The sequence below is a fragment of the Stenotrophomonas sp. CFBP 13725 genome, from assembly GCF_014841935.1.
Classification (GTDB): Bacteria; Pseudomonadota; Gammaproteobacteria; order Xanthomonadales; family Xanthomonadaceae; genus Stenotrophomonas.
Genome location: NZ_JACYUV010000001.1, coordinates 172,770 through 230,440, shown reverse-complemented (window position 1 = coordinate 230,440; position 57,671 = coordinate 172,770). Strand labels below are relative to the sequence as shown.

49 protein-coding genes (2 of these 49 cut by a window edge) are annotated in these 57,671 nt (G+C 66.8%); 29 read left to right on the top strand and 20 right to left on the bottom strand.

Going from position 1 to position 57,671, the window contains the following annotated elements; all coding sequences use genetic code 11:
- Nucleotides 1–33, top strand: the final stretch of a protein-coding gene (locus IFT65_RS00955; RefSeq protein ID WP_192079401.1) for a TonB-dependent siderophore receptor. 2,172 nt of this gene lie to the left of the window's left edge; 33 of the gene's 2,205 nt are visible here — the last part of the coding sequence; the start codon falls outside the window, past its left edge; it ends in the stop codon at nt 31–33.
- A 298-nt stretch (nt 34–331) separates the two neighbouring features.
- On the opposite strand, the gene fusA is transcribed toward IFT65_RS00955, so the two are convergent.
- The 11 genes from fusA to IFT65_RS00900 form a co-directional block, all read right to left on the bottom strand.
- Nucleotides 332–2,359, bottom strand: coding sequence for an elongation factor G (gene fusA / locus IFT65_RS00950; RefSeq protein ID WP_192079399.1), 2,028 nt, complete (start codon nt 2,357–2,359; stop codon nt 332–334).
- A gap of 402 nt (nt 2,360–2,761) precedes the next feature.
- Nucleotides 2,762–3,523, bottom strand: a complete 762-nt coding sequence (locus tag IFT65_RS00945; protein WP_192079397.1) for a heme ABC transporter ATP-binding protein — start codon at nt 3,521–3,523, stop codon at nt 2,762–2,764.
- The gene (locus IFT65_RS00940) at nt 3,520–4,524 is read right to left on the bottom strand and encodes an iron ABC transporter permease (RefSeq protein ID WP_192080070.1); all 1,005 of its coding nucleotides are present in this window, start codon (nt 4,522–4,524) and stop codon (nt 3,520–3,522) included. Before IFT65_RS00940 ends, IFT65_RS00945 begins: the two co-directional genes overlap by 4 nt.
- Before the next feature lie 53 nt (nt 4,525–4,577).
- Entirely contained in the window at nt 4,578–5,651 is a 1,074-nt protein-coding gene (locus tag IFT65_RS00935; protein WP_192079395.1) for an ABC transporter substrate-binding protein, read from the bottom strand.
- Nucleotides 5,652–5,705: 54 nt separating this feature from the next.
- Complete coding sequence (locus tag IFT65_RS00930; protein ID WP_192079393.1) at nt 5,706–7,082, bottom strand: ATP-binding protein; 1,377 nt, start codon at nt 7,080–7,082, stop codon at nt 5,706–5,708.
- A 121-nt stretch (nt 7,083–7,203) separates the two neighbouring features.
- Entirely contained in the window at nt 7,204–8,199 is a 996-nt protein-coding gene (locus IFT65_RS00925; RefSeq protein WP_192079391.1) for an alpha/beta hydrolase-fold protein, read from the bottom strand.
- 778 nt (nt 8,200–8,977) lie between these two features.
- Nucleotides 8,978–9,379 carry a fluoride efflux transporter CrcB gene (crcB, locus tag IFT65_RS00920; protein ID WP_192079389.1) on the bottom strand — a complete coding sequence of 134 codons (402 nt, stop codon included), beginning with the start codon at nt 9,377–9,379 and terminating at the stop codon, nt 8,978–8,980.
- Complete coding sequence (locus tag IFT65_RS00915) at nt 9,379–10,674, bottom strand: replication-associated recombination protein A (RefSeq protein ID WP_249405008.1); 1,296 nt, start codon at nt 10,672–10,674, stop codon at nt 9,379–9,381. Before IFT65_RS00915 ends, crcB begins: the two co-directional genes overlap by 1 nt.
- Before the next feature lie 144 nt (nt 10,675–10,818).
- Nucleotides 10,819–11,457 (bottom strand): outer membrane lipoprotein chaperone LolA, encoded by a 639-nt coding sequence (gene lolA / locus IFT65_RS00910; protein WP_192079384.1) that lies wholly within the window; start codon nt 11,455–11,457, stop codon nt 10,819–10,821.
- 79 nt (nt 11,458–11,536) lie between these two features.
- The gene (locus IFT65_RS00905; RefSeq protein ID WP_192079382.1) at nt 11,537–13,480 is read right to left on the bottom strand and encodes a DUF3857 domain-containing protein; all 1,944 of its coding nucleotides are present in this window, start codon (nt 13,478–13,480) and stop codon (nt 11,537–11,539) included.
- Between the two features lie 70 nt (nt 13,481–13,550).
- Complete coding sequence (locus IFT65_RS00900) at nt 13,551–15,908, bottom strand: DNA translocase FtsK (RefSeq protein ID WP_188324073.1); 2,358 nt, start codon at nt 15,906–15,908, stop codon at nt 13,551–13,553.
- A 254-nt stretch (nt 15,909–16,162) separates the two neighbouring features.
- Between IFT65_RS00900 and trxB the strand changes: the two genes are divergently transcribed.
- Nucleotides 16,163–17,134 (top strand): thioredoxin-disulfide reductase, encoded by a 972-nt coding sequence (gene trxB / locus IFT65_RS00895; protein WP_188324074.1) that lies wholly within the window; start codon nt 16,163–16,165, stop codon nt 17,132–17,134.
- Nucleotides 17,135–17,179: 45 nt separating this feature from the next.
- Here trxB and IFT65_RS00890 read toward each other — a convergent pair whose 3' ends face one another.
- Both IFT65_RS00890 and IFT65_RS00885 read right to left on the bottom strand, forming a co-directional pair.
- Nucleotides 17,180–17,572 (bottom strand): hypothetical protein, encoded by a 393-nt coding sequence (locus tag IFT65_RS00890; protein WP_192079381.1) that lies wholly within the window; start codon nt 17,570–17,572, stop codon nt 17,180–17,182.
- A 144-nt stretch (nt 17,573–17,716) separates the two neighbouring features.
- Nucleotides 17,717–18,583: a hypothetical protein gene (locus tag IFT65_RS00885; protein WP_192079379.1), complete on the bottom strand. Its 867-nt coding sequence runs from the start codon at nt 18,581–18,583 to the stop codon at nt 17,717–17,719.
- 290 nt (nt 18,584–18,873) lie between these two features.
- Between IFT65_RS00885 and IFT65_RS00880 the strand changes: the two genes are divergently transcribed.
- From IFT65_RS00880 to IFT65_RS00865, 4 genes are all read left to right on the top strand, one after another.
- Nucleotides 18,874–20,007, top strand: coding sequence for a GNAT family N-acetyltransferase (locus tag IFT65_RS00880; RefSeq protein ID WP_192080068.1), 1,134 nt, complete (start codon nt 18,874–18,876; stop codon nt 20,005–20,007).
- Between the two features lie 168 nt (nt 20,008–20,175).
- A complete protein-coding gene (aat, locus tag IFT65_RS00875; protein WP_192079377.1) occupies nt 20,176–20,919 on the top strand; it encodes a leucyl/phenylalanyl-tRNA--protein transferase in 744 nt (247 codons plus the stop codon).
- Between the two features lie 144 nt (nt 20,920–21,063).
- Nucleotides 21,064–21,282 carry a translation initiation factor IF-1 gene (gene infA, locus IFT65_RS00870; protein WP_005409596.1) on the top strand — a complete coding sequence of 73 codons (219 nt, stop codon included), beginning with the start codon at nt 21,064–21,066 and terminating at the stop codon, nt 21,280–21,282.
- Nucleotides 21,283–21,413: 131 nt separating this feature from the next.
- Nucleotides 21,414–22,322: a hypothetical protein gene (locus IFT65_RS00865; RefSeq protein ID WP_192079375.1), complete on the top strand. Its 909-nt coding sequence runs from the start codon at nt 21,414–21,416 to the stop codon at nt 22,320–22,322.
- Nucleotides 22,323–22,384: 62 nt separating this feature from the next.
- Here IFT65_RS00865 and clpA read toward each other — a convergent pair whose 3' ends face one another.
- Both clpA and clpS read right to left on the bottom strand, forming a co-directional pair.
- Nucleotides 22,385–24,664: an ATP-dependent Clp protease ATP-binding subunit ClpA gene (clpA, locus tag IFT65_RS00860; RefSeq protein ID WP_192079374.1), complete on the bottom strand. Its 2,280-nt coding sequence runs from the start codon at nt 24,662–24,664 to the stop codon at nt 22,385–22,387.
- 327 nt (nt 24,665–24,991) lie between these two features.
- Nucleotides 24,992–25,318, bottom strand: coding sequence for an ATP-dependent Clp protease adapter ClpS (clpS, locus tag IFT65_RS00855; RefSeq protein WP_188324080.1), 327 nt, complete (start codon nt 25,316–25,318; stop codon nt 24,992–24,994).
- Between the two features lie 97 nt (nt 25,319–25,415).
- On the opposite strand from clpS, the gene IFT65_RS00850 reads away from it, so the two are divergent.
- The 6 genes from IFT65_RS00850 to IFT65_RS00825 all read left to right on the top strand — a co-directional run bounded on the left by IFT65_RS00850 (nt 25,416) and on the right by IFT65_RS00825 (nt 29,806).
- Complete coding sequence (locus IFT65_RS00850; protein ID WP_192079372.1) at nt 25,416–25,886, top strand: hypothetical protein; 471 nt, start codon at nt 25,416–25,418, stop codon at nt 25,884–25,886.
- A gap of 1 nt (nt 25,887) precedes the next feature.
- The gene (locus IFT65_RS00845; protein WP_192079370.1) at nt 25,888–26,349 is read left to right on the top strand and encodes an NUDIX domain-containing protein; all 462 of its coding nucleotides are present in this window, start codon (nt 25,888–25,890) and stop codon (nt 26,347–26,349) included.
- Complete coding sequence (mnmA, locus tag IFT65_RS00840; RefSeq protein WP_192079368.1) at nt 26,346–27,485, top strand: tRNA 2-thiouridine(34) synthase MnmA; 1,140 nt, start codon at nt 26,346–26,348, stop codon at nt 27,483–27,485. The genes IFT65_RS00845 and mnmA overlap by 4 nt, the downstream gene beginning before the upstream one ends.
- Entirely contained in the window at nt 27,482–28,096 is a 615-nt protein-coding gene (hflD, locus tag IFT65_RS00835) for a high frequency lysogenization protein HflD (RefSeq protein ID WP_188324084.1), read from the top strand. The genes mnmA and hflD overlap by 4 nt, the downstream gene beginning before the upstream one ends.
- Nucleotides 28,097–28,369: 273 nt before the next feature.
- Nucleotides 28,370–29,560, top strand: a complete 1,191-nt coding sequence (locus IFT65_RS00830) for a methyl-accepting chemotaxis protein (protein WP_188324085.1) — start codon at nt 28,370–28,372, stop codon at nt 29,558–29,560.
- A gap of 6 nt (nt 29,561–29,566) precedes the next feature.
- A complete protein-coding gene (locus IFT65_RS00825) occupies nt 29,567–29,806 on the top strand; it encodes a hypothetical protein (protein ID WP_192079366.1) in 240 nt (79 codons plus the stop codon).
- A gap of 727 nt (nt 29,807–30,533) precedes the next feature.
- Here the strand turns inward: IFT65_RS00825 and IFT65_RS00820 are convergent.
- Complete coding sequence (locus IFT65_RS00820) at nt 30,534–33,305, bottom strand: EAL domain-containing protein (protein WP_192079364.1); 2,772 nt, start codon at nt 33,303–33,305, stop codon at nt 30,534–30,536.
- A 160-nt stretch (nt 33,306–33,465) separates the two neighbouring features.
- On the opposite strand from IFT65_RS00820, the gene IFT65_RS00815 reads away from it, so the two are divergent.
- Both IFT65_RS00815 and IFT65_RS00810 read left to right on the top strand, forming a co-directional pair.
- Nucleotides 33,466–35,577: a PAS domain S-box protein gene (locus tag IFT65_RS00815; protein ID WP_192079362.1), complete on the top strand. Its 2,112-nt coding sequence runs from the start codon at nt 33,466–33,468 to the stop codon at nt 35,575–35,577.
- The gene (locus IFT65_RS00810) at nt 35,577–37,352 is read left to right on the top strand and encodes an EAL domain-containing protein (protein WP_249404969.1); all 1,776 of its coding nucleotides are present in this window, start codon (nt 35,577–35,579) and stop codon (nt 37,350–37,352) included. The genes IFT65_RS00815 and IFT65_RS00810 overlap by 1 nt, the downstream gene beginning before the upstream one ends.
- Before the next feature lie 879 nt (nt 37,353–38,231).
- On the opposite strand, the gene IFT65_RS00805 is transcribed toward IFT65_RS00810, so the two are convergent.
- The 4 genes from IFT65_RS00805 to flgA form a co-directional block, all read right to left on the bottom strand.
- Nucleotides 38,232–39,452: an ATP-binding protein gene (locus tag IFT65_RS00805; protein ID WP_192079360.1), complete on the bottom strand. Its 1,221-nt coding sequence runs from the start codon at nt 39,450–39,452 to the stop codon at nt 38,232–38,234.
- Nucleotides 39,453–39,552: 100 nt separating this feature from the next.
- Entirely contained in the window at nt 39,553–39,891 is a 339-nt protein-coding gene (locus tag IFT65_RS00800; protein ID WP_188324088.1) for a flagellar protein FlgN, read from the bottom strand.
- A complete protein-coding gene (flgM, locus tag IFT65_RS00795) occupies nt 39,888–40,190 on the bottom strand; it encodes a flagellar biosynthesis anti-sigma factor FlgM (RefSeq protein ID WP_188324089.1) in 303 nt (100 codons plus the stop codon). The genes IFT65_RS00800 and flgM overlap by 4 nt, the downstream gene beginning before the upstream one ends.
- 75 nt (nt 40,191–40,265) lie before the next feature.
- On the bottom strand, nt 40,266–40,922 hold the full coding sequence (gene flgA, locus IFT65_RS00790; protein ID WP_188324090.1) for a flagellar basal body P-ring formation chaperone FlgA: 657 nt from the start codon (nt 40,920–40,922) through the stop codon (nt 40,266–40,268).
- 102 nt (nt 40,923–41,024) lie between these two features.
- Here flgA and IFT65_RS00785 point away from each other — a divergent pair, with 102 nt between their 5' ends.
- From IFT65_RS00785 to fliD, 15 genes are all read left to right on the top strand, one after another.
- Nucleotides 41,025–41,963, top strand: coding sequence for a chemotaxis protein (locus IFT65_RS00785; protein ID WP_192079358.1), 939 nt, complete (start codon nt 41,025–41,027; stop codon nt 41,961–41,963).
- 255 nt (nt 41,964–42,218) lie between these two features.
- Nucleotides 42,219–42,614 carry a flagellar basal body rod protein FlgB gene (gene flgB / locus IFT65_RS00780; RefSeq protein WP_188324092.1) on the top strand — a complete coding sequence of 132 codons (396 nt, stop codon included), beginning with the start codon at nt 42,219–42,221 and terminating at the stop codon, nt 42,612–42,614.
- A 3-nt stretch (nt 42,615–42,617) separates the two neighbouring features.
- A complete protein-coding gene (gene flgC, locus IFT65_RS00775; RefSeq protein WP_188324093.1) occupies nt 42,618–43,025 on the top strand; it encodes a flagellar basal body rod protein FlgC in 408 nt (135 codons plus the stop codon).
- 23 nt (nt 43,026–43,048) lie between these two features.
- Entirely contained in the window at nt 43,049–43,732 is a 684-nt protein-coding gene (locus IFT65_RS00770) for a flagellar hook capping FlgD N-terminal domain-containing protein (protein WP_192079357.1), read from the top strand.
- A 31-nt stretch (nt 43,733–43,763) separates the two neighbouring features.
- Nucleotides 43,764–44,987 carry a flagellar hook protein FlgE gene (flgE, locus tag IFT65_RS00765; protein WP_192079355.1) on the top strand — a complete coding sequence of 408 codons (1,224 nt, stop codon included), beginning with the start codon at nt 43,764–43,766 and terminating at the stop codon, nt 44,985–44,987.
- Between the two features lie 35 nt (nt 44,988–45,022).
- Complete coding sequence (locus tag IFT65_RS00760) at nt 45,023–45,772, top strand: flagellar basal body rod protein FlgF (RefSeq protein WP_192079354.1); 750 nt, start codon at nt 45,023–45,025, stop codon at nt 45,770–45,772.
- A 135-nt stretch (nt 45,773–45,907) separates the two neighbouring features.
- Complete coding sequence (flgG, locus tag IFT65_RS00755; protein ID WP_188324097.1) at nt 45,908–46,693, top strand: flagellar basal-body rod protein FlgG; 786 nt, start codon at nt 45,908–45,910, stop codon at nt 46,691–46,693.
- A gap of 10 nt (nt 46,694–46,703) precedes the next feature.
- Nucleotides 46,704–47,399, top strand: coding sequence for a flagellar basal body L-ring protein FlgH (flgH, locus tag IFT65_RS00750; RefSeq protein WP_192080066.1), 696 nt, complete (start codon nt 46,704–46,706; stop codon nt 47,397–47,399).
- 11 nt (nt 47,400–47,410) lie between these two features.
- On the top strand, nt 47,411–48,529 hold the full coding sequence (locus IFT65_RS00745) for a flagellar basal body P-ring protein FlgI (protein ID WP_192079353.1): 1,119 nt from the start codon (nt 47,411–47,413) through the stop codon (nt 48,527–48,529).
- 1 nt (nt 48,530) lies between these two features.
- A complete protein-coding gene (flgJ, locus tag IFT65_RS00740; RefSeq protein ID WP_192079351.1) occupies nt 48,531–49,724 on the top strand; it encodes a flagellar assembly peptidoglycan hydrolase FlgJ in 1,194 nt (397 codons plus the stop codon).
- Between the two features lie 8 nt (nt 49,725–49,732).
- On the top strand, nt 49,733–51,613 hold the full coding sequence (gene flgK, locus IFT65_RS00735) for a flagellar hook-associated protein FlgK (RefSeq protein WP_192079349.1): 1,881 nt from the start codon (nt 49,733–49,735) through the stop codon (nt 51,611–51,613).
- Complete coding sequence (gene flgL, locus IFT65_RS00730; protein ID WP_192079348.1) at nt 51,610–52,818, top strand: flagellar hook-associated protein FlgL; 1,209 nt, start codon at nt 51,610–51,612, stop codon at nt 52,816–52,818. The genes flgK and flgL overlap by 4 nt, the downstream gene beginning before the upstream one ends.
- A gap of 64 nt (nt 52,819–52,882) precedes the next feature.
- Nucleotides 52,883–54,376, top strand: a complete 1,494-nt coding sequence (locus IFT65_RS18800) for a flagellin (protein WP_192079345.1) — start codon at nt 52,883–52,885, stop codon at nt 54,374–54,376.
- A 294-nt stretch (nt 54,377–54,670) separates the two neighbouring features.
- Nucleotides 54,671–56,179, top strand: a complete 1,509-nt coding sequence (locus tag IFT65_RS18895) for a flagellin (protein WP_192079343.1) — start codon at nt 54,671–54,673, stop codon at nt 56,177–56,179.
- A gap of 197 nt (nt 56,180–56,376) precedes the next feature.
- Nucleotides 56,377–57,671: the 5' portion of a flagellar filament capping protein FliD gene (fliD, locus tag IFT65_RS00715; protein ID WP_192079341.1), read on the top strand. 52 nt of this gene lie beyond the right edge of the window; only the first 1,295 of its 1,347 coding nucleotides appear in the window; the start codon lies at nt 56,377–56,379; the stop codon falls past the right edge of the window.

Sequence of the window (57,671 nt, the reverse complement as noted above, 5' to 3'; positions counted from 1 at the left end):
ACGGTGATGGCGACCGCACGTCTGGGTTGGTAACAGCAGAAGCCGGTTGTTCGTTCCGGCCCCGCGATGTCGGACACAGGCCGCGCTGCGCGCTCGCCGACCATGGGTCGGCGCTACCGATGCAGCACCGCGCTGTAGCTACCCGGTAGCGCCGAGCCGTGCTCGGCGGCTTTTCGTTCCGGCGCCGCGATGTCGGACACAGGCCGCGCTGCGCGCTCGCCGACCATGGGTCGGCGCTACCTCTGCAGCACCCCGGCAAGGGCAAATGCGTGCCGCGTTACCCGCCGGGCACAAAGAAGGGGCGGCCGTGGCCGCCCCTCACTTCCTTTCCTCATGCTGCAGGCGCGTAGCCATGCAGTTGCATCGTGCTGCTGGCACGCCCCTGACTGAGCGAGCGCAACGCGTTGCTGTAGCCCGCCAATCGGGCCAGCGGGGCCAATCCGCTGACCTGCGATCGACCGTCCTGCTCGTCGATCGCCTGCACCCGGCCGTGGCGCCGCTGCAGGTCACCGACCACGTCGCCGACCGTCGCGGCAGGTGCCAGCACCTCCAGCGCCATCACCGGCTCCAGCAGTTGCGTGCCGGCCTGCAACAGGGCGGACTTCACCGCCTCTGCGCCAGCACGATGGAACGCCTGATCGGACGAGTCCTTTGCATGGGTCTGGCCGTCAAGCAACACGACGTCCACCCCCACCACCGGGTGACCCTGTGGCCCGCTTTCCAGCGCCATGCGCACGCCCTGCTCCACCGCCCGGATGAACCCGCGCGGTATCGCACCGCCGACCACGCGGTCGACGAACACCACGGCATCGTCGTCGCGGGGACGCAGGTCCAGCACCACGTGGGCAAACTGGCCCTGCCCCCCACTCTGCTTGACCACACGGCCCACCACGCCCAGCACCTCGGCGGCCGGCTTTTCCAGGTAGGCCACCCGTGGCTGGCCCACCCGCACGTCCACCTTCCACTCGCTGCGCAGGCGTTCGATCATCACCTCCAGGTGCAACTCGCCCATGCCCCATACCCGCGTTTCCCCGCTGTCCTGATCGGTTTCCACGCGGAAAGACGGATCTTCCTGGGCCAAGCTGGCCAGCCCTTGGCTGATGCGCAGCAAGTCACTGGCCTGCACTGCCTCCAGCCGCCATGCCAGCACTGCCGGCTGTGTCTGGATGGCTTCCAGCACCAGCGGCTGCTCCACCGCCGACAACGTCTCGCCGCTGCTGGCATCCTTCCAGCCCATCACCGCGACGATATCGCCGGCCTGCGCATGGTCGATGTCGTGCAGCTGGTCAGCCTGCACCCGCACCAGCCGCCCTACACGTCGCGAACCGACGCGGGAGCTGGCGACGCGGTCGCCCACCCGCAGCGTGCCGGCGTACACGCGTACGAACGCCAGCGCGCCCTGCTGCGGATGCGTGACCTTGAACAGCAGCGCGGCCAGTGGCGCCTGCGCGTCGGGTAGCACGTCCACCACCAGATCGCCCTGGCGGGCAGTCACCGCCGGTCGGTCCAACGGTGAAGGCAGGTAATCCACTACCGCATCCAGCAGCGACTCGATGCCCTTGCCCTTGAACGCAGCACCGGCGAGCACCGGCACCCCAGCGCCGCGTACAGTGATCCGTCGCAGCGCCGCGCGCAGCGCTGCATCGTCCACCGCAGCGCCCTCCAGCCACGCATCGGCCACGCCGTCATCGAGCTCCGCGACGGCCTCGACCAACGCATCGCGCGCTGCCTGCCACGCCACGGCCTCCACGTCCGTCCAGGGTCGCCGCTGCAGGGTTCCTGCAGCGTCCCAGTGCAGCAGCTGGCGATCCACCAGATCGACCCAGCCAGCGAAGTCGCCTTCAGTGCCGACGGGGATGCCCAAGGGCAACGGACGTGCGTGCAGGCGCTCGGCGAGCTGCTGCACCACGCGATCAAAGGACGCGCCGACTCGGTCCATCTTGTTGACGAACGCGAGCAGCGGCACGCCATGCCGACGCGCCTGCCGCCATACGGTTTCAGACTGCGGCTGCACACCGTCGACGGCCGAGAACACGGCGACCGCGCCGTCGAGCACGCGCAATGAGCGCTCCACTTCGAGGGCGAAATCGATGTGTCCGGGGGTGTCGATCAAGGTCAGGCGGTGTGCCGGCAGATCGCGCGGCGCCCAGTGCGCCTGCACGGCGGCCGCGCCGATGGTGATGCCGCGCTCGCGCTCGATCGCCGAAAAATCGGTGGTGGCCGCTCCGTCGTGGACTTCGCCGACGCGGTGGATCTGCCCGGTTTTCCACAACAGGCGTTCTGTGAGCGTGGTCTTGCCCGCGTCGATGTGCGCGATGATGCCCAGGTTGCGGCGCAGCGAAAGGGTGTGGGTGTTCATGGTGGAGCTCCTGCTGATGCCAACCACAAGGGACCGCGTGTCCCGGTTGGCGGCAGGACACGCGGCTAGCGTTCGGTCTCGGCGATCTGGTGCATGGCACGTTCTCCTTCGTGGGTGCGGCGGTTGAAAACAAAAAAAGCGCCCGGTTGGGCGCTCTGCTGGGGGTCCAAGGGCGACCGGTATGCGGTCAGCGGCCTTGCAGTCCACCGGGCAGACGCCCCCGTTCCGCGCAGGCGCGGAGCAGCAGGTGAAACGTCAGCAGCGGAACAGCGTTCATTGGACGTGCCAGCGAATGAAATGAAAGGGAGGCGCTAGTGTGCGCTTGTTCGCGCTGGAAACAAGCGCTGATTGAATGCACCAGCAGAACACTGCAACGGATTACAAGGCATTCGATCGATCTGGCTACACCACCACGACCAGCGGCACCGGGCGCCGCGGGTGCTGCAGCACCAGCACGTCCTGCTGGTACACGCGGCGCAACGTGGATTCGGTCAGCACATCGGCAGGCGGCCCATCCGCCGCCACGCGCCCCTGCTCCAGCAGCACGATGCGATCGGCATAGCCTGCGGCCAGATTGAGGTCATGCAGGACCACGATCACGCACGCCCCGGCATCGGCCAGGCCGCGGACGGTTCGCAGCGTGCGCTCCTGATGGCGAAGGTCGAGCGCGGCCGTCGGCTCATCAAGGAACAGCACCGGCGTAGCCTGAGCCAGCACGCGCGCCAACGTCGTGCGTGCGGACTCCCCGCCGGACAGCTGCTGCACCTCGCGCTGGCGGAGCGGCTGCAGCTCGGCCGCATCCAGGGCAGCCTCTACCTGGCGTGCATCGTGAGCAGGCTCGGGCGGATGCGGCAGGCGCCCCATCGCCACGACCTCTTCCACGCTGAAGGCAAAACGCACGGCATGCTCCTGTGGCATCACCGCACGCTCGCGCGCCAGCGCGCCGGCCTGCATCGCCTGCAGCGGCTTGCCATGCAGCAATACCTCGCCCGAATCGGCCTGCAGGTCGCCACATGCCACGCCGAGCAGGGTGGACTTCCCTGCGCCGTTCGGCCCGACCAACGCCGTGACGGTGCCGGCCATGAACCCCAGGTCGACCGCCGCGAGGATGGCCCGCTGCTGGCGCACGACGCCCACGTTGCGAAGGGTCAACAGCACGTTCATACGCCTCCCTTCCTGCGCCGCTGCATCACCAGCCACAGGAAAAACGGCGCCCCCAACGCAGCGGAGAACAGGCCAAGAGGAATTTCAGACGGCGGATCCAGCGTCCGCGCGATGGTGTCGGCCACCACGATCAGCAGCGCACCGAGCACGCCGGACAGCGGCAGCATCCAGCGGTGTCCCGGCCCCACCAGCAGCCGCGCCACGTGCGGAACGATCAGGCCGACGAAGCCGACCGAGCCGGCGAACGCGACGGCGGCACCGACCAGCAGCGCGCTGAATGCCACCAGCCGGCGACGCGTCCGCGCCACATCCAGACCCAGATGCTGCGCCTGTCGCTCACCCAACGCCAGCATGTCCAGTGGCGTGGCAAGCCGCAGCAGGCACACCACCCCGATGGCGAACAGCGGCACCACCGCTGCTACATCGGCCCAGTCCGCGCTGGCCAGCGAACCCAGCTGCCAGAACACCAGCGACTGCAGTTGCGCCTCGCTGGCGATATACGTGAAGAAGCCGATCAACGCCGAGCAGAACGCTGCCATCGCGATACCGACCAACAGCAGGGTCGCATTGCCATCACCCCGGCCGGGCCGGGCAAGCAGGTACGTGATGCTGATCGCCACCGCGCCCCCCGTGAACGCAGCCAGTGGGATCACCCATCCGCCCACGCTGGCCGCGCCGAGCACGATGGCCGCGACCGCGCCCAGGGCCGCGCCCTGGCTGACACCGACGATCCCCGGATCGGCCAGCGGATTGCCGAACAAGCCCTGCAGGCTGGCACCGGCCATCGCCAGTGACGCCCCCACGATGGCACCCAGCAGCACGCGCGGGATCCGCAACTGCCACACCACGGCCACATCGCGCGCGCTTACCTGCGCGGCATCCACCAGCCCCAGCTTCACCCCCAGCGCCTGCAGGACCCCCATCGGCGGCAGGCGCAACGGCCCGACAGCGAAGGACGCCAGCACCGCCGCCAGCAGGGCGATGAACACCACCACAAGCATCAGCTGGCCACGTCGGCGTCGCCGGTCCGGCGGCAGCTGGAACGACATCACGGTCATGCCGGGGGAAGCGCCGCCAGTGCCCGCGCCAGCGCCAGCGCGCCCGCCCCCGAGCCCACGCTGGTGTACTTCAACTGCAGGTCCGGCATCACCCACACGCGTCCAGCCTGCCCGGCCGGCGTCTGCTTGAGCGTGGGATAGGCCTTCCACAGACCGTCGGCACCGCCGAACAACTGCAGGTCATGCGCAGTGACCAGAATCACCTCCGGCGCAGACGCCAGGACACCTTCATTGCTCAGCGCGGAAAAATTGGCCACACCCGCTTCGGTCCCGATGTTCAGACCGCCCGCCAACGCGATGAGCGTGCCGGAGGCGCTGTCTGCACCGGCCACGGTCGGATTGCCGCCAGCGCCGGTAGCTGATACGTGGATGACCCGGGGCCGACGCGTGCTGGTCGCGGCGATCGCGGCGGCTTCTTTCAGCTGTTCTTCCACCGCACGCGCCAGCACTGCACCGGCCTCGGCGCGCCCCACCGCGGCGGCCACCTTGCGCACCTTGTCCGGCGCCGGCTGCAGATCGTCGATGATCACCGCATCCTGTCCCACCGCACGCAGCTTGTCCGCCAGATCGCCATGACGGCGCAGGCTGTTGCCCAGGAACAGTGACCCGCCGAGGCTGAGCACGCCTTCCACGCCCGTAGTGCGATTGAACAGGAAGCGATGGGGCGCAGACCGGCCCGCATCGGTTGTCGCGTTGGTCGGTGCGGCGAAGATCTGCGCGCCCTGCCCCAATGCCTCGATCACCGCGATGATGTCATCGCCGCCCGCGATGATGCGGCTGGCATCGTCGACCTCCACCTCCACGCCATCGTCGGACCGGACCCGGGCCGGCAACGTCGCCTCGCCCGCCGCCACCGACGGCACGCGCTCGCCACCGATCCGTTGCCAGCCGGGCGGCAGCACGGCGGAAGGGTCCGCCTGCTTTTCCGGCGCGGCGGAAGGCGTTGCAGCAGCCTGGGCGGCGACGTCGGCCTTCGCCGGCTCGCCACTTCCGCTGCAGCCACTCACGGCAAGGGCGAGTGCCATCGCCATGGCGATCGTCGAAGCGGATGGGGGGGTCGGATGGTTCATGCAGGGGCTCCTGGAGGGGGCGACACGTGGCCGCCCCGTTGATACGGGTGCAGGTTACGGTTGGCGCAGCGCGATACGGGTGATCCGGTCACCGTTCGGATCGTCGGCGCCCTTGGATTTGTTCACGGCGAAGACATTGCCCTTCCCATCCGCACGCACGTGGTTGGGGAAGCTGCCGCCATCGAGATTGCCGACCACCTTTCCATCGACATCCACCACCGTCACCGTGCCCGCACCGCGATTGCTGACGTAGGCCAGCGCGGACACCGGATCGAAGGCGACGTTGAGGGCGCCGGCACCCACGGCGACATCGTGCAGCACCTTGCCTGCCGCCACGTCGACGATCAGCAGGTTGTCACTGCCCTGCGAAGCGACGAACAGGCGCCCTGTCTTCGCATCGTAGGCCACGCCGGACGCACTTGCCGCATTGCCCAGAGCGATCACCTTGTCGACCTTGCCGCTGGCCACGTCGATCACCGCTGCTTCGGCGGTACCGATGCTGACGGTGAACAACTTGCCGGCGTGTTCGTCGAGCACCAGGCTCATCGGCACGAACTTGCCCTCGTCTTCGCCGGAAGCCAGCGTGATCGGGGGCAGCGGCGCGAGCGTTCTGGCATCGAAGACCGACAGATGGTCCTCGCCGGTTGCCGACGCGAAGACCTTGCCGTGCACACTATCGACCACGACATCGCGCGCGTGCGGCACCGCGCCGACATCGAACTGGCGGACCAGCGACAGATCGGCCTGCCGATACACGGCGACCGTATCCTGCCGCGTGTTGGTCACCCACACGGTGCCGTTGGCATCATCCACGCCGACGCCGTACACCGCGTAGACACTGTCCCCTTTGCCGCCGGGCACCTTCGCCGGGGTGATGGTGTTGAGTACCTTCAGTGAAGCCGGATCCACCTTCAACAACTGCGACTGGGTCACCGGCGGGCGGCCCACGGCCGAGGTCACGAAGATCGCGTTGCTGGCCGCGCTGTACGCGCTCTGGTACAGGCCCTGCACCAACTTGTTGGACGCCGAGCTGAAACGATCCTGCCCGCTCAGTGCCAGCCGCGGTGACACCCGCAGCGTGGCGACCGCCGCGGCCGCCGGACCCGTTGCGCGTGCGACCAGGGGGTGCTGGCCCGGCACGGCGTCGGCTGGAATGAGCAGCTCGGTCTTGAACTGGCCGTTGCCATCCACCGTCAACGGCACCGGGGTCAGCACCGTGTCGCCACGCAGCAGATCCACCCGCTGGCCTGGGACGAAATCGCTGCCGATGATCTCTGCCTTGCCACCCGCTACGGGGTTTTCACTGCGTGCGGTGAGCTTGCCCTTGAAGCCATTGGCCGGTGCATCGAACACGGGCTGTGCCGATACGACGATGGCGAACAGGACGCCAGCGGCGAGGATGCTGGTGCGAAGCGGAGTACGGAGGGTCATGACAGGCTCCTTGCAGGGGTGCGCCGTCTGGGCGCAGGGTGTCATTGCCTGGGCGGTTCGCCTGCCATGCGCAGGATGCCTGGGTAGGGTGGCCTGCGACGGGGTCGCCGCAGGCCGGAAATCAGGGTCGTGCGGGATCACCGCTGTGATCGGCGATGCCGTACAGCGCGGACAGTGCGGCCTTGAACGAGGCCGGCAACATCGGCCCGTGGCCCAAGCCCGGAAACTCGCGATAGCGCACTTCCAGACCCGGTTGCGTGGCAAGCCGACCGGCCAGCGCATGCGCGGCATCCGGCGGTGCGCCACCAATACGGCGCAGGTGCGCGACCACGCGCGGGTTGCCCATGTCGCGCACCCCGCGGTTGCCGGTGCGCTCATCCCCACCCAGCATCACCCACAGCTGGGCGGACTGACCGGCGCGGTTTTCGCTGAACTGCGTTTCCATGTCGCCCAGCGGTGCACCTTGGCTCCACCACAACGACGGACTGGCCGCGATGTACTGCTGGAACGCCGCAGGCCGGGTGTACAGGCTGCTGAGCACGAACAGCCCGCCCAGCGAATGCCCCCACAGGGCTTGCTGCTGCGCATCCACGTTGGCGCGCCGCGCGACCTCGGGTTTGATCTGGCGTTCGATGACTTCCTGGAACGCGAACGCGCCGCCACCGACGACCTGCGCCGTGCCGTTTTCATCGTCGGCGCGATCGATCCAGGCGGTGTAGTCGCGGGTGCGCTGCAGCGAATCAATGCGGCGCTCGTTGTCATAGCCGACCAGCACCAGCACCGGCGGCGCCTTGCTGGCGGCGAGCTCGGTCAGCAGAGGCGGGTCGAGCACCATCGCAACGGCATTGCCATCCAGGGCATAGAGCACCGGAGCGGGAGTCGCACTGGCCTTCAACGGGATCGCGAGATTGACACGCCAGTGGCGCTCCCCGTCCGGACTGTGGACCACGAAGCGTTCGAAGCGGTAGCTGGCTGAGGGAGCATCGAGCACGGTCCGGCCCATCATCTGATCGGGATTGCGCTGCTGCGCCTGCACGCACATTGCGGCAACGAGACCGGACAGGCAGCACGCGGTGAGCAGCGCAGCGCGTTTGAGGAAGGACGTGCGGTGGAACATGGGGACAAGGCTCGCAACAGGTGCACCGGCACCGGCCGGTGTCCGACAAGGCATCGAACGCCTCGTACGCCAGTCTATCAAATGCGAATGGTTCTCGCTTTCGCTTCCGCAGCCTGGGCATGGTAGCGCCGAGCCACGCTCGGCGAGCGCGCAGCGCGGCGCCTTTGTTACCCGCCGAGCACGGCTCGGCGCTACGCATGCGTTGTATCCCGATCACCGTCAGCCGTGCGGCCCACCCGGTAGCGCCGAGCCATGCTCGGCGAGCGCGCAGCGCGGCGCCCTTGTTCTCCGCCGAGCACGGCTCGGCGCTACCCGTGCGTTGCGTCTCGTCACCGTCAGCCGTGCGGCCCAGCCGGTAGCGCCGAGCCACGCTCGGCGAGCGCGCAGCGCGGCGCCTTTGTTCCGCCTGCGTTGCATCCCGATCACTGTCAGCCGTGCGGCCCACCCGGTAGCGCCGAGCCATGCTCGGCGGGCGCGCAGCGCGGCGCCTTTGTTTTCCCCGCCGAGCACGGCTCGGCGCTACCCCTGCGCTGCATCCCGATCACTGTCAGCCGTGCGGCCCACCCGGTAGCGCCGAGCCACGCTCGGCGAGCGCGCAGCACGGCGCCTTTGTTCCGCCTGCGTTGCATCCCGATCACCGTCAGCCGGGCAGCCCACCCGGTAGCGCCGAGCCACGCTCGGCGAGCGCGCAGCGCGGCGCCTTTGTTTCTCCGCCGAGCACGGCTCGGCGCTACCAGGGCGGCATGCTGACGGCCAGCGGCCGTCACTACCGGCGCCCTCACAACGCCCGCGCGGACTCCGCCAAGCGTGCACCCAGCCACACCAGGAACATGCCGCCGACCACGCTGACGCCCAGGTACAGCGGCACCAACTCAGCCCGATCATTTCGCGCGAATACCAGGGTTTCCAGCATCAGCGACGAAAACGTGGTCAAGCCACCCAGCAGCCCGATCACCAGGAATGCGCGCAACAACACCACGTTGCCCCCACGCTGCTGCAGCCACACCAACAGGTAACCGGCAACGAACGCGCCAATGAAGTTCGCCGTCAATGTGCCCCACGGAAATCCCTGCCCCACACTGCGCAGCAGGGCATCACCGATCAGGAACCGCAGCGCCGACCCCAGTGCGCCACCGGCCATCACCAGTCCCAACTGCTGCCACCACAGGCCACTACCCATCAGCTGTCGCCCTGCCCCACGTCCTGCTTGCCCGCCCGCGCCTGCTCGCGCTGCGCGCGCAGCCGGTCCAGCTTTTCCTTCAGCTTGATCTCCAGCCCGCGCGCGACCGGCTGGTAATAGACGCGCTCGCCCATCGCATCCGGGAAACCCGTCTGGTCCAGCGCGATGCCGCCCTCCACATCGTGGTCGTACTGGTACGTCGCGCCATAGCCCAGGTCCTTCATCAGCTTGGTCGGCGCATTGCGCAGGTGCAGGGGCACCTCCAGCGTGCCCGATGCACGCACGTCGGCGCGCACCTGGTTGAAGGCGGCATAGCCGGCGTTGGATTTGGCGGTGCTGGCCAGATACAGCACCAGCTGCGCAAAGGCGAGCTCGCCCTCCGGGCTGCCCAGACGCTCGTAGATATCCCACGCTTCCAGCGCCATCGACTGCGCACGCGGGTCGGCCAGGCCGATGTCTTCGATCGCCATGCGGGTCAGGCGACGCGCCAGATACGCAGGATCGCACCCGCCATCCAGCATCCGCGTCAGCCAATACAGCGCCGCGTCCGGGTTGGATGAGCGCACCGATTTATGCAATGCCGAGATCTGGTCGTAGAACTGTTCGCCACCCTTGTCGAAGCGCCGGGTGCGATCGGCCAGCACCTGCACGAGGGTCTGCGGGGTGATCCGGCCGCCCTCGTCCACGGCCAGTTCGGCGGCGATTTCCAACAAGGTAAGCGCACGTCGCACGTCACCGTCAGCCGCCGTGGCGATCTGCAGCAGCAGCGCGTCATCTACTTGGATGCCCTCGGTGCCCAGGCCACGCTCGCTGTCGGCCAGCGCACGTTGCAGTGTCTCCACGATGTCCTGCGGCGACACGCCTTCCAGCACGTGTACGCGACACCGCGACAACAACGCCGAGTTCAGTTCGAACGACGGATTTTCCGTGGTCGCGCCCACGAACAGGATCGTGCCGCGCTCGATGTGCGGCAGGAAGGCGTCCTGCTGGGTCTTGTTGAAGCGATGCACTTCGTCGACGAACAGAACGGTGCGGCGCCCTTCGGCGAACCGCTGCGCCGCTTCGGCCAGTACCTGGCGCACCTCGGGCAGGCCGGACAGCACCGCCGAGATGGCACGGAACTCCGCGTCGGAATACTGCGCCAGCAACAAGGCCAAGGTGGTCTTGCCGCAGCCCGGCGGGCCCCACAGGATCATCGAGTGCACGCGTCCGGACTCGACCGCACGACGCAACGCGCTGTCCGGCGCCAGCAGGCGCTTCTGCCCGACCATTTCATCCAGCGTGCGTGGGCGCATCCGCTCGGCGAGCGGGCGCAGGTGATCCCGATCCACGCTCAGTAGATCAGGGCCGGGAAATGAAGAGGTACGTTGTCTGGCCACACGCCTATTGTAAGGCCACGACCCTGCACGCGCCGAGCAGGGCCCGGCGCGCGGGCGCCATCATTCGCCGATGACGTCGGTGCCAGCGGGCGGCGTAAAGGTGAACGTGCCGCGGGCGAACGTCGGGTTGCGCTTCCAACCGCTGAAGCTGATCTGCGTGCGTTGGCCGACGGCGTCGGTGATTTCCATCCGCGCCAGGCCCTGTGCGTTGAAGCCCAGGGCGGCGAACTGGAAGCTGGCCTCGGTCTCACGCTTCGGCGTCAACGACAGCCACTGCAGCCCATCGCGCGGCGCCGCTTCTTCGCTGACATCGTATTGCTGCTCCAGCAGGGCCGGATTGATCAGCGCGGTCAGCGGGCTGTTCTGTTCTTCCTTGCCCTGCGCGCGCACGGTGGCCTGCTCCAGATCGGGCTCATACATCCACACCTTGCTGCCATCGGCCACGATCTGCTGCACGTGCGGGCGCTGGTACTCCCAGCGGAACAGGCGCGGCGCGGACAATGCGACGCGGCCACTGGTGGTTTCCTTCACCTTGCCACGCGTGTCGAATACCTGCTGGCTGAACTGCCCATCCAGACCCTTTAGGCCGGTGGTGAAGGTTTTCAGCTCATCGCGCGCACCCGCCCAGGCACTGGTCGAGACCAGGCACGCAGCGGCAAGCACGGAGGTGGCAAGGGAGCGTCGGATCTTGGCGTGCATGTCGAGTTCCAGGAGAACGTGGAAGGATGGAGTGGAGTGTGCCCGGCATATGCTGAATGGGCGATCCATGATGTCGTGGTCAGCCCGCGGCCGGCACCCGACCGTAGACGATCTGCCCGCGGAAGCCGCGACGTACCTGCTGGAACAGCTCGCGGAACGCGGCGTAGTCTGCAGGCAGGCACAGCGCCTCGTCGCCGCGGACGGCATGTTGCTGCAGCCGGTGGCGGGCCACCACCTGCTGGCCATCGCGCTGCCACTGCACCGAATAGCGTCCGGCGGCGTTGCTGAAGTCCTGCGCGGCAGGCAGTGCGATGAGGGGCACGCCGTCCGGCAGCCGCACGCGGTAGGTCTCTTCGCGCAGGCTGGCGTCGCACTGGAACGGCGTGGCGTTGTCCGGCGCCGACGTCGCGGTGTAGGCGTCACGGAAGGATTCGGCCCCCGGCGGGTCGGGCAAGGTCATGCCGCCGACCAGATTGAAATCCACGTAGTCGCTGGCGCTGAAATCGAAGACGTAGTTGAACCGCTGCTGCAGGTCCTGTGGGTCACCCTGCAACTGAAGACGGCCCTGCCCGTCGAAGCCAGAGGCAGCCATCATCGTAGCCTCAGCGCGCGCGCGGTTCTGTGCGTTCAAGCGCACGAACGAAGCACGCATGCCGATTTCCGCACTGTCGCCGGGCTGCAGCCGGGTCTGGCCACGCAGGTTCCCGGCACGGTCGAACACGAAATCCGCCTCGAACGCCATGCCGTTGCGCACGTCGTCGTTGGCCGGCGTACGCGCAAGCCTGGCCGGGCGGGTCAACAGCACGGGCGCACCGAGGTCGCCATCGGGCAGCTGCCCGGAGCGGGCCCACGCACTGGTGGAATCGAGATAGAGATCGAGCGAGGGCACATAGGTGATGGCGTGATTGAAACGCCCCAAGGTAGGCACCGCCGGCAGGGTCGGGCCGCCGGACGCGCCGATCAGCACCGCCGTGCTGTCGATGCCCTTCGCGGCCAACAGCGCTTCCAGGATCACCACGTGGTCCTTGCAGTCACCGTAGTGATTGTCCAACACGCTCTGCGCACTGTTGGGCTCCAGCCCCCCGTTGCCGAGGTAGACGGCAACGTAGCGGATGTTCTGCGCCACCCAGCGGTACAGCGCATCCACCTGCACGCGGCGGTCATCGATGCCGGTCGTCAGCTCGTCGGCCAGCGCCTGCAGGGCCGGGGTCACCGTCGCTGCACTGCCCGCTTTCAGCTGGTAAGCCCGCGCCATCTGCGGCCAGTCCGCGTACGTGCTGGCCATGATGGTGGGACTGAACTCCCATGGCGATGCCGTCCAGTTCTGTGCCGGCAGTGAGTCGCTGCGCGCGTAGCTCCACTCCCAGCGCGCGAGCCCGGCGCGCACCGTCGGCCGGTCGCTGCCCCGCACCCCGTCGCTGCGCACCTTCATCGCCAGGCCGGCCGGAGCGCTCAGGGTGACCCGCGCGTCGTCGTACTGGTTGAAGACGCTGAAGGTTTCCCACAGCCCGAAGTAACCGGGGAAATACGGCTTCTGCTGCGTGCGGCGGGTGGCGTAGACCACGCGTGAGCCGGGTGCCAGGTTGGGGAACACGATCACCCGCACCTTGCGGTCGGCGTACATCGCGGCCGACGCACTGGAGTAGCTTTCCTGGGTATAGATGCGGTCAGCCGGCACATCGCGCCGCTGCCCGTCCGCGGTCAAGGTGTAAGCCTCCAGCACCTCCAGGCTTTCCATCTTTTCGCTGTAGCTCAACCGCACCTGGCTGAACTGATCGACCGCGCTGCGCGTCTTCAGCAGGATGTCGTAGTGCTCGGTCTGCGTGTTGCTGGCGTCGGCGCTCACCACGTAATCGGCGCGGTAGCGGGCGAAGCTGAAATTGTTGCTGGCCTCGGCCGGCGCGGCACCCGGTACGTCAGCCGCAGGCGAAGCGGGCGCTGGCACGTCCGGCGCGTCTGCCGCGAAGGCGCAGCAGGCAGGCAGCAGCAAGGTTGCCAGCAGTCCGTTGCGGAGCAGTGCCATCGAAAGTACCCGTCTACAGGAGGATGAAAGAGGGACGGGGTGACCACCCTGGGTCGTCACCCCGTCGGGATCATTTCGGCGGCGGCGGCGCCAGCACGGTGCGGTCGCCGTTGTGCTCGGGCGAACTGACCACGCCGGCCGCTTCCATCGCCTCGATCAGGCGCGCGGCGCGGTTGTAGCCGATTTTCAGGCGACGTTGCACACCGGAAATCGAGGCGCGGCGCGTCTCGGTCACCACGCGCAACGCCTCGTCGTACAGCGGATCGGACTCATCGCCGGACGATGCGGTTTCCGGCAGGCCGCCGGCGCCGACGACCACGCCATCGCCCATCGTCTGCACCTCGTCCAGCACCCCGTCGATGTAGTCGGCCGGGCCCATCGCCTTCAGGTGCTCCACCACACGGTGCACTTCTTCGTCGGACACGAACGCACCGTGCACGCGGTCCGGCAGGGCGGTACCCGGCGGCAGGTACAGCATGTCGCCGTGCCCGAGCAGCGTTTCCGCGCCGGACTGGTCGAGGATGGTGCGCGAGTCGATCTTCGAGCTGACCTGGAAGGCGATGCGGGTCGGGATGTTGGCCTTGATCAGACCGGTGATGACGTCCACCGAGGGGCGCTGGGTTGCCAGGATCAGGTGGATGCCGGCGGCACGCGCTTTCTGTGCCAGCCGGGCGATCAGTTCTTCGACCTTCTTGCCGACGATCATCATCATGTCGGCGAATTCGTCGATGAAGATGACCACGAACGGCAGGGTCTCCAGCGGTCGCGGCGCCTCGCCCAGCTCCGGGTTCGGCTTGAACAACGGATCCATCAACGGCTGTCCCGCGTCCTGTGCGTCCTTGACCTTCTTGTTGAAGCCGGCCAGGTTGCGCACGCCCACCGCGCTCATCAGCTTGTAGCGGCGCTCCATCTCGGCCACGCACCAGCGCAGGCCGTTGGCGGCCTCCTTCATGTCGGTGACCACCGGCGCCAACAGATGCGGAATGCCCTGGTAGACGCTCAGCTCCAGCATCTTCGGGTCGATCATCAGCATGCGCAGGTCTTTCGGGCTGGCCTTGAACAGCAGGCTGAGCACCATGGCGTTGACCGCCACCGACTTGCCCGAACCGGTGGTACCGGCGACCAGCAGATGTGGCATGCGCGCCAGGTCGGCCACCGTCGGGCGACCGGCGATGTCCTTGCCCAGGGCCAGGGTAAGCGGACTGGGCGATTTGTCGTATTCCTTCGAACGCAGCAGTTCGGACAGGAAGATCATTTCACGGGTGACATTCGGGATTTCCAGGCCGATCACCGACTTGCCCGGAATCACATCGACCACGCGCACGGACTTCACCGACAGGCCGCGGGCGATGTCCTTGTCCAGCGTACTGATCTGGCTGACCTTGATGCCCGGCGCCGGTTCAATCTCGAAACGGGTGATCACCGGGCCCGGATAGGCCCCCACCACCACCGCATCGATGCGGAAATCCTTGAGCTTGAACTCGATCTGCCGCGAGAGCGTTTCCAGCGTCTCTTCGTCGTAGCCCTTCGGCTGCGGCTTGGGATCATCCAGCAGCGCCAGCGGCGGAAGATCCGAACCGTCGCCATTGACCCCCTGGAACATCGGAATCTGGTTGTCGCGCTTGGCGCGATCACTCTTCTCGATCACCGGCTCCGGACGCGGCTCGATCTTCACCGGCTCGCGCTTGGCGCGCACCTCGGCGTCGACCTTGCGCACTTCCTGGCGCTCCTCACGCAGATCGCGGGTCTGCTTCCACTCGGTGGCCTGCTCTTTCTTCTTTTCCAGCAGCGGTGCCAGCGACATCACGCCCTTGCCGATCTTCTCCATCACCGACAGCCAGGACAGCCCGGTCGCGAGGGTGATCGAGGCCAGCAGCAGCACCAGCACGAACAGGTTGGCGCCCAATGCCCCAAACCCCACGCTGAGCGAGCTGGCGACCAGCTTGCCGAGGATGCCGCCGGCCGAGGCTACTTCCGCACTGAACAGACGCATGTGCAGGAATCCAGTGCCGGCGATCAGGAACCCGACCAGGCCGACCAGCCGCAGGGCAGGATCCAGGTCGTTCTCGCCCTTGGCCTCGCGCTTGAGCCCGAACATCGCGAACCAGGCCAGCGCGCCGAGCAGCAACGGCAGCAGGAACGCCATGTAGCCGAACAACTGCAGCAGCACATCGGCGATCCACGCCCCGGCGCGGCCGCCCATGTTGTGCACCGGCGCCACGATGCTGCCCGTATGCGACCAGCCCGGATCGGTTGCCGAGTAGGTGAACAGACTGGCAACCAGATACAGCAACGCCGGCGCCACGGCGATCAGCCCCAGGTCGCGCCACAGGCGCTGACGGGTGGGATTGCTTTCAGACGGAGACGGATCGCGGCGACGGGGCTTGCCTTCGGCCGATCGGCTGCGTTCGGGGACCTGCTTCGCCACCTTGGACACTACCTTTGGAATACGCTGTTAGTGGTTGATAATAAACGAAGCGCGTCGATTTTCCGTCACCCTGGGCTGACGGACGCGCGGCCAGGGTCGGGGTGGGCCGCCTGCAAGGCGGAGGACATCAGGCGCATCGCCGCGTTCCAGCCAGCGGGTTGAATCCCCCTGCCCCTGCCATCACTCTATGACCTGCCCCCAGCGCGCGCAAACCGCCGCCGCGCCTTGATCCCCTTACCTTTTCGCGAGTCTACATGAGCACCACGCTGCCTTCCCGCCATCAGAAGCTTGTCATCCTCGGTTCCGGCCCGGCCGGCTGGACCGCCGCCGTCTATGCCGCGCGCGCCAACCTGAAGCCGGTGGTGATCACCGGCCTGCAGCAGGGCGGCCAGCTGATGACGACCACCGAGGTGGACAACTGGCCGGGCGACGCCCACGGCCTGATGGGCCCGGACCTGATGACCCGCATGCAGGCACACGCCGAGCGCTTCGAGACCGAGGTCATCTTCGACCACATCCATACCGCCGACCTGTCGCAGCGCCCGTTCAAGCTGATCGGTGACAGTGCCGAATACACGTGTGATGCGCTGATCATCGCCACCGGCGCAACGGCGAAGTACCTCGGCATCCCGTCCGAAGAGACCTTCAAGGGCCGCGGCGTATCGGCCTGCGCCACCTGTGACGGCTTCTTCTACCGCGACCAGGACGTGGTGGTGGTCGGCGGCGGCAATACCGCGGTCGAAGAGGCGCTGTACCTGTCCAACATCGCCCGCAAGGTCTACCTGGTCCACCGCCGCGACACGCTGAAGGCGGAAAAGATCATGCAGGACAAGCTGTTCGCCAAGGTTGCTGCAGGCAAGATCGAGACCGTCTGGCACCACCAGATCGACGAAGTGCTGGGCAACGACGCCGGGGTGACCGGCGTCCGGGTGAAGTCCGTGCAGGACGGCAGCACGCGCGACATCGAAGCCCACGGCTTCTTCGTCGCCATCGGCCACCACCCGAACACCACCCTGTTCGATGGCCAGCTGGCGATGAACCACGGCTACCTGGAGATCCGCTCGGGACTGGGCGGTAACGCGACGCAGACCTCGGTCGAAGGCGTGTTCGCCGCCGGCGACGTCGCCGACCAGCACTACCGCCAGGCGATCACCTCGGCCGGCTTCGGCTGCATGGCCGCGCTGGATGCCGAGCGTTATCTGGACGCGCAGGGTAAGGCGAGCTGAGGCGCGTCGGCGATGGAGTCGACCGCAAGTCGACTCCACCGCTGATCAAGGAAAGTAAAAGTTGTAAGGCCGTCCCTGATACAGCGCGCGTATCTGCGTGTGCGGCGGCATGCCTGCGAGATAGGCGAAATGGAGCAACAGGCTCCCAAGCTCCTGCTCGAGCTGTTCATTGGAGCCATCATCCTGCTCTGGAAGAGCTCCGGCCCCCAGGTCCATGTATATCAGGCTGTCCTCCAGATCAGCCCAGCTCCGGATCGTGACGTCGGTTGAGTTCCCTCGCCTCCTGCGGAAGGTGTCCATGTACTGCTGGGCCTCTCTTTGCAGAACTGCATCCAGCGCCGCATCCAGCGCCCGGGGGTTGACCGCCCCACTGGGTGAACTCCCAGCCGCAACGGCCAGCCCAAGCAAGAGGCCCAACACACACTTGTTCTTGCTCATGCACATCCCCTCTTCCTGCCGGCCACCGCGGCGAGCGCTCTGAAGTCAATTCGCGCTCATCCGCCGACCCGTATCGTGCGCAGGCACTCGCTACTTGCCAAATCGATAGCGTCATTCCAATCGCCACCCGCAGACGATCAAGGGTTACTTCTCTGGTAAGGAGGCCGCTCGTTGCGCCCGCATTTTCGCTTCAGGGCGACGGTCAGCAAGTTGCCACACGGCTCGCTGGCGGCGACTGCCCAGTCTGGCCGCTTCGTCTTCCCGCTGGAGTCTCGGAAAATAAGGATAGAGGTGCCTTCCCCCATAGCGATACTGCATGCCTGTAGCGTCAACGAAGGGAGCGCTGACGTGTATCAATGCGTGGCGGAAATTATCCAGCTGATCTTCAAATCCTCCCTCTGGGTCCGCCGGAAGAAAATCGCGGGGGAAATACACGGTGATGGCTCCCGTATCAACGTCCATTGAGGCACGCACAGGACCGCCGATACGCTGCCCTTCCAGTGGCTGAAGTCGTCGCAGGACCCGCAACGCTTCCCTCGTCAGCAAAGCGTCCAGCTCACTATCAGTCGCCGGGGCGTGGGGTGACTTCCCGCGCCCGGCGTCGCCGCCGGAGACCGTCGGTACCGCAGGCCCCGGCCCGCCACGCCGCAGGCTGTGGTGTCTGACAGCGTCCATTCTCCGCGCCTGGAGCGGGAACAGCGCCTCGAACGACTTGCCTCCGTACAGGAACAGGATCTCCGGAGGAGGGCTGAATTTTTCGGTAAGCACCCGCACGCTATTGCCTACCCACTGCTCAAAATCCTCCATCTCAGCGCCAGGGTAATCCGGCCTGTAGCCTCGCAAGACGTCAATGACCACTTGCCGACCCGCTGCGTCGTGATGGACGTTGATCAGCACCTCGGCGAATGAGCGCTCCTCGCTGCGAAAGCTGGCCACGCCGTTCCGCGCTGCCTCGGTCAGCAGGGCATCAGTATCCGCAGGGAACGCCGGCGCCCGACCGCTGCGGGCCATGGAGTGGGCACTGTCGGGTGGAGGCGGCTGCGGCGGCATTGAGGCCCCCGTCACCATCAATGCGCACAGCAGCCTCCCAAAAACCTCAACATTTCTTTTCATCGCCTCACCCCTCTGCCCGGCGGACCCGTGGCATCAGCAGTCTCTGGATCGCCACGCGATGGCGAAACTTCAGAAATCCGAGTGACCGGTAGGAATCGAGCAGAGAAACGCATCAACGGGCAGCCACATCACCTGGCCCACCGCTGCCAAGGCATCCCACGCCCAGTCCCGTGCTCTATCCTGTGCGGATGGCGCAGATCCGTTTCCTCGAAGACCTCCAGACGCTCCCCGCCACGCAGTGGGATGCCCTGCACGACGGCAGCAACCCCTTCGTCAGCCATGCCTTTCTGTCCGGCATGGAGCAGCACGGCTGCCTGCGAGAGGACTGGGGCTGGCGGCCGCAGCACCTCACGCTGTGGGAAGGCGAAACACTGGTCGGCGCCATCCCGGGCTACCTGAAAGAGAACTCGCACGGCGAGTTCGTGTTCGACCATGCCTGGGCGAATGCGTATGCGCGCCATGGTCGCGACTACTACCCGAAGTGGCTGGGCGCAGTGCCCTACTCGCCGGTGACCGGTCCTCGGCTGCTTGCCGCAGACCCTGCCAAGCGCGCAACCCTGCTGGCCGCCCTGGTCGAAGCGCTGCCCGCGCTCGGCGTGTCTTCGGCGCACATCAACTTCCACCGCGCCGACGAAGAGGCCGCGTTCGGCACGGCGTGGCTGCTGCGCGAAGACATCCAGTTCCAGTGGCAGAACAGCAGCGGCTGGCAGGATTTCGAGCAGTTCCTCACCGCGATGAACCACAAGCATCGCAAAAACATCCGCCAGGAGCGCAACAAGGTCGCCCGCCAGGGCATCTGCTTCCGCGTGGTGCACGGCGATGAGGCCAGCCGCGCCGACCTGCAGGCGATGTATCGCTTCTACCTGCAGACCTTCCTGGAATACGGCAATGCCCCTGCACTGACCGAGCCGTTCCTGCGTCACTTGGCCAGCACGCTGGGGCGTGGGCTGGTGATGTTCCTGGCCGAGCAGGACGGCGAGCCCATTGCCGGGGCGCTCTGCCTGCGCGGCCGCGACACGTTGTATGGCCGTTACTGGGGCGGGGCCACCCTGCCCGGCCTGCATTTCGAGGCCTGCTATTACCAGGGCATCGAGTACTGCCTGCGAGAGGGCCTCACCCGCTTCGAGCCCGGCGCGCAGGGCGAACACAAGTTGGCGCGCGGCTTCCTGCCCACCGTGGTGCGCAGTCGTCACTGGATGGCCGATGCCGATTTTGCCGATGCGCTGCGGCCGTGGTGCGCACAGGAGCGTACCGAGGTCAGCCGCTACCACCGCGATCTCGCGCAGCATGCGCCGTTCCGTCACGAAGAGCCGGCGGATTGAGCGGTGGCCGCGGCCCGGTTGCAGCAACCGGCTCAGGCGGTCCGCGCGCTCGACGGTCAACAGGTCGACGGCTATCCTGACCGCTGGTTGCAGAGAAAGGTGCGTCGACCCCATGTGCACGATGGTTGAGCAAGGCCGGTCGACAGATGCCAGGGTGCGCGGGATCCAATGAGTCGCCAGCTCCCTTGGCGTCTGGCCGATCCGGCCGACAGCCCGTTCCCCCCTGCCGAGACGGCGCTCCAACAGCCCGCTGGGCTGCTGGCCATCGGTGGAGACCTGCAGCCGGTCCGCCTGCTCAATGCCTATGCCGGCGGCATCTTTCCGTGGTTCAGCGGCGACGAGCCGCTGCTGTGGTGGTCGCCCGATCCGCGCATGGTCTTCCAGACGGATCGGGTCCATCTGTCGCGCCGGTTTGTCCGCCAACTGCGGCACCTGGAATGGAGGGTCACCGCCGACACCGCCTTCGAACAGGTGATGCGGGCTTGTGCCCAAGCGCCCCGCCCCGGCCAGGAGGGCACCTGGATCAGCGAGCCGATGGTCAAGGCGTACGTCGACCTGCACCGGCTCGGTTTCGCGCATTCGGTAGAGGTGTGGCAAGGCGACACGCTCGTTGGCGGAATCTACGGGATCGGCATCGGACAGATGTTCTTTGGCGAAAGCATGTTCAGCGCCGTCAGTGGCGGCTCGAAGGTGGCGTTGTCGGCGCTGGCGACGCTGCTGCGCCGTCAAGGCGTGGCCGTCCTTGATGCACAGGTGGAGAATCCCCACCTGCTGCGCATGGGCGCCGAACGCTGGCCACGCGACCGGTTCCTCGCCCATGTGCGTGACGCCGTGCAGCGGCCCGGGCAGCACGAAAGCTGGGCCCACACCGTGGGCTCAGTGCCCGTCTCCGATATGCTCGGCCGCGACTGAGCGACAGCGGTGGTTCCCGCGTCAGCACCTGGCTCGATACCCACGCTGCTGTCGGTTAACGCAATCTTTGCAAAACCGCCGACATGTGCGTAAAATGCTGCGGCTTAGGCCCCCGTGGCCGCTCTCTGAACCGCACAGGATTACATGTCGAAAGACGACTCCATCGAGTTCGAAGGCACCGTCAGCGAGACGCTGCCGAACACGACGTTCCGTGTCCGCCTGGAAAATGGTCATGAAATCATTGCCCATATCTCCGGCCGCATGCGCAAGAACTACATCCGCATTCTGACTGGTGACCGGGTCAAGGTTGAAATGACTCCGTACGACCTGACCAAGGGCCGTATCACCTACCGCATGAAGTAAGCGGTCCGGCGCATCTGCGTCGACAAGAAAGGCCAGCCACCGAGCTGGCCTTTTGGCGTGCATGGAATATGCAAGCCGTGGCCGCTGGTGCGGGGGCACAGTAGCCTTCCCTTTCGAAGGATGCCGCCCGCATGCCCTCCATCACCCCTGTCGACGCATCCCGCGCGCCGCCAACGCCGGGCAACACGCCCACGCCTGAACCCGCAAAGCCGGGGTGGTTGGCCACCCTGCAATGGATCGGCAATGGCCTGCTGGATGGTGTTGTATCTGCGGCGGGAACTGCGGATACCCTGCGTCGCGCGCTGCTGCGCAAACCGGCGCTGGCATTGCTGGGCCTGTCGGCAGTGGGCAATGCCGTCAACGCGGCCCCCACGGCGCGGACAGCCCCAGCGGTGAGGCGCACCGATGGCCGGTATATCGGCGACCAGGTGTCCGCCTGCATCGACGCGAGGCAGCGCAAAGGGATCGATCCCGCACTGGTCGCCCCCGCCTGCCTGGGCGACGTGGCGTACGCGCTGGCCCTCGATCGTCCCTTTCATCCGGAACGGTTCCCCAGCATAGGCGGAAAGCCGCCCGCCGCGGGCACCCCGGGAGCTGCCTACGTGGCACTCGCACAGCGCGGCATGCGCATGGACGTCAGCATGCCGGGGCACCACAGCAACGCGGACATCATCTATTACGCCGGAAGCATTTTACTGGACACGGATGCAATGGCCAGGCGCATCGCCGCTGCTGCGGAGCGTGTCATCGATGCGTGCGACCTGCGTAACCAGGTAGACCGCGATCTCTTCATCAGCTCGGACGTAGAGAGTGTCGTGGATACGATGCCCTGCGCGACGGACAACATCGGCGGGCCAATGGTTCGGGAACTGAGCCGCGCTGTGGATGCCGTCCACTTCCAGACGACGATGGTTGCCAACGGGACACAGTATCTCCATGCCAAGCATGATGTGTCGAACCTGTCCCCCGATGCTCGAAATGTGGGCACGCGCTTCCGCCAGCGCGTCACTGATCGGATTGTGTCCTTGATCGGAATCTGAAACAGGAACGGCGCAGGGTGGCCAAGCCACTCCTGCGCCGTGATTCCCCGCCATCGCACCCGTCACACCGTAGCAGGCAACAACCGCTCCGGCTCGGCAAACGCCTCCACCACCAGCTCGTTGTCGCGCACATCGATGGTGACCCTGCCCCCGTTGACCAGCTTGCCGAACAGCAGCTCGTCGGCCAGTGGACGCTTCACCTTGTCCTGGATGACGCGCGCCATCGGACGCGCACCCATCAACGGATCGAAGCCATGCTGGGCGAGCCAGTCGCGCGCGGTCGGTGTGGCCGACAGGCTGACGTGCTTTTCCTGCAGCAGCATCTCCAGTTCGATCAGGAACTTGTCCACCACACGCAGGATGTGCTCGAAACCCAGCGCCTGGAACTGCACCACTGCATCAATCCGGTTGCGGAACTCCGGGGTGAAGCTGCGGCGGATCGCCTCCATCGCATCGGTGGCATGGTCCTGCTTGGTGAAGCCGATCGAGCGTCGCGACGCCTGGGTAGCACCGGCGTTGGTGGTCATCACCAGCACCACGTTCTTGAAGTTGGCCTCGCGCCCGTTCGTATCGGTCAACACACCCCGGTCCATGACCTGCAGCAGGATGTTGAAGATGTCCGGATGCGCCTTTTCGATTTCGTCGAGCAGCAGCACGCAGTGCGGCGTCTTGACGATCTTCTCGGTCAGCAGCCCGCCCTGGTCGAAGCCGACATAGCCCGGAGGCGCACCGATCAGGCGACTGATCGAATGACCTTCCATGTACTCGGACATGTCGAAACGGACCAGCTCGATGCCCAGCTGCAGCGCCAGCTGCTTGGTCACCTCGGTCTTGCCGACACCGGTCGGACCGGCGAACAGGAAGTTGCCGATCGGCTTTTCGGGATTGGCCAGGCCAGAGCGCGCCAGCTTGATCGCCGACGACAGGGTCTCGATGGCCGGGTCCTGGCCGAAGATCACCATCTTCAGGTTGCGCTCCAGGTGCCTCAACACGTCCTTGTCCGTGGCGCTGACCTGCTTGGCCGGAATACGCGCCATCTTGGCCACGATCGCTTCGATTTCCTCGATGTCGATCAGCTCCTTGCGCTGCCCTTCCGGCAACAGGCGCTGGCGGGCACCGGCCTCGTCGATCACGTCGATCGCCTTGTCCGGCAGCAGGCGGTCACCGATGTGCTTCACCGACAGGTCGACGGCGGCCTGCAGCGCATCGTCAGCGTAGGTCACGCCGTGGTGCGCTTCGTACTTCGGCTTCAGGCCCTGCAGGATCTCGTAGGTCTCGCCCACGGTCGGCTCGACGATGTCGATCTTCTGGAAGCGACGCGCCAGCGCACGATCCTTCTCGAAGATGCCGCGGTATTCCTGGAACGTGGTGGAGCCGATGCAGCGCAGCTCGCCCGACGACAGCGCCGGCTTGATCAGGTTGGAGGCATCCATCGTGCCACCGGACGCCGAACCGGCACCGATGATGGTGTGGATCTCGTCGATGAACAGGACGGCATTGGGCACCTTCTTCAGGGCACTGAGCACGCCCTTGAGGCGCTTTTCGAAGTCGCCGCGGTACTTGGTGCCCGCCACCAGCGCGCCGAGGTCCAGGGAGTAGATGACCGCATCGGCCAGCACCTCCGGCACCGAGCCTTCGACGATGCGGCGCGCCAGGCCTTCCGCGATGGCCGTCTTGCCCACGCCGGCCTCACCCACATAGAGCGGGTTGTTCTTGCGTCGACGGCACAGCACCTGGATCGTGCGCTCGATTTCATCGGCACGGCCCACCAGCGGATCGATGCGGCCGTTGCGGGCCTGCTCGTTGAGGTTGCTGGCGAACTCGGCAAGCGCATCGCCCTTGCCCTCCCCTTCGCCCGCCTCGGCCCGACCCTCGGGATCGGCCGGCGAGGATGACTCGCCCTCTTCGCCCAGCTTGGCGATGCCGTGGGAGAGGTAGTTCACCACGTCCAGACGGGTCACATCCTGCTGGTTGAGGTAGTAGACCGCGTGCGAATCCTTTTCGCCGAAGATGGCCACCAGCACATTGGCGCCGGTCACTTCCTTCTTGCCCGAGGACTGCACATGGTAGACGGCGCGCTGCAGCACCCGCTGGAAGCCCAGCGTGGGCTGGGTGTCGCGCCCATCGTCTTCGGCCAAGCGCGAGACCGAGGCCTCGATGGCCTGCTCCAGCTCCTGGCGCAAGCGCTCTGCATCCGCACCGCAGGCCTTCAATACGGCCTGGGCGGATGGATTGTCGAGCAGCGCCAGAAGCAGGTGCTCGACGGTCATGAATTCATGCCGCGCTTCCCGTGCTCGCTTGTAGCACTGGCCAATGGTGTGTTCGAGGTCTTTGCTGAACATGCTCTACTCCGGCGGCAGTTGAAGACAATATGCGGCCTGACCACACGTTTTCCATCACCCTAGCGGAACCCCACGTTCATACGGCGTTAGCGTGGGCGCATGCGCTCCGTCAGCACGACTTGACCATACGCTACAACGAACCCGCCCTGCGTGCGCCCCGTCATGCGCAAACGCGCGCAGGAACAGGCCCGGCGCGGCCCGGACAGGCGGAAACGAGCGATGGACGCAAGGGGCCGGTCTGGACCGGGGAGGCCGGCTGCGGCGCTGCCAATGGAACGCAGCAACCCATCCGGGGCGCTGCGGAGGCGCCCGATGACCCGCTGGGCGTCAGGCCTTTTCCATCGTGCACAGCAGCGGATGCTGGTTCATCCGTGCGTACTCATTGACCTGGGCGACCTTGGTTTCAGCCACTTCGCGGGTAAATACACCGCAGATGCCGCGGCCACGGGTGTGCACATGGAGCATCACCTGCGTGGCCCGGTCCAGGTCCAGGCTGAAGAACTGCTGCAGGACGTCCACCACGAAATCCATCGGGGTGTAGTCATCGTTCAACAGCATCACCTGGTAGAACGGCGGCGGCACGACCTCCGGCCGCGCTGGTTCAAGCAGCACGCCGTGGTCGGAATGGGATTCGTGGGAAGTCTCGCGAGGCATCCGCTTATTATAGTGGCTGACCCCGGCGGATTGGACGACAAACACAGTCGGCTTCACAATCTGCCGCATTCCGCCGCACCCCCTTCACAGGATTCCCATGAAACGGACACTTCCCCTCACTGCCCTGCTGGCCCTGTTCGCGTGTGCCCCGGCCACTGCCCAGGAAGCCGACAAGGCGGTGGCCCGCCACCTGGAGAAGCTGGGTTACACCTATGAGATCGACGACGACGGCGATTACCGTATGGTCTTCGACGTGGAAGGCGATCGCACCCAGCTGGTCTATGTCCGCTCGACGGTGGAGGAGTTCGGCAGCCAGCAGGTGCGGGAAGTGTGGTCGCCGGGCTACCACTCCAGCACCGACGCGTTCCCGGCGGCGGTGGCGAACCGACTGCTGGAAGATTCCCAGGACGCCAAAATGGGCGGCTGGGTGAAGCAGCAGAAGGTGGCGATGTTCGTGGTGAAGCTCGATGCCGCCGCCTCGGCCGAGGCACTCAGTGATGCCATCGACGCGGCCAGCCGCACCGCCGATGCCATTGAACTGGAACTGACCCAGCAGGACGAACTCTGAAGTGAACGGTATCGCGCAGCGCTGGGCACCCCGGGTCACCGTGGCCACGGTCGTCGTCGACCAGGGTCGCGTGCTGCTGGTGGAGGAACGCATCGAAGGACGCCTGGTACTGAACCAGCCCGCCGGCCACCTCGAACCCGAGGAGTCGCTGGCCAGCGCCGCCCTGCGCGAAACACGCGAAGAAACCGGCTGGGACGTGGAGCTGACCGGGTTCGTCGGCTGCTACCAGTGGACGGCACCCGACGGCACCGCCTTCCTGCGCTTCTGCTATGCCGCACGGCCCCTGCAGCACCACGCGAACCAGCCGCTGGACGAGGGGATCGAGCGTGCGCTGTGGCTCAGCCCGGCGGAGCTGCAGGGCGAGCAGGCCCGGTGGCGCAGCCCGCTGGTCTGGCAGGTGCTGGCTGACTATCTGAGCGGCCAGTGCTACCCGTTGCAGTCGGTGAAGGAGCTGGGCGCATGAGCACGCCGAGGGTCATGGTGGGCGTGTCCGGCGGCGTCGATTCATCGGTCGCGGCCTGGCGTCTGGTCCAGCAGGGCGAACCGGTGGCCGGGCTGTTCATGCAGAACTGGGCCGAGGATGGCAGCGGCGAATGCCGCGCCGAGGACGACCGCCGCGATGCGGTGGCGGTCTGCGGCCTGTTGGGGATCCCGTTTCACTTCCGCGACTTCTCTGCCGCCTACTGGAAGGAGGTGTTCGCACACTTCCTGGCCGAGTACGCTGCCGGGCGCACCCCCAATCCCGACGTGCTGTGCAACCGCGAGGTCAAGTTCAAGCACTTCCTGGATGCCGCGCGGGAACTGGGCGCCGAGCGCATCGCCACCGGCCATTACGCGCGCATCGCCCAGCAGGGCAGCCAATGGCAGCTGCTGCGCGGGGCGGACCGGTCCAAGGACCAGAGTTACTTCCTGCATCAGCTGGGACAGGCGCAACTGTCGGCCACGGTGTTCCCGATCGGCGACCTCAACAAGAGCGATCTGCGCCGCATGGCGCGCGATGCCGGGCTGCCCACGCACGCGAAGAAAGATTCCACCGGCATCTGCTTCATCGGCGAGCGCGACTTCCGTGACTTCCTTGGCCAGTACCTGCCGGCGCGTACGGGCCGCATCGTCGACCCCGACGGCGTGGAGATCGCCGAGCATCCCGGCGTCTTCTATTTCACCCTGGGCCAGCGCGAAGGCCTGAACATCGGCGGCGTACGCGGCCGACCTGCGGCACCGTGGTACGTGGTGGGCAAGGATGTGGACACCAATACCCTGTATGTCGACCAGGACCGGGAAAGCCCGTGGCTGATGTCCACCGCGCTGATCAGCGAGACGGCGCACTGGATAGCCGGCGCACCGCCGGCGCGCTGCTTCACCTGCACCGCGCAGACGCGCTATCGGCAGCCCGATGAAGACTGCACCGTCAACGTGCGCGATGATGGCACCCTGCTGGTCACGTTCCCGCGACCCCAGCGTGCGGTGACGCCCGGCCAGTCGCTGGTGCTGTACGACGGCGAGGTCTGCCTGGGTGGCGCTGTGATCGCAGCCACCGACGCACCGCTGGAACAGCGCCTGCGCCCTACTTCTTCTCCTTTCAAGGTAATTGCTGAATGAGTTTTACTGTCGACGACCGCGTCCTCGCCCTGGCTGGCATCGCCCAGGCCCTGCAGCAGGTCCGCCGCATCGCCGATACCGGCCATTCCGATGCCGCCGCCGTGCGCACGGCCATGGACAGCGTGTTCCGCATCGATGCGGGCTCGCCGCAGGACGTCTACGGTGACCGCGAGGCACTCAAGCCCGGCCTGCGCCTGCTGCACAACTATTTCCGCAACCAGGGCCAGGACCCGATCCTGCCCAAGCTGGCACTGGCCGTACTGCAGCTGGAGCGCCGCTTCGTCAGCGAGTCGGACACCATCGACAAGGTGACCGCCGGCATCGAGCGCGCCAGCCGCCAAGGCCGTGAACTGGGCGACAGCGGTCACCCGGACGTGCTGGCCACGCTGGGCGGCGTCTATGCAGACACCATCAGCCACCTGAAGCCCCGGGTGATGGTGCAGGGCAATCCGCATTACCTCGGCCAGGCCGGCGTGGTGGCGGAGATCCGCGCACTGCTGCTGGCCGCCGTGCGCTCGGCGGTACTGTGGCGCCAGCTGGGCGGCAGCTACTGGGATTTCCTGTTCGCCCGCAAGGCGATGCTCGAAGCGGTGGATCGCGCCCTCCGCTGACGCCGACGGGTAGAGCCGACCGGTAGAGCCGACTTCAGTCGGCTGTTCCTCACCCAGCCGGCTGAAGCCGGCTCTACCCATCTCTGGGCCAGCCGGCTGAAGCCGGCTCTACCCATCTCTGCACCAGCCGGCTGAAGCCGGCTCTACCGCGACGCCTGTGCCACCCCAGCCGTGATCAGCTGGTGCGAAAAAAGGCATGCGACGGTGCACATCGGCGTTAAAGAGAACCGGGGTACGGCCGATACTGCATTCGTGACTCTCCCGGGAACGTCCATGTCCTCTCGCACCATCATTCGCCTGGCTGCTCCGCTGGCGCTGACCCTGCTGCTCCCCCTCGCCTTCGCACTGGAGTGGCCTGCGGCCCTGCGCTGGGCGATCCTTTCCACGATGACCCTCAGCTGGCTCGGGTTTGCCTGGTGGAGCAGCCGCAGCACGCTGCACCGCTCGCCGGAGCAGGATCGCGTCCTGCGTGAGCAGGACCAGCTGCTGACCGAACTGCGCAGCTTCGTCGGCAACGAAATCGAAGGTTCGCGCAGCGAAGTCGAGCGTGCCCGCGACTTGATCCGCCAAGCGGTATCCGGCCTGGGCGGCAGCTTCGAAGCGATGAACCGCAAGTCGCGCCAGCAGAACCAGGCCCTCGCCCGCATCGTCGACCGCACCGGTGAAGACGGTTCGGCCGGGCTGGACGTGGCGCGCTTTGCACAGCACGCCAGCCACCAGATGGAACAACTGGTGGAGGCGCTGGAACAGGTCAGCGGCCAGAGCAGCACCACCGTGCAGCACATCGACCAGATGGCGCAGCACCTGGATGGCATCTTCGCGCTGCTGGAAGACGTCAAGTCCATCGCCGACCAGACCAACCTGCTCGCCTTGAATGCAGCCATCGAAGCGGCCCGTGCGGGCGAAGCCGGACGTGGCTTTGCCGTGGTAGCCGACGAGGTCCGCAACCTGTCCGAGCGCTCCACCACCTTCAACGAGCAGATCCGCAAGCTGGCGCACAGCTCGAAGGATGCCATCGCCAAGGTGCGCGAAACCGTGTCTCACATGGCCTCGCGCGACATGGACCGCTCCCGCGATGCACGCATCGAAGCCGCGTCCATGGTCGACAACGTGGCGCAGATCAATGCCTCGCTGGGCGACGGCATGCGCGAGGTGTCTGACTGTGCGCGCGCCATCGACGGCAGCGTCGCGGAAGCGGTGCGTGCCCTGCAGTTCGAAGACATCGCCACGCAGGCCCTGGGCGGCGTGCACGTTCACCTGGACCGACTGACCGCGATCAACCGCGAAGCACTGGCGCTGCAGGAACTGCTGCACCGTCACGGTGGCGCGGCGGACGAAGAAGTGGCGACCGCGCTGCAGCGCACGGGCAACCGGCTGCGCGACATGCGCAACGAGTGGGAGCGACCGCCGCACAAGCCGGTCACCCAGCAGAGCATGGGTGCTGGAACCGTCGAACTGTTCTGACCCGGCATGCAGGCTGTCGCAGAAGCGCGTGAAGAAGGCCCCGGCACTGCCGGGGCCTTTGCATGCCCGCCTCCCCCTGCGGCACGCACGTCGGCACGTGAGCAGCTGCAACAGCTGGAGCAGCTGGCACGGGCCGAGCTTGCCCTGCTGGGCCTGCGCGCCGCAGCCCAGCCGGCAGCACTACTGCCGTGCCCGGAGCAAGCGAGCGTAGCGTGGGATCTGGGGCTGGACGCTGCGGATCTGTAGCGCCGAGCCGTGCTCGGCGAGCGCACCGCGCGGCGCCTCGACCCTCCGCCGAGCGTGGCTCGGCGCTACAACGGCATCAGCGCGCCCCCGCCTTCGCGGGGATGTCGACGGGGTCGCTGCGGACCTGTAGCGCCGAGCCGCGCTCGGCGAGCGCACCGCGCGGCGCCCAGACTTTCCGCCGAGCGTGGCTCGGCGCTACAACGGCATCAGGGCGCCCCCGCCTCCGCGGGGATTTCGACGCGGTCACTGCGCATCTGTAGCGCCGAGCCGTGCTCGGCGAGCGCACCGCGCGGCGCCTTGGCTTTCCGCCGAGCGTGGCTCGGCGCTACAACGGCATCAGCGCGCCCCCGCCTCCGCGGGAATTTCGACGGGGTCACTGCGTATCTGTAGCGCCGAGCCGTGCTCGGCGAGCGCCCCGCGCGGTGCCTTGGCCCTCCGCCGAGCGTGGCTCGGCGCTACAACGGCATCAAGGGCGCCCACGTCTCCGCGGGAATGTCGACGTGGCCGCCGCGGATCTGTAGCGCCGAGCCATGCTCGGCGAGCGCACCGCGCAGTGCCCATACTTTCCGCCGAGCGTGGCTCGGCCCTACAACGGCATCAGGGCGCCCCCGCCTCCGCGGGGATTTCTACGGGTTCACTGCGGATCTGTAGCGCCGAGCCGTGCTCGGCGAGCGCACCGCGCGGTGCCTTGATCCTCCGCCGAGCGTGGCTCGGCGCTACCAGATGATCAGACGACAACCGCCGCCGCGCCTCGATGGGCGGCATCACGCGGCTGCCTCAACCATTGCGCCAGCTCGCGCGGCACCAACGGGCGCGAGTACAGGTAACCCTGTATCTCGTCGCAGCCTTGGCGACGCAGCATGGCGTCTTCCTGCGCAGTCTCCACCCCTTCGGCCACCACTTTCATCCCCAGCGCGTGGCCGAGATGGACGATGGCCTGGGTGACCTCGGCCGTGCCGGCATCGGCCAGCATTCCCTGCACGAAGCTGCGGTCGATCTTCAGCCGCCCCACCGGGAACCGGTTGAGGTAATGCAGGTTGGAAAAACCGGTACCGAAATCATCGACGGCCAACGGCACGCTGTGGCGCTCGAAGACATCGAAGCAGTGGCGCAGGATCTCCGTGTCACGGATCAAGGCGGACTCGGTCAGCTCCAGCTCAAGCCGTGTGGGTGACAGGCCCTGCGCGTGGCAGACCTCGATGACCCGCTCAGCGAAGCCGCGCTCGCGCAGTTGGACCGCCGACACATTGACCGCGATGCGATCAAAGACCAGCCCGGCGCGGTCCCAGGCCGAGGCCTGCCGACAGGCCTCGTTGAGCACCCAATCACCTATCCGGACGATCTCACCGCACTTTTCGGCGATGGGAATGAACTCGGCCGGGCTGCAGTAGCCCAGGCCCGGCCGGTGCCAGCGCAGCAACGCCTCGATCGCGGGCGGCTGCTCGGCATCGGCATGCATCAGCGGCTGGTAGACCAGGCTGAACTCTTCGCGCTCGATGGCACCGTGCAGGGCGTGCTCTATGTCCAGGCGGCGCTGGATGCGTGCCAGTGCGTCCTGGCTGTAGTACTGGTAGGTATTGCGTCCCGCTTCCTTTGCCGCATGCATGGCCGCATCGGCCGCGCGCAGCAGGGATTCAAAATCGTCTCGACCGCTTTCCAGCATCGCGATGCCAATGCTCGCGCCCACCTTCAACAGGTCCTGCCCGCGATGCAGCGGCTCGGCCAGCGAGGCAATCAGCTTGCGTGCAACGTGTCCGGCATCTTCCGCCTCGGCCAGATCGCGCAGTACGACGATGAACTCATCGCCGCTGAAACGCCCGAACAGGTCACTGTTGCGCAGCCCCTGGTGGAGACGGCTCGCCGCGGCTTTCAGCAGGGTATCGCCGGTCGCATGGCCGAAGCTGTCGTTGATCGTCTTGAAGCCGTCGAGGTCGATGAACAGCATCGCCAGCGGCGTGCCGCGATCGCGCGCTTCTTCGATGGCATCGGCGGTCTGCTCGCGCAGCAGCATCCGGTTCGGCAGGCCGGTCAGCAGGTCGTAGTGCGCCAGCAGCTCGATGCGCTCGTTGGCTTCGCGTTCGCGGGTGATGTCCCGGAACAGCACGACAAATCGCGCCGGCAAGCCATCACGCCGGTCCATCTCGACCAGCACCTGCACCCAGACGCGCATCCCGGACTGGCGATAGAAGCACAGGTCCAGCTGCTCAGGCAGGCCACCGGCACCAATGCGGTCGAGCACCGCCGCAAAGGCAGCGCGGGAGTCATCGGTATACAGCGCCATCGCCTGTTCCAGGCTGATCGGCTCCTTGCGCAGCCCATGGATGCGGTAGCACTCCTCGGTCCACTGCATCTGGCGGGTTTCAACTTCGATCTCGCAACCGCCGATCCGGCCCAGGGCGGAAACGCGGTTCAGCAGCTCGGTGCGCCAGCGGATAAGGGCATCGGTCTGGTGCTGTTCGCTGATGTTCTGCACTTGGCCCAGCACGCGCTGGACCAGGCCGTCGGCGGCCTGCAGGGGCTGCATCCACAGCCGCAGCTGCATTGCCGCCGATGTCTCACGGGCCGCCAGCTCGAGCTCCACGCTGGCCGGATGGCCGTCGCGCCACAGGCGCCGCCATGCCATGCGCAGCGCGCCGCGGGAGCGCGGCTGCAACCGACGCAGCCAGCCGCGCAGGCTGGCGGGCTGGTCGGCACTGACACCCAGCAGCGCCTGCAGCTCCGCCGACCACCAGAACCGCCGGCTGACCGGATCCCAGGACCAGCTGCCCATGCTGGCGATGCGCTGCGCTTCCCGCAGGTGGACCTGCTGGTCCTGCAGAACCGTTTCCAGCTGTTTCTGCGGCTCGATGTCGGTATGCGTGCCCACCATGCGCAGCGCCTGGCCGTCCGCCGTCCGGCTGACCACCCGGCCCCGGTCCAGCACCCAGCGCCACGGGCGGCCCGGCTGGCGGAAGCGGAACTCGGCGCTGTATTGCGCATCTTCGCCGCGCAGGTGCCGCTGGATGGCGGCGCGGACATGGGCGCAGTCTTCAGGGTGGACACGGTCCATCAGCGCGCTGGCGCCTTCCTGCAGCTCGCCCGCGCCCGACGCCTCGCCATAAGGCGAGCGCAGCATCCGGTCGCTGGCGACGTCCCAGTCCCACAGCCCGTGTCCGGCACTCTCCAGCGCAAGCTCCCAGCGATCACCGGCCTGGCTGCCGGAGGGCCGGGGGATGCTGAGGGTAAAGGCGAGCAGGTGCCCATCGCCGTCATGCACGGCGCGCATCCAGCCGTCATGGCGGCCACCGGGCCCGCCGGGCAGGCTGCAGGGGATGATGCCCCCATCGGCTGCCAGCAAGCGGATGTCTTCGAGCATGGGCTGGTAGGCGGTGACCGCCGCAGGCAAGCCGTGTTCGAGCGCCACCGGATTGGCCGCGAGCGGATGGCCCTGCCGATCCAGGATGACCAGCGCCGAGGCCAGCGGGTGCTGCAACAGGCTGGCAATGATCCCTTGATCCACGCACTTGCTCCGATCACCCTCCCGATATCCGGGCACGAAATCGTTAGCGGCCGACTGCCGCGATAATTGAGGCAGCGGTGGCCCGTACCGATGTCCGGGCCGCGTTAAGATGGGGTCCGTCGTCGCCCACGCGTGCCCCGCGCCCAGGTCCCGAGCTGCCATGCCCCTGCAACCCAACGGCGACACCCCCATGGCCACCCCGTCCAGCGGCTTGGGCGATGCCCTGCGACGTGAACGTCGACGCGTGGTGCTGGTCTACCTGCTGCTGGCGATCGCCTGGGTGGCCAGCAGCGACGCGGCGGTCTACGCCATCGTCGCCGACCCGCGCCAGGCCGCATGGCTGCAGACCGCGAAAGGCCTGTTCTTCATCTTCGCCAGCGCCACCCTGCTCTACCTGCTGCTGCGCCCGTTCGGCGCGAACCTGCTGCAGGTCACCACCCGGCTGGCCGCATCGGACAAGCGACACCGCCAGGCCTTCGTCGGCAACCCCGGCCCGGTGCTCATCTATGACCTGCAGACGGCTCGGATCCTGGACGCCAATCCGTCCGCCTGCACGCTGTTCGGCTGGGAACGCGAGCAGCTGCTGGGCCAGCCAATCGGCTGCCTGTGGCCGCCCGGCGCCGAAGCGCAGCTTGATGCAAAGCTGGAGCAGTTGCGCGAGCACCCCGAGCAGACCTGCGTGCTGCGATCGGCGCTGCAGTTGCGGGACGGCACGGTGCGGCAGATGGAGCTGCGCAGCAATGCCATCGATGTAGACGAGCGCCCTGCCCGCCTGCTGATCGTCATCGACCGTACCGCTGAAGATGAAGCCCTGGCGCGACGGGATCAGGCGCTGGCGCGGGTCGAAGAAGCACACGAGCTGGCGCGCATCGGCGCGTGGCAGCTCGATCCGGCCACCGGGCTGGCCAGCTTTTCGCGGCAGGTCTACCTGCTGCTGGGGCGGCGCCCGCCACAGGCCCGCACGTGGCACCGCTTCGATGAACTGCTGGTGCCGGCCGACGCCGCTACTGCGGCGATGACCGAACAGCTGTTGGCGGGAATGAGCTCGGGCGAGCCGGTGCACGTCGATGTGCTGCTGCCGCTGCTCGGCATGGATGGCCGGCCATTGATGACCCACCTGCGTGCCGAGAGTGGCCTGGACGATGCGGGCCGCCCCCGGGTGCTTGGCACGCTGCAGGATGTGACCGAACGCGAGCAGTCCCGGCGCCTGCTGCGCGAGCGCGAAGAACAGTTCCGCGAGCTGGTGCGGGTGCTGCCCGATGGCGTGGTGATCCTGTCCGATGAGCATGTGCTGTACGCCAATGCGTTTGCGGTGCGGCTGTTCGGCTATGACGGCCATACGCTGCTGGGCGAACCGCTGCAGGCACTGGTGGCCGAATCGGGACTGTCTTCGGTGCGCGCGCTGCTGCGGGACCGGGTGCCCGAGGACACCGCCGGCCATGCCATCGTCAGCAGCATGCAGCGCGTGGACGGGTCTGGTTTCCAGGCCGGGCTGTCCGTTGGCGAAGTGCGCTACGGCGGGCGCGACTGTCGCTTGCTGATCGTGCGCGACCTGAGCGACACCGAGCGCACGCGCATCGCCCTGGAAAACAGCAACCGCGAGCTGCACGCGATGGCCGGGCGCCTGTTCTCGCTGCAGGAGGACGAGCGCCGGGCCATATCGCGCGACCTGCACGATGACATCGGCCAGGCCATCACCGCGATCAAGCTGTCGGCCTGGGCTGCACTGGACGAAGAAGATGGCGCACGGCGCCGGGAAGACCTGCAGCAGATCGTCGGACTGGCCGACAGCACGGTGGGCAAGCTGCGCGACCTGTCCATGCTGCTACGCCCGCCGCAGCTGGATGCGCTGGGGCTGGAGGCCGCGCTGCGCTGGCAGGCGGGGGTGTTGTTCCGCGCGTCGCAGACCGAACTGCTGGCGCACATCGATACCCTGCCCGAGCGGCCGGACAACGCCATCGAGCAGGCCTGCTTCCGCATTGCCCAGGAAAGCCTGACCAATGCGCTGCGCCATGCGCGCGCCAGCCAGGTGCTGCTGCACCTGCGTGACATCGGCCAGGGCCGCCTGCACCTGCAGGTCCGCGACGATGGCGAAGGATTTGATCCCCACGGCCCGCGCGGGCTCGGGCTGATCGTCATGCGCGAACGGGCGCAGAGCGTCGGCGGCCAGTTGCGCATTCAATCCGCGCCCGGCGAAGGTACCCTGATCGAACTGCATCTTCCCTATCGCGTCGACACCCGCTCGACGCACGCCTTGGAACACCTTCCGTAATGTGGAACAACTCCCTGCCCCAGGTCAGCATCGACGACGCACCGGATCGCCTGGGTGCTGGTAATCCGGAGCTGCAGGCGATGGTCACCGAGGCGGCCGGCGGCGGCGTGCCGCTTATGTTGATGCACGTGGACATCGACCACTTCGCGTCGGTCAACGAGAACATGAGCGCAGAGGTCGGCGACCAGGCTTTGGTGCTGGTGGCCCAGCGCCTGAAGCTGTGGCTGCGTGGCCGTGGAAAGCTGTGGCGGCATGGCAGCGACGAGTTCCTGGTGGCGGTGCCGCGCACTCCTGACGTGCCGCTGGCCGAAGACCTGGCCGAGGAGCTGCGCCAGCAGCTCGAGCTTCCGCTGTCGGTGCTGCCGTATACCTTGTTCATGACCGGCAAGGTCGGCGTGAGCCTGTGTCCGGAGCACGCAAGCAACGCATCGCGTCTGCTCGACCACGCCGAGGATGCGCTGTACCAGGCCGCCCGCGAAGGCGGTAATGCCGTGCGCATCCATGCCCTCGATACGCCGCCGAGCGCGCACAGCGAGAGCATCATCGCGCGGCAGATCATCGACGCCATTCCCAATGGCGAGTTGAAGTTGCGGTACCAGCCGCTGGTCAGCTCGCGCGATGGCCATGTGGTGGGCATGGAGGCGCTGCTGCGCTGGCAGTCGCCGACATTGGGCATGCTGGTGCCCGAGCGGTTCATGCGCACGGCCGAGCGGCTGGGTATCATCGTGCAGATCGGCACCTGGGTGCTGGAGGGCGCCCTGAAGCAGGCCAAGCTGTGGCGCGACCAGGGCTTCGATGATTTCACCATCGCCGTCAATGTCTCCACCCTGCAGCTGTTGCGTCCCAATTTCTTCACCGAGGTGATGGGACTGATGCAGGCCGCCGGCGTTCCCGCGCCGATGCTGACGCTGGAGATCAACGAAAGCGCGCTGACCAACAACGTGAATTTCGTCCACGAAACGCTGGTCAACCTGCGCAACGAAGGCATCAGCCTGAGCCTGGACAATTTCGGCACCGGTGATTCAAGCCTGAGTGCGCTGGTGCGCTATCCGGTGGACAAGCTGAAGATCGACCGCAGCTTCATCAAGAGTGCGCCGGCCGGCAACCGCGAGGCCGCCATCGCCCGCGCCATCATCGCCATGGGCCACCAACTGGGCATGACGGTGATCGCCAATGGCGTCGAGTCGCAGGCACAGTTGGGTTTCCTGCGCCGCAACGACTGCGACGTGTTCCAGGGGTATCTGTTCGGTGAGCCGATGTCAGCCGACGCGGCCGGCATGACCCTGCGCCGTCGCTACCTGCGTCCGGAAGCCTTCGCCGAGACCCGCCCGGACCGCACGCTGCTGCTGCTGGACGATGAAGAGAACGTACTGCGCTCCCTGGTGCGATTGTTCCGCCGCGACGGCTATCGGATCCTGGCAGCCGGCAACGTCCGTGATGCATTCGACCTGCTGGCGATCAACGACGTGCAGGTGATCCTGTCCGACCAGCGCATGAGTGACATGAGCGGGACCGAGTTCCTGGGTCGGGTGAAGATGCTCTACCCGGACACGATCCGCCTGGTGCTGTCCGGCTACACCGATCTCAACACGGTGACCGACGCCATCAACCGCGGCGCGATCTACCGTTTCCTGACCAAGCCCTGGAATGACGACGAACTGCGCAAGCACATCCACCAGGCATTCCGCACCTACGAGGAGCAGCGGCGCGGCAACGGCGGCGGTGCACCGGCGGCGGATGTGCTGGACACGGCGGAAGATCGCCTGCTGCGGTAGGTGGTCGAACGGGTTGGACCCCCTCGCGGTGGGCTGCTTCGAGAAGCAGATTACGTGCTTGGGGCCGGGCGGTGGGGCTGGGCGGGGGACGGCAAGAGCCGCATCCATGCGTGCCTCGTTTCGTGCCATCCATGGCACTCAACGCCCCCGCCCAGCCCCACCGCCCGGCCCCCTGACAGGTTCCGTGGCTGCCCGCCGCGTATGAAAAGAAAGAAGAGCGGTAGCGCCGACCCATGGTCGGCGAGCGCAGCGGGCCGCTGGCGGGGACATTCCGCCGACCATGGGTCGGCGCTACCGATGACGGCAAGCCGTCTGGTGGAGGGAGCCCCTGAGTCAGGGGCGGCCGGGAGGCGGCGGGGTGTGGGTGCTGGTGAGACGGGGCCCGCGGTTTGCGAAGCAAAGCGTGGGAGCGGCAGCGCGAATGCGATGACGTGGACCCGCCATCCATGGCACTCAACGCCCCCGCCCAGCCCCACCGCCCGGCCCCCTGACAGGTTCCGTGGCCGCCCGCCGCGTAAAAAAAAAGAGAAAGGCGGTAGCGCCGACCCATGGTCGGCGGAAACCATCAGACCCCATTTCCCCACCCTCCGCCGACCATGGGTCGGCGCTACCGGTCGGCATGCCAACGGTTCCATGGCCCCCATGGACCTGTCGAAGGCGGGGCGGGGTGGGTTGGCGGGGGCGTTGAGTGCCATGGATGGCACGAAACGAGGCCCGCATGGATGCGGCCCTTGCCGTCCCCCGCCAATCCACCCCGCCCCGCCAGCCCACAGCCCTGCAGCTTTTGCAGTTGCAGTTGCAGTTGCAGTTGCAGTTGCAGTTGCTGTTGCAGTTGCTGTCGCCTCTGCAGGTGCCGGGCGCAGCCCGGCATACACCCCGCTATCGCGGTTGCTTGATCGGCAGTACCACGCGGAACGTCGACCCCACGCCGGGCGTGCTGTCCAGGTCGATGCGGCCGTTGTGCTTGTTGATGATGCTGTAGGAAATCGACAAGCCCAGGCCCGTGCCACTGCCCACCGGTTTGGTGGTGAAGAACGGATCGAAGATCCGCTGGCGCAGCTCGGGCGAAATGCCGCCACCGCTGTCTTCGAACTCCACCCACGCATGCTCGCCGTCCACGCCGGTGCGCACGGTAATGACGCCGCGGTCGGCGATCGCGTGACCGGCGTTGAGCAGCAGGTTCATGTACACCTGGTTGAGCTCGGAGGGCAGGCACTCCACCAGCGGCAACTGGCCGAACTCGCGGTGCAGCTCCACCTTGTACTTCAGCTCGTTCCAGATGATGTTGATCGTCGATTCAAGACCGGAATGCAGATCCACCAGTTTCCACGACTCATCGCGGCCGGAATACGAAAAATCCTTCAGGTCGCGGACGATGCGGGTAACCCGCTCGATGCCCTCGCGCGACTCGGCCATCAGCTGCGGCAGGTCGCGGCTGATGAAATCAATGTCCAGGCGGTGACGGATGTCGTCGATCTCCGGGATCAGCGTCTTCGGATCCGGTGCGCGCAACGCGCGCTCGTATGCCTCGATCACCGTGAACAGGCTGCGCAGGTATTCCTGCAGGCTGCCCAGGTTGGAGTGGACATAGCCGATCGGATTGTTGATCTCGTGCGCCACGCCGGCCGCCAGCTGCCCGATCGAGGCCATCTTCTCCGACTGCAGCAGTTTTTCCTGCGCACCGTTCAATCGCAGGTAGGCCTGGCGCAGTTCCGCATGCCGTTGCTGCAGTTCGCGCTCGTAGTCTTCCTGCCCTTCAATGCGACGGAACAGGCCGAGGTAATAGCCGATGGCCTGATCGCGGTGGTGATACAGCTGGGCCGTAACCACGCCCTCGCCCATCACCAGGCTGCCGCTCCACTGGCCTTCCTTGCGGGCCACGGCCATGGCATCGGGGGGCAGCAGGGCGCGCAGGCGCTGCGGCGCACCGCCCTCGCCGGTTTCGCTGCCGGCCAGCAGTGCATCGACGGCTGGATTGGCAAGCACCACCGCATCGTCGTCGGTGAACAGCAGCAGTCCCTCGCGTACCGGCGCAAGCAGGGCCTGCAGCAGCTGTGGCGAAGGGAAAGGGACGGGGGCGTTCGAGGCGGCTGCAGGCACAGGGGCATCCGGCGTTACGGAAAACGGCCCCCACTATACGACGAGCGCGCACCTGCCGGCCGCGCTGCGCGCAGCGCCAGCACGCACGGGACGCATCAGATCACGCGACGGCCAACGGCCTGCGCGCGGTCAACTGCTGTGACTGGCCCTTGCTGTCATACGCCGGTGCATCTTCGCTGCGGCCCAGCTGGCGCAGGGCCCAGTTGACCTCGCGACGGCGCCGCGACAGCAGCACGCCGTTGGCGCGATTGCGCTCAGCCAGGACTTCCAGCTGCGCGGATTCGCCCATCGGCGGCGCACGGTCCAGCGTCCGCAACGCATCCAGCTTGGCGCTGGTGGCACGGATCAGGGCCTGCACGTCATGTGCGACCAAGGCCAGACGCTCTGCATCCAGCGCGTCACTGAGGCGTTGCATCGGCTCGCTCATCAGCGTGCTCATCCCTGCAGCTGCTGGTCCAGATCAAGCATGCGCGAGGCGATCGCTTCCGGGTTGATCCGGTAGCTGCCGTTCTGCAATGACTCGCGCACGGCCTGCACCCGCTCGGCGTCAATGGCCGGGGCACTGCTCAGGCTGCGCTCGAGCGCCTGCAGGTTGGTCGCTTCACCGGTCAGCTTGAGGCTGTCCGCTGCTTCAATCGGGCGCGCAGGCGTATCGGCGCTGACGCCGGCGCGACTGGTCGGGCCCACCGCACGCAGCGTCTGCGCTGCCTGCATCGTGCCGTCGATTTTTTGGCTCATGGGAGCTCCTCGGGTTGCCGTTCAATATCGATAACGGCCGCCCGACCGTGATCTTTAGGGGATTTCTGCACTTTCTCAGCGCGTCACTAAAACGTCGCCGTTGGCGGCCACGGTCCCTTGTACCACCTTGCGGGAGGCCAGGTTCTCCACCGACAGCCGCTCGTTCTCACCGGCATCACCGAGTGCCTTGCCGACCACCCGTACCTCGACCGAGCCCCGGCGTGACACCAGCGCCACGTTGTCGCCACGCCGGACCAGCCGCTGCGCGACCAGGTCCGACGCGGACAGCAGGCTGCCGGCCGACAGCGTACGCCGCGCCACGCGCCCCACGGCCGCGGCAGGATCGGCCAGCACGGCACCGGCAATCCGCGCGGCGTCACGCTGCGCCGTCCCGATATCGGCCGCAGACAGGGTTTCTCCAGCCGCGATGCCGCGCGACAGCACCAGTACGGTCTGCTCCCGGCGCACCTTCACCGGCACGAACAGGCGCCAGCCGCCGGCATCCGGGCAGCTGACTTCCACGGTGGTGTTGGCGGTGGGCTGGGCAGTGAGCCCTTGGCCACAGGCAGGCAAACGCAGCGCATCGGCCACCACGGCCTCGCCTTGTGCCCCCTCGCCCAGCAGAGACAGCGCTGCAGTGCGGATGGTGTCCACCGGCTGCCACGAGGGCGCGGCCGCGACCGGCGCGCTGGCAAGGGCCAGCAGCCAGCACAGTGATTTAAAGGTAGGCATGCAACCCCCACGGCAAAGTTCGACAGGCCCGCTGCAAGTGCTGTGCCAGATCACGCACGCACGACGACTCAAGTAAGGACCGCCAGCGCCGATACCTCTCCCATGTCACATGACCTGCTCAACCGCATCGATCAACGTACCCGCCTGGCTGGCCACAACCGCCTGGCGCTGCTGCTGTTCCGGCTTGGCGGACGCCAGCTTTTTGGCGTCAATGTGTTCAAGGTGCAGGAAGTACTGCGCCGACCGGAGCTGTTCCAGGTGCCCGGCTTGCCCAGCGAGTTCTCCGGGGTGGCCGATGTGCGGGGCCGCTCGGTGCCCGTGCTGGACCTGGGCGTGGCCATCGGTCACCCCGAGCGCGACAATGCCGATGGCCCCGGCTATCTGGTGGTCACCGAGTTCAACCGCTCGATCCAGGGCTTCCTGGTCAGCGGGGTGGAGCGCATCGTCAACATCGCCGTGCAGGACATCCACCCGCCGCCGGAACTGGGCGCCGAATCCAGCTACCTGACGGCTGTCACCCGCTTCCAGGGCGAGCTCATCCAGGTCATCGACGTGGAAAGCGTGCTGGCCGACATCGCCGGCACCCGCAGCGAAGCGGTGCTGGACCCGGCCTTGGCCATGCCGGCCGACGGTCCGCAGATGCAGGTGCTGGTGGTGGATGACTCGCGCGTCGCCCGGCAGCAGATCCGCAGCGTGCTGGACCAGCTCGGCGTGGGCGCGACCCTGCTGTCCGATGGCAAGCAGGCACTGGACCACCTGCTGCAGATCCACGCGGCGGGTGAAGACCCCGCCCAGCGGTACGCGATGGTGATCTCCGACATCGAGATGCCCGCGATGGACGGCTACACCCTGACGACGGAAATCCGGCGCCACCCGGGACTGGCCGGCCTGTACGTGCTGCTGCACACCTCCCTGTCGGGCGTGTTCAACAACGCGATGGTCGAACGCGTGGGCGCAAACGCCTTCGTCGCCAAGTACTCACCGCACGAACTCGCCGATTTCGTCCTCGATCGCCTGCGCAAGGTCGCCCAGGCCGCCTGACACCCCTCTCCAGGCCGAAGAGCATCGCGCGGCGCCACCCTGCCCTGCCTGACCGCCCCACGCCTCCCACGCATAGCCGCAGCACGCCGCCGAAGCCCTCCATGACCGTGGAATCCCGGCATCCCCCGCCGAGCATGGCTCGGCGCTACCGGGCGTGTCCTGCTCAGGCCTGCCCGCCGCCCCGCCCTCGGCCCAACGCCGCCGCTTTGGCACGGGGCTTGCAGCTTTCCCGGCACTGTTCCGTGGGAGCGCGCCATGTCCAACCTGATTTCCGACTACCTGGGTGTCCACGCCCAGGCCATGCCGTTGCGCGAGCAGCGCATGAAGCTGATCGCCAGCAACCTCGGCAATGCTGACACCCCGGGTTACAAGGCCCAGGACATGGACTTCGATGCCGCCCTGCGCAGCGCCCAGGGGCAGGCCGGCAACGGCCTGATGAGCACCACCAACGAACAGCACCTGGCCATCGGCAACGGACTGAACCCGTTCCAGATCAGCCGCGAAGGGGTGCAGCCCAACCTCGACGGCAACACCGTCGACCCCGATGCCGAGCGCGCCGCCTACGGCCGCGCCGCGCTGGAATACCGCGCCTCGCTGAGTTTCGTCGAATCCAAGGTGCGCTCCATGCTCACCGCGATCACAGGGCAATAAGCCATGAGCAATCTCCCCATCTTCGACATCGCCGGGTCTGCCCTGCAGGCGCAGTCGGTGCGCATGAGCACCATCGCCTCCAACCTGGCCAACGCCGATTCGGTCGCCGGCTCGCCCGAGGCGGTGTACAAGCCGCTGGAGCCGATCTTCCAGGCAGTCACCAGCCGCACCGACCCGAATGTCACCTCGGTGCAGGTCAAGGAGATCCAGCAGAGCGACGCCGCCCCGATCAAACGCTACGAACCCGGCCATCCGCTGGCCGATGGCGACGGCTACATCTACCAGGCCGACGTGGATCCGGTGGCGCAGATGGTCAACCTGATCTCTACCTCACGCAATTACCAGGCCGGCGTGGAAATGCTCGGTACCGCCAAGGAACTGGCCCTCGCCACGCTGACCATGGGCCGCTGACGCGCGCCCCGGAGACGAACCCAATGAGCACCGCCATCACCACCCAGTCCAGCCAGGATGTCTACTCCGCGCTCGGCCTGAACTCGCCCAACAGCAGCGCCAGCAAGAAGAAAGACACGTTGGAGCAGGCCGATTTCCTGCGCCTGATGACCGAGCAGCTGCAGCATCAGGATCCGTTGAAGCCGATGGACAACACGCAGATGGTCGCGCAGATGGCACAGATGTCGACCGTGCAGGGCATCACCGACCTCAACACCACGGTCAAGGGTTTCCAGACCTCGATGGCCAGCGACCAGGTATTGCGCGGCGCCGCGCTGGTCGGTCACGACGTGCTGGTGCCTTCGGAGAAGATGGTGCTGGAAAGCGAGGGTACCGTCGGTGGCCTGGTGGCTGCACCGAGCGCCGGCATGATCAACGTGGACATCACCGATGCCAACGGCCTGAAGGTGGCCCAGATCACGGTGGAGGCCGCCGCAGCCGGTGAGACCAACTTCGTGTGGGACGGCAAGGACAGCAGCGGCAACCGCCTGCCGCCGGGCAACTACTCGCTGGTGGCCAACCACACCGACACCGCCGGGGCGAAAACCAAGCTCGGCACGTACGTGGAAGCGCCGGTGGAAAGCGTGACCGTCGGTTCCGACGGGCTGTACCTGAATCTCAAGGGATTGGGCGCCGCCCCGATCGATTACGTGCTCCGCATCAGCTGAGCCCCCAGACCGCTTCAACGAGGAGTCCACCATGGCTTTCAACGTCTCGCTGTCCGGCATCAACGCCGCCAACACCGACCTCAGTGTCACCGCCAACAACGTCGCCAACGTCAACACCACCGGCTTCAAGCAGTCGCGCGCTGAATTCGCCGACCTGTTCTCGGCCACCAGCTACGGCCTGTCGCGCAATGCGGTGGGTTCGGGCGCACGCGTGTCCAACGTCGCCCAGCAGTTCAGCCAGGGCAACAATTCGCAGACCGGTCGCAGCCTGGATCTGGCCGTGTCGGGCGAAGGCTTCTTCACCATGAGCGTCAACGGCCAGCGCGCCTATTCGCGCGCCGGCAACTTCCAGACTGACGCGCAGGGTTTCGTGGTCAACCCGGCCGGTGCGCGCCTGCAGGTGTTCACCCCCAATGCCGATGGCACGACCTTCGATTCCGGACGCTTGACCGACCTGCAGCTGCTGACCACCGACAGCCCGCCCAAGCAGACCGGTAACGTGCAGCTGGCCTTCACCCTGCCCGCCAACAGCACCCAGCCGACCGTGACGCCGTTCGATCCCACCGACTCGAACAGCTACAGCCAGTCCAGCGGCGGCGTGACCGTGTACGACTCGCTGGGTGTCAGCCATACGCAGACCTCCTACTTCGTCAAGGGCGCCACCGCCAACGAATGGCAGGTGTACAACTATGTGGACGGCCAGGCCGCCGGCGCACCGAGCACGCTGCAGTTCAGCGAAAGCGGCGCCCTGGTCGCCCCGGCGAACGGCCGCATCACGCTGGATGGCTTCACCCCCGCCACCGGTGCCGGCCAGCTCAACCTGACCCTGGACGTGGCCGGCTCCACCCAGTACGGCGAAAAGTTCGCTCTGCGCAACTTCCAGCAGGACGGCTACGCGGCCGGCAAGCTCAACGAGATCAGCGTGTCCGAGCAGGGCGTGGTGTTCGCGCGTTACTCGAACGGTGATGACAAGGCACTGGGCCAGGTCGCCCTGACCAACTTCAACAACGCACAGGGCCTGCAGTCCACCGGCGACAACATGTGGGTGGAGACCTTCGCCTCCGGTTCGCCGCGCACCTCGGCGCCGGACTCGTCGGACCTGGGCAAGATCCAGGCCGGCGCACTGGAATCGTCCACCGTGGACCTCACCGAGCAGCTGGTGAACATGATCGTGGCCCAGCGTAATTTCCAGGCCAACTCGCAGATGCTCAGCACCCAGGACCAGGTCACCCAGACCATCATCAACATCCGTTGATGATGGCCGACTGACCGCAGCACGGAGCTTCCACGATGGACAAGGCCCTCTACGTCGCGATGACCGGTGCGCGCGCTTCCCTGCAGGCGCAGGGCACGCTGTCACACAACATCGCCAATACCGATACGCCTGGCTTCAAGGAAGCACTGGCCAACACCGAAGCGTTCCCGATCCGCGGACCGGGCTTCGCCTCGCGGGTGGACGCCGTGCACGTGGATGCAGGGTTCAACCGCCGCATGGGCGCCCAGCACATCACCGGCAACCCGCTGGACCTGTCACTGCAGGCCGGCAGCTGGCTGACCGTGCAGGCACCCGGCGGCGGCGAGGCCTATACGCGTGGCGCCGCCCTGTCACTGACGCCGAATGGCCAGCTGGTCACCGCCGGCGGCCATGCGGTGCTGGATGAGAACGAAAACCCGATCGCCATCCCGCCCCACCAGGCGATGGAGATCGGCAATGACGGCACGATCTCGATCATTCCGCTGGGGGAAGGCCCGCAGACGATGGCAGTGGTCGGCCGGATCAAGGTCGTGGCCGCCGACGATGCGCGGCTGGAGCGTGGCCTGGACGGCCTGTTCCGCAATACCGATCCGCAGCAGCCGTTCGTGCAGACCCAGGGCAAGGCCCTGGAGAGCGGCCAGCTGGAAGGCAGCAACGTGGATGCCGCCGGCGCGCTGGTGCAGATGATCCAGCTGCAGCGCCAGTACGAAATGCAGGTCAAGGTGATCAAGCACGGCGACGAGAACGCACGCAGCGCCAACAGCCTGCTGCGCCTGAACGGCTGACCCGCCGACAGATGACGGAAATCCGGCGCGCCGCAATGGCACGCCGCTTGCAGTACCCCCTGTGAAGCACCTGCGCCTGTCGCAGGTCATCCGCCCCGACCACGTCGGCGCGGGCAACCAGCAGAGGAACTGACCATGAACCAGGCACTGTGGATCGCCAAGACCGGACTGGACGCGCAGCAGACGCGCATGTCGGTGGTGTCCAACAACCTCGCCAATACGAACACGACCGGCTTCAAGCAGGACCGTGCCAGTTTCGAGGATCTGTTGTACCAGCAGGTGCGTCAGCCCGGTGGCGCCTCGTCGGCGCAGACCCAGCTGCCGACCGGCCTGCAGCTGGGCACGGGTGTGCGCGTGGTCGCCACGGCGAAGAACTTCGAGCAGGGCAGCCAGCAGCAGACCGGTCGCGCGCTGGACGTGATGGTCAACGGACGCGGCTTCTTCGAAGTGTCGATGCCCGACGGCAGCTCCGCGTTCACCCGCGATGGTTCGTTCAAGGTCAACCAGGACGGTGAGCTGGTCACCAACAGCGGTTACCCCGTGCAGCCCGGCATCCAGATCCCGGAAGGCGCGCAGACGCTGACCATCGGCACCGACGGCACCGTCAGCGTGAAGATGGCCGACGACGCGGCCACCGTGGAGATCGGCGCGCTCACGCTGACCGACTTCATCAATCCGGCAGGCCTGCAGGCCCGCGGCGAAAACCTGTACCTGGAAACGACCGCGTCAGGCCCCGCGCAGAACGGCAACCCCGGTCTCAACGGCCTGGGCAACGTCGTCCAGGGTGCGCTGGAAGGCAGCAACGTCAACGTGGTCGAAGAGCTGGTGTCGATGATCGAAACCCAGCGCGCCTATGAAATGAACGCCAAGGCGATTTCGACCACCGACTCGATGCTCGGCTACCTCAACAACAACGTCTGACCGGACTGCCATCATGCTGCTTCCCGCCTCCCTCGCCCGCCTGTCCCTTGCTGCCGCCGCCATCGCGCTGCTGGGCGGCTGCGTGATCGCCGGCGACGTGCGTCCCTACCCGGCGATGCTGCCGGTGCAGCCGGTGATGCCGCCGCAGTCGCAGGCTACCGCCGGCGCGATCTACGCCGCCGGCCCGTCACTGCAGCTGTATTCGGACCGTCGTGCGCGCGACGTGGGCGACCTGTTGACCATCACCCTGCTGGAAAACACCCAGGCGCAGATGAGCGCCAACACCGCCACCAGCAAGGAGTCCGAGCTGGCCATCGGGACGCCGACGATCTTCGGCGCGCCGGTCACCCTGGGCGGCAAGGACATTCTGTCGGCCACCGCGAACGGTTCGCGTGACTTCACCGGCCGTGGCAACAGCGCGCAGAGCAACCGCCTGCAGGGCAACGTAACCGTCACGGTGATGCAGCGACTGCCGAACGGCAACCTGGTCGTGCAGGGGCAGAAGAACCTGCGTCTGAACCAGGGCGACGAACTGGTGCAGGTACAGGGCATCGTGCGCGCCGCCGACATCGGCCCGGACAACACCATTCCTTCCAGCCGCGTTGCCGATGCCCGCATCGTCTACGGCGGTCGTGGCGCGGTCGCCCAGTCCAATGCCATGGGCTGGCTGAGCCGCTTCTTCAACTCCGGCCTGGCGCCGTTCTGAGCATGCCTGCCATGACCCTTACCTCTTTCCCCGCTCGCCTGCTGGTCGCCGCGCTGGCCGTTGCCGCCGCCGCGCTGCCCGCGCACGCTGAGCGCATCAAAGACATCGCCCAGGTCGGCGGCGTGCGCGGCAATGCGCTGGTCGGCTACGGCCTGGTGGTCGGCCTGGACGGCAGCGGCGACCGCACCAGCCAAGCCCCGTTCACCGTGCAGAGCCTGAAGAACCTGCTGGGCGAGCTGGGCGTCAATGTTCCGTCGAACGTCAATCCGCAGTTGAAGAACGTGGCAGCCGTGGCCATCCACGCCGAGCTGCCGCCCTTCGCCAAACCCGGCCAGCCGATCGACATCACCGTGTCGTCGATCGGCAATGCGGTGTCGCTGCGCGGTGGCTCGCTGCTGATGGCCCCACTGAAGGGAGCCGACGGCCAGGTCTATGCGATCGCCCAGGGCAACCTGGTGGTCGGCGGCTTCGGCGCGCAGGGGCGCGATGGTTCCCGCGTTTCGGTCAACGTGCCGAGCGTCGGCCGCATTCCCAACGGCGCCACCGTCGAACGCGCGGTGCCGGATGTGTTCGGCGCCTCCGGCGAGATCACCCTCAACCTGCACCAGAACGACTTCACCACCGTGTCGCGCATGGTCGCGGCATTGAACAACGCCTTCGGTGACAACGTCGCCCGCGCCGTTGATGGCGGCACGGTCGCGGTGCAGTCGCCGACCGACCCCGGTGCCCGCATCGGCTTGTTGGCCCGCATCGAGAGTCTTGAACTCACGCCGGGCAGCGCGCCAGCCAAGGTCGTGGTGAACGCGCGTACCGGCACCGTGGTGATCGGCCAGCAGGTGCGCGTGGGCGCAGCAGCCATTTCGCACGGCTCGCTGACGGTGACCATCCAGGAAGGCAGCAACGTGAGCCAGCCCAATGCGCTGGCCGGCGGCCAGACCGTGGTGACCCCGCAGTCCACCATCACCGCCACCAACGAGGGCAGCCGCATGTTCAAGTTCAACGGCGGCACCTCGCTGGATGAAATCGTGCACGCGGTCAATGCCGTGGGCGCCGCACCGGGTGACCTGATCGCGATCCTGGAAGCCCTCAAGCAGGCCGGTGCGCTGAGCGCCGAGCTCGAGGTCATCTGACATGCGCATCCAGCCGGCCTTCGAACTCAATCCAGCACAGCGAACCGACCCGGCCCAGGTCGACAAGGTCGCGCGCCAGCTTGAAGGTCAGTTCGCGCAGATGATGGTCAAGAGCATGCGCGAGGCCAGCTTCGGCGATTCGCTGTTTCCCGGCGAAAACGCCATGTTCCGCGAGATGTACGACCAGAAGATCGCCGAAGCGATGACGCGCGGCAAGGGACTGGGTCTGTCTGCGGTGATCACGCGCCAGCTTTCCGGCACGGACGGCGTCGGCCCGGCGCTGGACCCGCAGATCAAGCCGGCCGACGCCACCCGCGCGTACCAGCTCAATGCGCCCGCCCCCAGCGCACCGCCCATGCCGCTCGATGATGCCGACCAGGCCGTGCGCATGCTGCAGCAGATGGCCGCCGGCACCTCGCCGCGGATGCTGCAGCCGATGGAGCAGACGCTGGACCTGATCGCCGGCCGTGACAGCAGCAGCCTGCATCAGGCCCTGGGCAGCAGTGATCCGTACGCATCGCAGGCGCTGGCGGCGACTGCACCGGTCGCGGCTGAAGACCAGTGGTCGGCCACCGCGACCAACCGCGGCACCGGACCGTCGGCCATCGACACGTTGGCCAGCAGTTCGGCCGTGGCGCGGCTGGGCTCGCACACACCGGAAGGCTTCGTCGCCGGCATCTGGCAGCACGCACAGACCGCGGCCAAGGAACTCGGCGTGGACGCGCGTGCGCTGGTTGCACAGGCGGCGCTGGAAACCGGCTGGGGCAAGCGCCAGATCACCCATGGCGATGGCCGCAGCGCGCACAACCTGTTCGGCATCAAGGCCACCGGCTGGAGCGGTGACCGCGCCACGGTAGGCACCCACGAATACGTCGACGGCGCGCGCCGCAACGAAACGGCCAGCTTCCGCAGCTACAGTTCGCCAGCGGAAAGCTTCGCCGACTACGTGCGCCTGCTGAAGACCAACCCGCGTTACCAGAAGGCCCTGCAGGCCGGTACCGACGTACGCGGCTTCGCGCGCGGGCTGCAGCAGGCCGGCTATGCGACCGACCCGTCGTATGCCAACAAGATCGCCAGCATTGCTGGTGGCCCGACCATCGAACGCGCGGTAGCCGCCATCGGCGATGCCGGCGCGCAGTTGGGTCGCACCTTCGCCAGCACTGCCCAGGCAGCGCTGGGCATCGCCCGTCGCTGAGGACCCCTATGACCAGCGTGCTCTCCACCGGTACCAGCGCCCTGCTCGCCTTCCAGCGTGCCCTGGCGACCACCAGCCACAACGTAGCCAACATCAATACGGTGGGCTACAGCCGGCAGCGCGTGGACTTCGCCACCGCCGATCCGCAACAGATGGGGTATGGCACCGTAGGCAGCGGCACGCGCATCGCCGACATCCGCCGCGTCGCCGATCAGCTGGCCATTTCGCGCCTGCTGGACGGCAGTGGTGAGTTGGCGCGGTTGAAGCAGCTGTCGACCATGGCGGACCGCGTGGACTCGCTGTTTTCCGAAGCCTCGACGAACGTCGCCGGGGTGTGGTCGAACTTCTTCGACTCGGTCAGTGGGCTGTCGTCCAATGCGTCGGCTACCGCCGACCGGCAGAACGTACTGGACAGCGCCAATACGCTGGCCAACCGCTTCCGCCAGCTCAATACCAGCCTGGACAGCCTGAACAGCGAGGTCAACAACGGCATCAGTGCCGCGGCGACCGAGATCAACCGACTGGCGGCCGAAGTCGCACAGATCAACGGGGCGATCGGCAGCAATGCCGCCAACGCCGCACCGGACCTGCTCGACCGTCGCGACCAGCTGATCGCCAGCCTGGTGGGGTACACCGGCGGCAACGCGGTGATCCAGGACGGCGGCTTCATGAACGTCTACACCGCCGGCGGCCAGGCGCTGGTGGTCGGTGCGACCGCCAGCAGAATCACCACTGTCACCGATGCCTACCAGCCCGAGCGCCTGCAGCTGGCGCTGGAAACCCAGGGCGCGAAGGTGGTGCTGGATTCCAAGGCGCTGGGCGGCCAGGTCGGTGGCCTGATGGAGTTCCGCGAGACCGTGCTGACGCCGGCGCAGGCCGAGCTCGGCAAGCTGGCGATCGGCCTGGCCAGCACCTTCAACGAGACCCATCGCAACGGCGTGGACCTGTACGGCCAGATGGGCTCGGACCTGTTCAACATCGGCTCGCCGCGGGTGACCAACAACACCAGCAACACCGGCAGCGCCACGATCCAGGCCAGCTTCGGTGACCTGTCCAAGCTGGACGCACAGAACATCGTGCTGCGCTTCGATGGCACCCAGTGGCAGGCCAACCGGGCCGACACCGGCGCCAGCCTGCCGTTGACCGGTAGCGGCAGCGCCGCCGATCCGCTGGTGATCAACGGCGTTGCGCTGGTGGTCGGTGGCACGCCTGCGGCCAATGACCGCTTCCTGCTGCAGCCCACCGCCAACGTGGCCGGCAGCATGAGCGTGGCGATCACCGATCCGTCGCGGCTCGCCGCTGCCGCGCCGATCAAGGGCACCGCCGCGACCGCCAATACCGGCAGCGGCAAGCTGACCGACGTCAAGGTCGCCGATGCGGCCAACGGCGCGCTGCGCGATCCGGCAGCCATCGTCTTCACCGCCAACAACCAGTACACCATCAACGGTGACGGCCCGTTCGCCTACACCGCCGGCCAGACCATCAGCGCCAACGGCTGGAGCTTCGTGCTGGATGGCGCGCCCAAGCCGGGCGACACCTTCAACATCACCCCGGTCGGGGCCGGCTCGTCGGACAACAGCAACGCGCTGGCACTGGCCAAGGTCGAGAACGCAAAGACCTTCAACAGCGGCACGGTCACCTTGAACGGTGCCCTTGGTGGCCTGACCACCCAGGTCGGCGCGGCCGCCCGCTCGGCGCAGTACTCGCTGGATGCGCAGCAGGTCATCACCGACCAGGCGCAGGCCGCGCGTGATTCGGTGTCCGGGGTGAACCTCGACGAAGAAGCAGCCGACATGCTCCGCCTGCAGCAGGCCTACCAGGCTGCCTCGCAGCTGATCTCCACCGCCGACACCATGTTCCAGACCATCCTCGGAGCCGTCTCGCGATGAATGACCGTATTTCCACCGGGATGATGTTCAGCCAGTCGGTTTCGCTGATGCTGGGCAAGCAGTCCAAGATCAACCACCTGGAGCAGCAGATCGCCACCGGCAGCAAGATCGTGTCGGCCAAGGACGATCCGGTCGCTGCCGGCACCGCCGTCGGTCTGGATCGCGTGGTGGCCGGGCTGGAACAGCTCGGCAAGAACGCGAACAACGCACAGAACCGCCTGGGCCTGCAGGAAAACGCGCTGGCCCAGGCCAACGAACTGATGACCCGCGCGGTGGAGCTGACCATCCAGGCGAATACGCCGGTGCCCGGCAACACCGATCTGAAGGCCATCGTCAGCGAGCTCAAGACCATCCAGGACAGCCTGCTGTCGCTGGCCAACAGCAAGGACGGCAGCGGACGCTACCTGTTCGGCGGCAGCAACGATTCGGATGCGCCCTTCCTCAAGGCCGGCGGCGTGGTCAGCTACAACGGTGACCAGACCCAGCGCCAGGTGGAAGTGGCACCGGGCCAACTGGTCAACGACGCCCTGCCCGGCAGCGAGATCTTCATGCGCATCCGCACCGGCGACGGCACCGTCGACGCGGGCGCCGCCACCGGCAACACCGGCAGTGGCCTGCTGACCTCGGTCAGTCGTGACGGCAGCGATGCCTGGACCGGTGGCGCGCTCAACGTGCGCTTCACCGCGGCAGGCGCCGGTGCCTATGAAGTGCTGGATGACGCCGGCGCGGTGGTGGCCACCGGCACCCACGCATCAGGCGAAGACATCGTGGTGGGCGGCGTGCGTCTGCGCATCGAGGGAGTGCCCGCTGCGGGCGACAGCTTCGGTGTGGTGGCCTCCAGTTCGCGCGACATCTTCGCCACGCTGGACACCCTGGTGGCCGCGCTGGAATCCGATCCACAGACCGCCGCCGACCGCACCGGCATGCAGAACCTGCTGCAGTCGAGCATGCGCGACATCACCCGCGCGTCGGAAACCATGATCGATGCACGTGCCAAGGGCGGTGCCCAGCTGGCCGCCATCGACGACGCCGCCAGTGCACGCGAAGCCACTGCTGTAACCGTCAAATCCACCCTTTCCACCCTGCGTGATCTGGACTACGCCGATGCCATCGGCCAGTACAAGCTCGAAAACGCGGCCCTGCAGGCCGCGCAGACGATCTTCAGCCAGATGCAGGCGATGTCCCTGTTCAACAGTATCCGCTGACCTTCAACCGGGCGCCCTGAGCGCGCCTCTATCACCTGACCCGAGCAACCCACGGAGACGCCCCATGGCACAGATCATCAATACCAACACGATGTCGCTGAACGCCCAGCGCAACCTTTCCACCAGCGGCAACTCGCTGGCCACCTCGATCCAGCGCCTGTCCTCGGGCCTGCGCATCAACAGTGCGAAGGATGACGCGGCGGGCCTGGCGATCTCCGAGCGCTTCACCACCCAGATCCGCGGCATCAACCAGGCCGCGCGCAATGCCAACGATGGCATTTCGCTGGCACAGACCGCAGAAGGCGCGCTGGGCGAGATCGGCAACAACCTGCAACGCATCCGTGAGCTGGCCGTGCAGGCCCGCAACGCCACCAACTCCGATTCGGACCGCCAGGCGCTGAACGCCGAAGTGCAGCTGCTGAAGGCTGAAATCCAGCGCGTCGCCGAGCAGACCAACTTCAACGGCACCAACCTGCTGGACGGCAGCTTCACCAACCAGGCGTTCCAGATCGGTGCCGACCAAGGGCAGACGATCAACATCTCGCAGATCGCCAATGCCAACATCAAGGCGCTCGGCAATTGGAACCAGGTGGATACCTCCGCCACGTTCACTGCCATCACGCCGATCGGCACCGGCGGCGGTGGCGCGGCCACCCCGGGCGTGGCCACGCTCAGCCTGGCGGCCGCCACCGATCCGGATGCCACGTTCACCTTCCAGGTGGACGGCACCCAGGTCACCGTCCCCGCTGGCACCGGCCGTGATGCGGAAGGTCTGGCGACAGCAGTCGCTGCGCAGATCAACACCATTCGCCCCGGCCTGGCCGTCGCCGATGGAAACGACGTCGCGCTGAGCAACACCACGGCTGCGCCGGTGGTGCTCAACAACTTCTCCAACGGCGTTGGCACGCAGACGGTGGGCGCCCAGGCCGCTGCCGGCACTGCCACGTTCTCCGCGGGCAGCTTCACCCTGACCGGCGCCAAGGGCGAGGCCACGATCAACTTCGCCGCTGCCGGCGGCAGTGGCCAGCGCGCAAGCGATCTGGTGAAGGCGGTCAACGACCAGAGCTACAACACCGGCGTCACCGCCTCGCTGGACAGCAATGGCATGCTGCTGCTCGCTTCGCAGAGTGGCGACTTCACCGTTGCCGGCGGTGCCACCCTGGGCGACCAGACGGGCCTGACCGCAGGCACCACCGCCGCAGGCGCGATCGGCAGCGCATGGGCCGCCGGTGGTCCGAAGTCAGGCTTTGCCGACCTGGACATCACCTCCACGCTGGGCGCTGACAATGCGCTCAACGCAATGGATGCCGCGCTGACCTCGATCAACTCTTCGCGTGCCGACCTGGGCGCCGTGCAGAATCGTTTCAGCTCGACGATCGCCAACCTGACCACCTCCTCGGAGAACATGTCGGCCGCACGCAGCCGCATCCGTGACACCGACTACGCGACCGAAACCGCTGAACTGACCCGCGCGCAGATCCTGCAGCAGGCCGGTACCGCGATGCTCGCGCAGGCCAACCAGGTGCCGCAGAACGTACTGAGCCTGCTGCAGTCGTAATACCGCCCTGCCCGGTAGCGCCGAGCCATGCTCGGCGGATTGCCGCAGCAAACGCAGCACCCAAAGGCCCCGCCAGACAACTGGCGGGGCCTTTTACGTGCTGGATGCACCCGCGAGGCATGCCGCGCCACGGCCATCACGAAAAAAATGTTGACGTTTGGCTAAAGGCTGGGCAGGGAGTGCCGTTATTGATTTCAGCAGCGGCAGCACACCCCCACGGGGGCGCCCATCCACTGCCCCCGTTACCGGCCAGGCTGATCTGCCGGACCCACTGCCAAAAAGGAAAACCGCACCATGGCACAAGTCATCAACACCAACACCATGTCGCTCAATGCACAGCGCAACCTGAGCACCAGCGGCAACAGCCTCGCCACCTCGATCCAGCGCCTGTCCTCGGGCCTGCGCATCAACAGTGCCAAGGACGACGCGGCAGGCCTGGCGATCTCCGAGCGTTTCACCACGCAGGTCCGCGGCATGAACCAGGCTGCCCGCAATGCCAACGACGGCATCTCGCTGGCGCAGACCGCTGAAGGCGCCCTGGGCGAAATCGGCAACAACCTGCAGCGTATCCGCGAACTGGCCGTCCAGTCGCGCAACGCCACCAACTCCGATTCCGACCGTCAGGCGCTGAACTCGGAAGTGCAGCTGCTGAAGGCTGAAATCCAGCGCGTCGCCGAGCAGACCAACTTCAACGGCACCAAGCTGCTCGACGGCAGCTTCCAGAGCCAGGCCTTCCAGATCGGCGCCGACCAGGGCCAGACGATCGACATCGCCCAGATCGCCAATGCGAACATCGCCTCGCTGGGCAACTGGAACAAGGTCGACACCGCTGCCAAGGTCACCGGCACAGCGCCGGCCGGCGCAGCAGGTGCAGGCGGCGCTGCTACCCCAGGTACCGGTGCACTCGATCTGTCCGGCGTTGCTGATGCCGCAGTGGCCTTCACCTTCGACGTGAATGGCACCGAAGTCGAAGTCGCCGCCGAAGTCGGTCGTGACGCAGCAGGTCTGGCAACCGCCGTGGCGGCTGCGATCAACGGTGAAGCGACCGGCCTGGCGACGGTCAATGGCAACAACATCGCCCTGTCCAACACCGGTGCCGCTGCCGTTGTCATCGACAACTTCAGCAACGCGGTTACCGACGTCACCGTTGCCGCACAGACCCCGGCCGGCGCTGCTGGCGCCAACACCTTCTCCGCTGGCAGCTTCACGCTGACCGGTTCGAAGGGCTCGGCGACCATCAACTTCACCGCTGCCGGCAGCTCCGCACAGCGCGCTGACGAGCTGGTCAAGTCGATCAACAGCCAGAGCTACAACACCGGCGTGTCCGCTTCGCTGGATGCCGGCAAGCTGGTGCTGACCGGCGCTGACGGCGACGTGACCGTGGCCACCGCCACCGGCACCGATGCCACCGCACTGACCGCACAGACCGGCCTGACCGCGGGTTCCTCGGCCGGCGCAGCGGGTGCCTGGGCTGCAGGCACGGCCGACACCGGCTTCGCCAACCTGGACATCTCCGACGTATCCGGTGCGGACAACGCCATCAAGGCAATGGACGCTGCGCTGAACTCGGTCAACTCCTCGCGTGCCGACCTCGGCGCCGTGCAGAACCGCTTCACCTCGGTGGTGGCCAACCTGAGCACCTCCTCGGAGAACATGTCCGCTGCCCGCAGCCGCATCCGCGATACCGACTACGCTTCGGAAACCGCTGAGCTGACCCGCAACCAGATCCTGCAGCAGGCCGGTACGGCCATGCTGGCCCAGGCCAACCAGTCCAGCCAGAACGTGCTGAGCCTGCTGCGCTGATCCCGGCGGCACGCAACACGGTGTAAAGAAGAAGGGGGCGAAAGCCCCCTTCTTCGTTTGTGTGATCCGCCAAGGGCGGTCGCTGGCACAGGGCTTGCATCGCACCGGGCAGCGCAGCAGCGCTCAAGCTCGCCCCGTGGCGGCCGATAGCAGATGCATGGCATCGGCGCGGGCCACCCCAGCACAAGGATCTTCCCATGTCCCTCGGCACCATCGGCTCCGGCCTCGATATCGCCAGCCTGGTCTCCCGGCTCGTCGCCAGTGAACGCGCCCCCAGGGAGAACCAGATCAACACCGCGGGCACGGCTGCAACGGCGAAAGTGTCCGCGCTGGGTACGATCAAGAGCGGCATGACCAGCCTGCAGAGCGCGCTGAGTACGCTGGTACGCAACGTCGCCACGCCCGGCTTGAAGACCAGCACCCCGACCGAATCCAACTTCAGTGCCACCATCGATACCAGCGCCACCGCCGGCAAACCGGCAGCCGGCACGCATGAGATCGAAGTCAAATCGCTGGCGCAGAACCAGAAGCTGAGTACCAAGGCGTACGAGAAGGACGCCATCGTCGGTGACGGTGCGTTGAGCATCGGCTACGGCGACAAAACCATCGATGTCACCATTCCGGCCGGCTCGAAACTGACGGACATCGCCGCGGCGATCAACACCGCGGCCGGTGGCAAGGGCGTGACCGCTGCGGTGATCACCGCCGATGACGGCCAGCACCTGGTGCTGAGCGCGGTGGATGCCGGCAGCAAGGGCGCCCTGACGATCAGCACGACAGGCGGCAACGGCGGACTGGCCGACCTGGCGCACGATCCCGCCGGCACGTCGAAGATGACCGAGATGGTCGCCGCCAAGGATGCCGTGGTGGTGGTGGACGGTTTTACCCGCACGTCCAGCTCGAACACCATCACCGATCTGGTCCCGGGCGTCAGCCTGACCCTGACCAAAGCCGAGGAAGGCAAAAAGCAGACGCTGACGCTGACACCGGACAACAGCACGCTGAAGACGAATCTCACCTCGTTCATCACGGCGTACAACTCGGTGCAGAGCACGCTGAAAAGTTCCAGCGCGTACAACGCCGAAACCGGCACCGCCGCGACCCTCACCGGCGATGCGATGGTGCGCGGCCTGCAGCAGCAGCTGCGCAACCAGCTCAGCGGCAACGTCAACGACCTGAAAGCACTGGGCGTCACCATCGCCGCCGACGGCAGCCTGAGCCTGGATGCCGCGAAGCTGGACACGGCCATCGCCAAGGATCCCGAAGCGGCCAAGTCGCTGTTCGGCGCCGAAGGCAGCATCGGCAAGTCGATGACCGCCCTGCTGAAGAGCAATCTGGATGCCACCACCGGCAGCATCACCCAGCGCACCAATTCGCTGAACAAGGAAATCAAGGCGCTGGAGAAGCAGCTGGATGACCTGGATGCCCGCATGGAAAAAGTGTCAGACCGCTACACCAAGCAATTCACCGCGATGGAAGGCCTGGTGACGCA

Excerpts from the sequence above, each read along its gene's own strand:
- IFT65_RS00915 (WP_249405008.1), bottom strand. The coding sequence starts at position 10,674 with ATGCGCCCACGCACGCTGGATGAAATGGTCGGGCAGAAGCGCCTGCTG.
- infA (WP_005409596.1), top strand. The coding sequence starts at position 21,064 with ATGTCGAAAGACGACTCCATCGAGTTCGAAGGCACCGTCAGCGAGACG.
- IFT65_RS00925 (WP_192079391.1), bottom strand. The coding sequence starts at position 8,199 with ATGTTCCACCGCACGTCCTTCCTCAAACGCGCTGCGCTGCTCACCGCG.
- flgE (WP_192079355.1), top strand. The coding sequence starts at position 43,764 with ATGGCTTTCAACGTCTCGCTGTCCGGCATCAACGCCGCCAACACCGAC.
- crcB (WP_192079389.1), bottom strand. The coding sequence starts at position 9,379 with ATGGGTAGTGGCCTGTGGTGGCAGCAGTTGGGACTGGTGATGGCCGGT.
- lolA (WP_192079384.1), bottom strand. The coding sequence starts at position 11,457 with ATGCACGCCAAGATCCGACGCTCCCTTGCCACCTCCGTGCTTGCCGCT.
- IFT65_RS00885 (WP_192079379.1), bottom strand. The coding sequence starts at position 18,583 with ATGGCCCGCAGCGGTCGGGCGCCGGCGTTCCCTGCGGATACTGATGCC.
- IFT65_RS00945 (WP_192079397.1), bottom strand. The coding sequence starts at position 3,523 with ATGAACGTGCTGTTGACCCTTCGCAACGTGGGCGTCGTGCGCCAGCAG.
- flgK (WP_192079349.1), top strand. The coding sequence starts at position 49,733 with ATGACCAGCGTGCTCTCCACCGGTACCAGCGCCCTGCTCGCCTTCCAG.
- IFT65_RS00940 (WP_192080070.1), bottom strand. The coding sequence starts at position 4,524 with ATGCTTGTGGTGGTGTTCATCGCCCTGCTGGCGGCGGTGCTGGCGTCC.
- IFT65_RS00815 (WP_192079362.1), top strand. The coding sequence starts at position 33,466 with ATGCCCCTGCAACCCAACGGCGACACCCCCATGGCCACCCCGTCCAGC.
- flgC (WP_188324093.1), top strand. The coding sequence starts at position 42,618 with ATGAGCAATCTCCCCATCTTCGACATCGCCGGGTCTGCCCTGCAGGCG.
- clpA (WP_192079374.1), bottom strand. The coding sequence starts at position 24,664 with ATGTTCAGCAAAGACCTCGAACACACCATTGGCCAGTGCTACAAGCGA.
- IFT65_RS00830 (WP_188324085.1), top strand. The coding sequence starts at position 28,370 with ATGTCCTCTCGCACCATCATTCGCCTGGCTGCTCCGCTGGCGCTGACC.
- flgJ (WP_192079351.1), top strand. The coding sequence starts at position 48,531 with ATGCGCATCCAGCCGGCCTTCGAACTCAATCCAGCACAGCGAACCGAC.
- fusA (WP_192079399.1), bottom strand. The coding sequence starts at position 2,359 with ATGAACACCCACACCCTTTCGCTGCGCCGCAACCTGGGCATCATCGCG.
- IFT65_RS00880 (WP_192080068.1), top strand. The coding sequence starts at position 18,874 with ATGGCGCAGATCCGTTTCCTCGAAGACCTCCAGACGCTCCCCGCCACG.
- IFT65_RS00825 (WP_192079366.1), top strand. The coding sequence starts at position 29,567 with ATGCAGGCTGTCGCAGAAGCGCGTGAAGAAGGCCCCGGCACTGCCGGG.
- trxB (WP_188324074.1), top strand. The coding sequence starts at position 16,163 with ATGAGCACCACGCTGCCTTCCCGCCATCAGAAGCTTGTCATCCTCGGT.
- IFT65_RS00930 (WP_192079393.1), bottom strand. The coding sequence starts at position 7,082 with ATGACCCTCCGTACTCCGCTTCGCACCAGCATCCTCGCCGCTGGCGTC.
- hflD (WP_188324084.1), top strand. The coding sequence starts at position 27,482 with ATGAGTTTTACTGTCGACGACCGCGTCCTCGCCCTGGCTGGCATCGCC.
- IFT65_RS00905 (WP_192079382.1), bottom strand. The coding sequence starts at position 13,480 with ATGGCACTGCTCCGCAACGGACTGCTGGCAACCTTGCTGCTGCCTGCC.
- IFT65_RS00850 (WP_192079372.1), top strand. The coding sequence starts at position 25,416 with ATGAAACGGACACTTCCCCTCACTGCCCTGCTGGCCCTGTTCGCGTGT.
- flgM (WP_188324089.1), bottom strand. The coding sequence starts at position 40,190 with ATGAGCCAAAAAATCGACGGCACGATGCAGGCAGCGCAGACGCTGCGT.
- IFT65_RS18895 (WP_192079343.1), top strand. The coding sequence starts at position 54,671 with ATGGCACAAGTCATCAACACCAACACCATGTCGCTCAATGCACAGCGC.
- flgA (WP_188324090.1), bottom strand. The coding sequence starts at position 40,922 with ATGCCTACCTTTAAATCACTGTGCTGGCTGCTGGCCCTTGCCAGCGCG.
- IFT65_RS00865 (WP_192079375.1), top strand. The coding sequence starts at position 21,414 with ATGCCCTCCATCACCCCTGTCGACGCATCCCGCGCGCCGCCAACGCCG.
- flgG (WP_188324097.1), top strand. The coding sequence starts at position 45,908 with ATGAACCAGGCACTGTGGATCGCCAAGACCGGACTGGACGCGCAGCAG.
- IFT65_RS00810 (WP_249404969.1), top strand. The coding sequence starts at position 35,577 with ATGTGGAACAACTCCCTGCCCCAGGTCAGCATCGACGACGCACCGGAT.
- mnmA (WP_192079368.1), top strand. The coding sequence starts at position 26,346 with ATGAGCACGCCGAGGGTCATGGTGGGCGTGTCCGGCGGCGTCGATTCA.
- IFT65_RS00745 (WP_192079353.1), top strand. The coding sequence starts at position 47,411 with ATGACCCTTACCTCTTTCCCCGCTCGCCTGCTGGTCGCCGCGCTGGCC.
- IFT65_RS00890 (WP_192079381.1), bottom strand. The coding sequence starts at position 17,572 with ATGAGCAAGAACAAGTGTGTGTTGGGCCTCTTGCTTGGGCTGGCCGTT.
- IFT65_RS00785 (WP_192079358.1), top strand. The coding sequence starts at position 41,025 with ATGTCACATGACCTGCTCAACCGCATCGATCAACGTACCCGCCTGGCT.
- aat (WP_192079377.1), top strand. The coding sequence starts at position 20,176 with ATGAGTCGCCAGCTCCCTTGGCGTCTGGCCGATCCGGCCGACAGCCCG.
- flgB (WP_188324092.1), top strand. The coding sequence starts at position 42,219 with ATGTCCAACCTGATTTCCGACTACCTGGGTGTCCACGCCCAGGCCATG.
- flgL (WP_192079348.1), top strand. The coding sequence starts at position 51,610 with ATGAATGACCGTATTTCCACCGGGATGATGTTCAGCCAGTCGGTTTCG.
- IFT65_RS00770 (WP_192079357.1), top strand. The coding sequence starts at position 43,049 with ATGAGCACCGCCATCACCACCCAGTCCAGCCAGGATGTCTACTCCGCG.
- IFT65_RS00935 (WP_192079395.1), bottom strand. The coding sequence starts at position 5,651 with ATGAACCATCCGACCCCCCCATCCGCTTCGACGATCGCCATGGCGATG.
- IFT65_RS00760 (WP_192079354.1), top strand. The coding sequence starts at position 45,023 with ATGGACAAGGCCCTCTACGTCGCGATGACCGGTGCGCGCGCTTCCCTG.
- IFT65_RS18800 (WP_192079345.1), top strand. The coding sequence starts at position 52,883 with ATGGCACAGATCATCAATACCAACACGATGTCGCTGAACGCCCAGCGC.
- IFT65_RS00800 (WP_188324088.1), bottom strand. The coding sequence starts at position 39,891 with ATGAGCACGCTGATGAGCGAGCCGATGCAACGCCTCAGTGACGCGCTG.
- clpS (WP_188324080.1), bottom strand. The coding sequence starts at position 25,318 with ATGCCTCGCGAGACTTCCCACGAATCCCATTCCGACCACGGCGTGCTG.